56 protein-coding genes and 2 tRNA genes (1 of these 58 cut by a window edge) are annotated in these 57,211 nt (G+C 67.5%); 43 read left to right on the top strand and 15 right to left on the bottom strand.

Annotated features, from left to right (window positions below):
* The 6 genes from L687_RS40430 to ctaE form a co-directional block, all read right to left on the bottom strand.
* Positions 1-203, bottom strand: the 5' portion of a protein-coding gene (locus L687_RS40430) for a GNAT family N-acetyltransferase (protein WP_021201551.1). 319 nt of this gene lie to the left of the window's left edge; the window shows 203 of its 522 coding nt (coding positions 1-203); its start codon is at positions 201-203; its stop codon lies beyond the left edge, outside the window.
* Positions 200-604 carry a RidA family protein gene (locus L687_RS40425; protein WP_021201550.1) on the bottom strand — a complete coding sequence of 135 codons (405 nt, stop codon included), beginning with the start codon at positions 602-604 and terminating at the stop codon, positions 200-202. The genes L687_RS40430 and L687_RS40425 overlap by 4 nt, the downstream gene beginning before the upstream one ends.
* Positions 605-684: 80 nt before the next feature.
* Positions 685-2,496 (bottom strand): cytochrome bc1 complex cytochrome b subunit, encoded by a 1,812-nt coding sequence (gene qcrB, locus L687_RS40420; RefSeq protein ID WP_021201549.1) that lies wholly within the window; start codon positions 2,494-2,496, stop codon positions 685-687.
* On the bottom strand, positions 2,493-3,569 hold the full coding sequence (qcrA, locus tag L687_RS40415; RefSeq protein ID WP_021201548.1) for a cytochrome bc1 complex Rieske iron-sulfur subunit: 1,077 nt from the start codon (positions 3,567-3,569) through the stop codon (positions 2,493-2,495). The genes qcrB and qcrA overlap by 4 nt, the downstream gene beginning before the upstream one ends.
* 36 nt (positions 3,570-3,605) lie before the next feature.
* The gene (gene qcrC, locus L687_RS40410) at positions 3,606-4,409 is read right to left on the bottom strand and encodes a cytochrome bc1 complex diheme cytochrome c subunit (RefSeq protein WP_029258331.1); all 804 of its coding nucleotides are present in this window, start codon (positions 4,407-4,409) and stop codon (positions 3,606-3,608) included.
* A 20-nt stretch (positions 4,410-4,429) separates the two neighbouring features.
* A complete protein-coding gene (gene ctaE / locus L687_RS40405) occupies positions 4,430-5,083 on the bottom strand; it encodes an aa3-type cytochrome oxidase subunit III (RefSeq protein ID WP_029258330.1) in 654 nt (217 codons plus the stop codon).
* Positions 5,084-5,275: 192 nt separating this feature from the next.
* On the opposite strand from ctaE, the gene trpD reads away from it, so the two are divergent.
* Both trpD and L687_RS40395 read left to right on the top strand, forming a co-directional pair.
* A complete protein-coding gene (trpD, locus tag L687_RS40400; protein WP_021201545.1) occupies positions 5,276-6,346 on the top strand; it encodes an anthranilate phosphoribosyltransferase in 1,071 nt (356 codons plus the stop codon).
* Positions 6,347-6,348: 2 nt separating this feature from the next.
* Positions 6,349-7,335: a PHP domain-containing protein gene (locus L687_RS40395; RefSeq protein ID WP_029258328.1), complete on the top strand. Its 987-nt coding sequence runs from the start codon at positions 6,349-6,351 to the stop codon at positions 7,333-7,335.
* A 23-nt stretch (positions 7,336-7,358) separates the two neighbouring features.
* Here L687_RS40395 and L687_RS40390 read toward each other — a convergent pair whose 3' ends face one another.
* Positions 7,359-8,297, bottom strand: a complete 939-nt coding sequence (locus L687_RS40390) for a 5'-3' exonuclease (protein ID WP_029258327.1) — start codon at positions 8,295-8,297, stop codon at positions 7,359-7,361.
* 88 nt (positions 8,298-8,385) lie between these two features.
* On the opposite strand from L687_RS40390, the gene L687_RS40385 reads away from it, so the two are divergent.
* Positions 8,386-9,111: a hypothetical protein gene (locus tag L687_RS40385; protein WP_021201542.1), complete on the top strand. Its 726-nt coding sequence runs from the start codon at positions 8,386-8,388 to the stop codon at positions 9,109-9,111.
* 17 nt (positions 9,112-9,128) lie between these two features.
* Here the strand turns inward: L687_RS40385 and L687_RS40380 are convergent, their stop codons facing one another.
* Both L687_RS40380 and L687_RS40375 read right to left on the bottom strand, forming a co-directional pair.
* Positions 9,129-9,944, bottom strand: coding sequence for a hypothetical protein (locus L687_RS40380; RefSeq protein ID WP_235045256.1), 816 nt, complete (start codon positions 9,942-9,944; stop codon positions 9,129-9,131).
* Positions 9,941-10,492, bottom strand: coding sequence for a hypothetical protein (locus L687_RS40375; protein ID WP_152525987.1), 552 nt, complete (start codon positions 10,490-10,492; stop codon positions 9,941-9,943). The genes L687_RS40380 and L687_RS40375 overlap by 4 nt, the downstream gene beginning before the upstream one ends.
* 239 nt (positions 10,493-10,731) lie before the next feature.
* On the opposite strand from L687_RS40375, the gene rpsA reads away from it, so the two are divergent.
* The 11 genes from rpsA (at position 10,732) to L687_RS40320 (ending at position 23,387) form a co-directional block, all read left to right on the top strand.
* Positions 10,732-12,186 carry a 30S ribosomal protein S1 gene (gene rpsA / locus L687_RS40370; protein ID WP_021201539.1) on the top strand — a complete coding sequence of 485 codons (1,455 nt, stop codon included), beginning with the start codon at positions 10,732-10,734 and terminating at the stop codon, positions 12,184-12,186.
* A gap of 142 nt (positions 12,187-12,328) precedes the next feature.
* A complete protein-coding gene (locus L687_RS40365) occupies positions 12,329-13,177 on the top strand; it encodes an ABC transporter ATP-binding protein (protein ID WP_021201538.1) in 849 nt (282 codons plus the stop codon).
* Entirely contained in the window at positions 13,174-14,214 is a 1,041-nt protein-coding gene (locus L687_RS40360; protein ID WP_021201537.1) for an aliphatic sulfonate ABC transporter substrate-binding protein, read from the top strand. The genes L687_RS40365 and L687_RS40360 overlap by 4 nt, the downstream gene beginning before the upstream one ends.
* Complete coding sequence (locus L687_RS41700; protein WP_021201536.1) at positions 14,211-15,071, top strand: ABC transporter permease; 861 nt, start codon at positions 14,211-14,213, stop codon at positions 15,069-15,071. The genes L687_RS40360 and L687_RS41700 overlap by 4 nt, the downstream gene beginning before the upstream one ends.
* Before the next feature lie 11 nt (positions 15,072-15,082).
* Positions 15,083-17,089, top strand: a complete 2,007-nt coding sequence (gene acs, locus L687_RS40350) for an acetate--CoA ligase (protein ID WP_235045257.1) — start codon at positions 15,083-15,085, stop codon at positions 17,087-17,089.
* 29 nt (positions 17,090-17,118) lie between these two features.
* Positions 17,119-18,423 carry an O-acetylhomoserine aminocarboxypropyltransferase/cysteine synthase family protein gene (locus L687_RS40345; RefSeq protein ID WP_021201534.1) on the top strand — a complete coding sequence of 435 codons (1,305 nt, stop codon included), beginning with the start codon at positions 17,119-17,121 and terminating at the stop codon, positions 18,421-18,423.
* Positions 18,420-18,998 (top strand): CoA-binding protein, encoded by a 579-nt coding sequence (locus L687_RS40340; RefSeq protein WP_021201533.1) that lies wholly within the window; start codon positions 18,420-18,422, stop codon positions 18,996-18,998. The genes L687_RS40345 and L687_RS40340 overlap by 4 nt, the downstream gene beginning before the upstream one ends.
* Positions 18,999-19,030: 32 nt before the next feature.
* A complete protein-coding gene (coaE, locus tag L687_RS40335) occupies positions 19,031-19,630 on the top strand; it encodes a dephospho-CoA kinase (protein ID WP_021201532.1) in 600 nt (199 codons plus the stop codon).
* Positions 19,627-20,844 (top strand): MFS transporter, encoded by a 1,218-nt coding sequence (locus L687_RS40330; RefSeq protein ID WP_021201531.1) that lies wholly within the window; start codon positions 19,627-19,629, stop codon positions 20,842-20,844. The genes coaE and L687_RS40330 overlap by 4 nt, the downstream gene beginning before the upstream one ends.
* A 108-nt stretch (positions 20,845-20,952) precedes the next feature.
* Positions 20,953-23,025: an excinuclease ABC subunit UvrB gene (uvrB, locus tag L687_RS40325; protein WP_021201530.1), complete on the top strand. Its 2,073-nt coding sequence runs from the start codon at positions 20,953-20,955 to the stop codon at positions 23,023-23,025.
* A gap of 11 nt (positions 23,026-23,036) precedes the next feature.
* Positions 23,037-23,387 carry a TfoX/Sxy family protein gene (locus L687_RS40320; protein ID WP_021201529.1) on the top strand — a complete coding sequence of 117 codons (351 nt, stop codon included), beginning with the start codon at positions 23,037-23,039 and terminating at the stop codon, positions 23,385-23,387.
* A gap of 35 nt (positions 23,388-23,422) precedes the next feature.
* Here L687_RS40320 and L687_RS40315 read toward each other — a convergent pair whose 3' ends face one another.
* Positions 23,423-23,665, bottom strand: a complete 243-nt coding sequence (locus L687_RS40315) for a hypothetical protein (protein WP_172889137.1) — start codon at positions 23,663-23,665, stop codon at positions 23,423-23,425.
* 45 nt (positions 23,666-23,710) lie between these two features.
* Between L687_RS40315 and L687_RS40310 the strand changes: the two genes are divergently transcribed.
* The 16 genes from L687_RS40310 to L687_RS40235 all read left to right on the top strand — a co-directional run bounded on the left by L687_RS40310 (position 23,711) and on the right by L687_RS40235 (position 39,701).
* Positions 23,711-24,154 carry a MarR family winged helix-turn-helix transcriptional regulator gene (locus tag L687_RS40310; RefSeq protein WP_021201527.1) on the top strand — a complete coding sequence of 148 codons (444 nt, stop codon included), beginning with the start codon at positions 23,711-23,713 and terminating at the stop codon, positions 24,152-24,154.
* A gap of 71 nt (positions 24,155-24,225) precedes the next feature.
* Entirely contained in the window at positions 24,226-24,981 is a 756-nt protein-coding gene (locus tag L687_RS40305) for a DUF4129 domain-containing protein (protein WP_021201526.1), read from the top strand.
* Complete coding sequence (locus tag L687_RS40300; protein WP_021201525.1) at positions 24,978-25,451, top strand: hypothetical protein; 474 nt, start codon at positions 24,978-24,980, stop codon at positions 25,449-25,451. Before L687_RS40305 ends, L687_RS40300 begins: the two co-directional genes overlap by 4 nt.
* Positions 25,448-26,419, top strand: coding sequence for an AAA family ATPase (locus L687_RS40295; RefSeq protein ID WP_021201524.1), 972 nt, complete (start codon positions 25,448-25,450; stop codon positions 26,417-26,419). The genes L687_RS40300 and L687_RS40295 overlap by 4 nt, the downstream gene beginning before the upstream one ends.
* Complete coding sequence (locus L687_RS40290; RefSeq protein WP_021201523.1) at positions 26,416-27,729, top strand: DUF58 domain-containing protein; 1,314 nt, start codon at positions 26,416-26,418, stop codon at positions 27,727-27,729. Before L687_RS40295 ends, L687_RS40290 begins: the two co-directional genes overlap by 4 nt.
* Complete coding sequence (locus L687_RS40285; protein ID WP_021201522.1) at positions 27,726-28,319, top strand: hypothetical protein; 594 nt, start codon at positions 27,726-27,728, stop codon at positions 28,317-28,319. The genes L687_RS40290 and L687_RS40285 overlap by 4 nt, the downstream gene beginning before the upstream one ends.
* A gap of 9 nt (positions 28,320-28,328) precedes the next feature.
* On the top strand, positions 28,329-31,217 hold the full coding sequence (uvrA, locus tag L687_RS40280) for an excinuclease ABC subunit UvrA (protein WP_021201521.1): 2,889 nt from the start codon (positions 28,329-28,331) through the stop codon (positions 31,215-31,217).
* On the top strand, positions 31,217-33,121 hold the full coding sequence (gene uvrC / locus L687_RS40275; RefSeq protein WP_021201520.1) for an excinuclease ABC subunit UvrC: 1,905 nt from the start codon (positions 31,217-31,219) through the stop codon (positions 33,119-33,121). Before uvrA ends, uvrC begins: the two co-directional genes overlap by 1 nt.
* Positions 33,122-33,155: 34 nt before the next feature.
* Complete coding sequence (rapZ, locus tag L687_RS40270; RefSeq protein WP_021201519.1) at positions 33,156-34,028, top strand: RNase adapter RapZ; 873 nt, start codon at positions 33,156-33,158, stop codon at positions 34,026-34,028.
* Positions 34,029-34,095: 67 nt separating this feature from the next.
* Positions 34,096-35,073 (top strand): DNA-binding protein WhiA, encoded by a 978-nt coding sequence (whiA, locus tag L687_RS40265; RefSeq protein WP_017830285.1) that lies wholly within the window; start codon positions 34,096-34,098, stop codon positions 35,071-35,073.
* Positions 35,074-35,258: 185 nt separating this feature from the next.
* Complete coding sequence (locus L687_RS40260) at positions 35,259-35,885, top strand: superoxide dismutase (protein WP_021201518.1); 627 nt, start codon at positions 35,259-35,261, stop codon at positions 35,883-35,885.
* A 115-nt stretch (positions 35,886-36,000) separates the two neighbouring features.
* Positions 36,001-37,011, top strand: a complete 1,011-nt coding sequence (gene gap, locus L687_RS40255) for a type I glyceraldehyde-3-phosphate dehydrogenase (protein WP_021201517.1) — start codon at positions 36,001-36,003, stop codon at positions 37,009-37,011.
* Between the two features lie 10 nt (positions 37,012-37,021).
* On the top strand, positions 37,022-38,236 hold the full coding sequence (locus L687_RS40250; protein WP_021201516.1) for a phosphoglycerate kinase: 1,215 nt from the start codon (positions 37,022-37,024) through the stop codon (positions 38,234-38,236).
* The gene (tpiA, locus tag L687_RS40245) at positions 38,227-39,018 is read left to right on the top strand and encodes a triose-phosphate isomerase (protein ID WP_021201515.1); all 792 of its coding nucleotides are present in this window, start codon (positions 38,227-38,229) and stop codon (positions 39,016-39,018) included. The genes L687_RS40250 and tpiA overlap by 10 nt, the downstream gene beginning before the upstream one ends.
* 81 nt (positions 39,019-39,099) lie before the next feature.
* Positions 39,100-39,348 (top strand): preprotein translocase subunit SecG, encoded by a 249-nt coding sequence (gene secG, locus L687_RS40240; protein WP_017202783.1) that lies wholly within the window; start codon positions 39,100-39,102, stop codon positions 39,346-39,348.
* Positions 39,348-39,701 (top strand): RNA polymerase-binding protein RbpA, encoded by a 354-nt coding sequence (locus L687_RS40235; RefSeq protein WP_017830291.1) that lies wholly within the window; start codon positions 39,348-39,350, stop codon positions 39,699-39,701. The genes secG and L687_RS40235 overlap by 1 nt, the downstream gene beginning before the upstream one ends.
* 70 nt (positions 39,702-39,771) lie before the next feature.
* Here L687_RS40235 and L687_RS40230 read toward each other — a convergent pair whose 3' ends face one another.
* Both L687_RS40230 and L687_RS40225 read right to left on the bottom strand, forming a co-directional pair.
* Positions 39,772-41,001, bottom strand: a complete 1,230-nt coding sequence (locus L687_RS40230) for a hypothetical protein (RefSeq protein WP_021201514.1) — start codon at positions 40,999-41,001, stop codon at positions 39,772-39,774.
* 142 nt (positions 41,002-41,143) lie between these two features.
* Positions 41,144-41,214, bottom strand: a tRNA-Gly gene (locus L687_RS40225).
* A gap of 109 nt (positions 41,215-41,323) precedes the next feature.
* Between L687_RS40225 and L687_RS40220 the strand changes: the two genes are divergently transcribed.
* The 11 genes from L687_RS40220 to L687_RS40170 all read left to right on the top strand — a co-directional run bounded on the left by L687_RS40220 (position 41,324) and on the right by L687_RS40170 (position 51,258).
* Positions 41,324-41,397: transfer RNA gene (locus tag L687_RS40220), tRNA-Pro, on the top strand.
* Positions 41,398-41,460: 63 nt separating this feature from the next.
* The gene (gene tig, locus L687_RS40215) at positions 41,461-42,966 is read left to right on the top strand and encodes a trigger factor (protein WP_021201513.1); all 1,506 of its coding nucleotides are present in this window, start codon (positions 41,461-41,463) and stop codon (positions 42,964-42,966) included.
* A gap of 70 nt (positions 42,967-43,036) precedes the next feature.
* Entirely contained in the window at positions 43,037-43,531 is a 495-nt protein-coding gene (locus L687_RS40210) for a tetratricopeptide repeat protein (RefSeq protein ID WP_021201512.1), read from the top strand.
* An 81-nt stretch (positions 43,532-43,612) separates the two neighbouring features.
* Complete coding sequence (locus L687_RS40205) at positions 43,613-44,209, top strand: ATP-dependent Clp protease proteolytic subunit (RefSeq protein ID WP_017830295.1); 597 nt, start codon at positions 43,613-43,615, stop codon at positions 44,207-44,209.
* A 20-nt stretch (positions 44,210-44,229) separates the two neighbouring features.
* A complete protein-coding gene (locus L687_RS40200; protein ID WP_021201511.1) occupies positions 44,230-44,871 on the top strand; it encodes an ATP-dependent Clp protease proteolytic subunit in 642 nt (213 codons plus the stop codon).
* A gap of 152 nt (positions 44,872-45,023) precedes the next feature.
* On the top strand, positions 45,024-45,959 hold the full coding sequence (locus L687_RS40195; protein WP_021201510.1) for a sugar-binding transcriptional regulator: 936 nt from the start codon (positions 45,024-45,026) through the stop codon (positions 45,957-45,959).
* A complete protein-coding gene (gene deoC, locus L687_RS40190) occupies positions 45,956-46,957 on the top strand; it encodes a deoxyribose-phosphate aldolase (protein ID WP_021201509.1) in 1,002 nt (333 codons plus the stop codon). Before L687_RS40195 ends, deoC begins: the two co-directional genes overlap by 4 nt.
* A gap of 13 nt (positions 46,958-46,970) precedes the next feature.
* Positions 46,971-48,413 carry an aldehyde dehydrogenase family protein gene (locus L687_RS40185; protein ID WP_021201508.1) on the top strand — a complete coding sequence of 481 codons (1,443 nt, stop codon included), beginning with the start codon at positions 46,971-46,973 and terminating at the stop codon, positions 48,411-48,413.
* The gene (locus tag L687_RS40180) at positions 48,410-49,261 is read left to right on the top strand and encodes an aldehyde dehydrogenase family protein (RefSeq protein ID WP_021201507.1); all 852 of its coding nucleotides are present in this window, start codon (positions 48,410-48,412) and stop codon (positions 49,259-49,261) included. The genes L687_RS40185 and L687_RS40180 overlap by 4 nt, the downstream gene beginning before the upstream one ends.
* Before the next feature lie 177 nt (positions 49,262-49,438).
* Positions 49,439-50,707 (top strand): ATP-dependent Clp protease ATP-binding subunit ClpX, encoded by a 1,269-nt coding sequence (gene clpX, locus L687_RS40175; RefSeq protein WP_021201506.1) that lies wholly within the window; start codon positions 49,439-49,441, stop codon positions 50,705-50,707.
* Positions 50,704-51,258: an NUDIX hydrolase gene (locus L687_RS40170; protein ID WP_021201505.1), complete on the top strand. Its 555-nt coding sequence runs from the start codon at positions 50,704-50,706 to the stop codon at positions 51,256-51,258. Before clpX ends, L687_RS40170 begins: the two co-directional genes overlap by 4 nt.
* Positions 51,259-51,271: 13 nt before the next feature.
* On the opposite strand, the gene L687_RS0122185 is transcribed toward L687_RS40170, so the two are convergent.
* Genes L687_RS0122185 through L687_RS40160 form a run of 3 tightly spaced genes read right to left on the bottom strand, consistent with a single transcriptional unit; the run spans position 51,272 to position 54,790 of the window.
* Positions 51,272-51,769, bottom strand: a complete 498-nt coding sequence (locus tag L687_RS0122185) for a GyrI-like domain-containing protein (protein ID WP_021201504.1) — start codon at positions 51,767-51,769, stop codon at positions 51,272-51,274.
* Between the two features lie 4 nt (positions 51,770-51,773).
* Complete coding sequence (locus L687_RS40165; protein ID WP_021201503.1) at positions 51,774-53,840, bottom strand: M3 family metallopeptidase; 2,067 nt, start codon at positions 53,838-53,840, stop codon at positions 51,774-51,776.
* Between the two features lie 32 nt (positions 53,841-53,872).
* Positions 53,873-54,790, bottom strand: a complete 918-nt coding sequence (locus L687_RS40160; RefSeq protein ID WP_029258194.1) for a LysR family transcriptional regulator — start codon at positions 54,788-54,790, stop codon at positions 53,873-53,875.
* A gap of 82 nt (positions 54,791-54,872) precedes the next feature.
* Here L687_RS40160 and tdh point away from each other — a divergent pair, with 82 nt between their 5' ends.
* Positions 54,873-55,916 carry an L-threonine 3-dehydrogenase gene (gene tdh / locus L687_RS40155; protein WP_031208257.1) on the top strand — a complete coding sequence of 348 codons (1,044 nt, stop codon included), beginning with the start codon at positions 54,873-54,875 and terminating at the stop codon, positions 55,914-55,916.
* Positions 55,916-57,094 carry a glycine C-acetyltransferase gene (locus tag L687_RS40150; RefSeq protein WP_021201500.1) on the top strand — a complete coding sequence of 393 codons (1,179 nt, stop codon included), beginning with the start codon at positions 55,916-55,918 and terminating at the stop codon, positions 57,092-57,094. The genes tdh and L687_RS40150 overlap by 1 nt, the downstream gene beginning before the upstream one ends.
* Positions 57,095-57,211: the final 117 nt, after the last annotated feature.

The following is a 57,211-nucleotide window of genomic DNA, read 5'->3' as shown; positions in this document are numbered from 1 at the left end:
ACCGGCGTCGTGGTGGTCCCGTCGTGGTGTTCGGCGACGAGGACGAAGCCCGGCATCGACGCGCGTTCCTGCGGGGGCGTCGGGGGAGGCCAGTCGACGGCTCCGAACCGTTCGATGAGGAGGGCATCGGCGGCCACTTCGATCTGTTCCGTTGCCGCGTCATCGTCGGGCGCGGCCGGGCGGACGACGACGTTGATGCTCATTCGGAGACAGCCGCGATCGCTTCGATCTCGACCAGCTGGTCGTCGTAGCCGAGCACCGTCACGCCCAGGAGCGTGCTGGGCACGTCGTGCGCGCCGAAAGCCGCATGGATGACATCCCAGGCCGCGACGAGGTCGGCCTGCGATGAGGAGGCCACGAGTACCCGCGTGCTGATGACGTCGGTGATGGTCGCGCCGGCGATCTCGAGCGCCCCCTGGAGGGTCTCTACGCACTTGGCCGCCTGAGCGGCGTAGTCACCGGGTGCAGCAGTCGTGCCATCGTCGTTCAGCGGGCACGCGCCGGCGAGGAAGATCAGGCGTGAGCCGGCCGGTGCGGTCGCGGCGTAGGCGTAGGGGACTTCGGCGAGGGCGGTGCCGCGGATCAGCTGGACGACGGACGACATGGATCGATCCTCTCATTAGGGGATTAACGATGAAGGCCCCGTCCGCAGGGACGAGGCCTTCATCAGTGGGGGAGTGGCGACTACTCGCCATCCTCCGACTTCTTGCGAGGCTTCTTCACCGGCTCGGTCGCGATGACCGTGCTCGGCGTGTTCGGCGTCTCGTCGACGTGGGTCTCATCGACCGTGAGCGGGGCGTCAGGGAATCCTGCGCGCTCGTGGGCACCCTGGATCTCTGCAGCCTCGGTCTCGTCGTTGTGAGCCGTGACGTGGTGCTGGTGAGCATCCGCCGCCTCGACCTCGGCCTGCGTGAGCGGGGCGAGACGGTCCTCGAAGAACCAACGGGAGATCGAGGAACGGAGGTTCTCGGTCCACGGGATGCGGCCCTTGTCATTGGGGCGCACCACGAGGGGCTCGTAAGTGTCGACGTCGATCAGCTTCCAGCGGTCGTACTTGTCGACCGGCTGGTGCACCTCGATGAACTCGCCACCGGGGAGGCGGACGATGCGGCCGGACTCGAAACCGTGCAGCACGATCTCGCGGTCCTTCTTCTGCAGCGCGATGCAGATGCGCTTCGTGACGAAGTAACCCAGGATCGGCCCGAGGAAGAGCAGGGCCTGCAGCGTGTGGATCACGCCCTCCATCGTGAGCATGAAGTGCGTCGCGATGAGGTCGGACGATGCCGCGGCCCAGAGGACGGCGTAGAAGATGACGCCGGCCACACCGATCGCCGTGCGCGTCGCGGCGTTGCGCGGGCGCTGTGCGATGTGGTGCTCGCGCTTGTCTCCGGTGACCCACGCCTCGATGAAGGGGTAGATCGCCACCGCCACGATGAACAGGCCGAGGACCAGAACCGGGGCGATGATGCCGAACGACCAGGTGTGGTCGAGGAAGACGATGTCCCAGTTCGACGGTGCCAGACGCAGGGCGCCGTCGGCAAAGCCGATGTACCAGTCGGGCTGGGTGCCGGCAGAGACAGGGGACGGGTCATACGGACCGTAGTTCCAGATCGGGTTGATCTGGAAGAACGTCGCGATCAACACGATGGTGCCGAAGACGATGAACAGGTATCCGCCCATCTTGGACATGTACACCGGCATCATCGGGTAGCCCACGACGTTGTCGTTCGTGCGGCCCGGGCCGGCGAACTGCGTGTGCTTGTTGATGATCATGAGCATCAGGTGCACCACGATCAGCGCGATGACGAGCATCGGCAGCAGCAGGATGTGCAGCGTGTACAGGCGTCCGACGATGTCGGTACCCGGGAACTCGCCACCGAAGAGGAGGAACGAGGTCCAGGTGCCGATCAGGGGGAGACCCTTGATCATGCCGTCGATGATGCGGAGGCCGTTGCCCGAGAGCAGGTCGTCGGGAAGCGAGTATCCGGTGAAGCCCTCGGCCATCGCGAGGATGAAGAGGATGAAGCCGATCACCCAGTTGAGCTCACGCGGCTTGCGGAAGGCACCGGTGAAGAACACGCGGAGCATGTGCACGCCGATGCCGGCGATGAACACGAGGGCGGCCCAGTGGTGGATCTGCCGGACCAGGAGTCCACCGCGCAGATCGAAGGAGATGTGCAGCGACGACTCGAGCGCCGCGGACATCTCGATACCCCGCATCGGAGCGTAGGCGCCGGTGTAGTGGGTCTCGACCATGGACGCCTGGAAGAAGAACGTCAGGAAGGTTCCGGAGAGGAACACCACGACGAAGCTCCAGAGCGCGATCTCGCCGAGCATGAACGACCAGTGGTCGGGGAAGATCTTGCGTCCGAGCTCCTTGACGAAGCCGGAGAGGCTGGTGCGCTCATCGATGTAGTTCGACGCGGCACCGACGAAGCGACCGCCGAGGGGCGCTTTGGTGTCCTTGTCCTCTTTGGACAGCGTTGCGGTGCTCAATGGCGCTCCCAGAAGCTCGGGCCGACGGGTTCCTTGAAGTCGCTGCGTGCGACCAGGTAGCCCTCGTCATCGACGGTGATGGGCAGCTGCGGCAGCGGACGAGCCGCCGGGCCGAAGATGACCTTTGCATGGTCCGTGACGTCGAACTGCGACTGGTGGCACGGGCACAGCAGGTGGTGGGTCTGCTGCTCGTACAGAGCCACAGGGCATCCGACGTGCGTGCAGACCTTGGAGTACGCGACGATGCCGTCGTAGGACCAGTCCTTGCGGTCCTCGGCCTCGATCAGCTGCTCGGGGCGCAGGCGCATCATCAGCACGATGGCCTTGGCCTTCTCTTCGAGGTAGCCGTCGCTGTGGCTGAGGGTGGCGAGTTCCTCCGGGATCACGTGGAACGCCGAACCCAGGGTGACGTCAGCCGCGCGGATCGGGGTGCCGTCGGGATCGCGCACCAGGCGCGCACCCTCTTCCCACATGGTGTGCTTGAGCAGCACGACCGGGTCGCCCGCGGTGGGGTCTTCCGGAGTGGAGTGCGGCGCCAGGCCACGGAACAGCGTCACGCCGGGGATGATCGAGGCGACGATCGCGGCGAAAAGCGAGTTTCGGATCATTGAGCGACGGCCGAAGCCCGACTCTTCATTCGCGTCGGAGAAGGCCTTGATGGCCGCTTCGCGCGTGGAGTCCTTGCCACGGGTGGGGTGGCGGTGCTCGATGAACTCCTTGTCGGACATGAGGGCCTTGGACCAGTGGATGGCACCGATGCCGAGGGCCAGCAGCGCGAGCGCGATGCCGAGACCGATGAAGAGGTTGTTCTGCCGGATGTCGATGAGCGCGCCGCTCTCGATCGGGAACAGCATGTAGGCGGCGACCGCCCAGATGCTGCCGGCGAGCGAGAGATAGAACAGCGTGTAGACAGTGCGGACAGCGGCTTTCTCGGCGCGCGGGTCCTTATCGGTCATCCGCTCGCGGTGCGGCGGAAGCCCGGGGTTCTGCACGGGATCGCTGACTGCGACACCCAGCCCCGGAGAGGGCTGGTAGGCCCTGTCAAGAGCCTGCGAGTCGTCGTCGTGTGCCATGGTGCTCCTCGTACGTTCCTCTTCGATGATTAAGCGTCAGTTGGACTTCGCCGTGATCCACACGGTGACGGCGACGAGCGCGCCGATACCGAAGATCCACACGAACAGGCCTTCGGAGACCGGACCGAGCGAGCCCAGCGAGAAGCCACCGATCTGCACGGACTGCTGCTGGAAGAGCAGCGCCGAGATGATGTCTCGCTTGTCCTCGTCGGACAGGTTCATGTCGCCGAAGACCGGCATGTTCTGGGGGCCGGTGACCATGGCGGCATACATGTGCAGCGCGCTGGTCTCGCTGAGTCCGGGGGCGTACTTGCCCTCGGTGAGCGCTCCACCCGCGGCGGCCACGTTGTGGCACATCGCGCAGTTGACGCGGAACAGCTCGGCACCGTTTGAGACATCGCCCTTGCCGTCGAGGATGTGGTCCGACGGGAACGTCGGGCCGGGAGCCTCGGACTGGACGAAGGACGAGATCGCGAGGATCTGGTCCTCGGTGAACTGCGGGGCCTTCTGCGGCGCCTGGGGGCCCTGCATCTGCAGAGGCATGCGGCCGGTCGACAGCTGGAACTCGGTCGCCAGCTCACCCACGCCGTAGAGGCTGGGGCCATTGGCGGTTCCCTGCAGGTCGAGACCGTGGCAGGTGGCGCAGTTGGCCGTGAACAGCTTCTTGCCGTCCTCGACGGTCAACTGCGAGGTCGCCGCCGACTGGGTGTCGGTCGCGGCGAACGCAGCGGTCGCGCCGGCGTACACGGCGCCGGTGATCATGAGGCCTGCGCCGATGAGCGCGGCCGCCGCCAAAGGGCTGCGACGACCGCTGGAACGGCGCTTCTTCTCTCGTGCCATCTCGGGGATCAGCTCCGCTCTTATTTCAGGAAGTAGATAACGAGGAACAGCACGATCCAGACGACGTCGACGAAGTGCCAGTAGTAGGACACCACGATCGAGGAGGTCGCCTCCTTGTGCCGGAAGTTCTTGACGGCGTATGCGCGTCCGATGACGAGCAGGAACGCGACCAGTCCGCCGGTGACGTGCAGGGCGTGGAAGCCCGTCGTCAGGTAGAACGCGGAAGCGTACGAGTCAGCGCTGATGGGCATGCCCTCAGCAACGAGCTGGGCATACTCCCAGACCTGGCCGGAGACGAAGATCGCGCCCAGGGCGAAGGTGAGGAAGAACCACTCGACCATTCCCCATCCGAACAGGCGACGGCGTCCTGCGCCGTTCTTCTGTCCCTTGCCGATCTTGTAGGGCTGCAGGTCCTCTGCCGCGAACACGCCCATCTGGCACGTGAACGAGGAGAGTACGAGGATCGCAGTGTTTACTGCGGCGAACGGGACGTTCAGCAGCTCGGTCCGGGCCGCCCACAGCTCCGGGGAGGTGCTGCGGAGGGTGAAGTAGATCGCGAAGAGTCCCGCGAAGAACATCACCTCACTGCCGAGCCACACAATGGTGCCGACAGCTACCGGGTTGGGCCGCTTAATCGTTCTCGCCGCCGGGGCATACGTCGCTGAGGTCGTCACCCCTCCATTATGGCCGATCCGCGGGCGTGATTCTTGCACCGGCGACCTTCGAGTTGCCGGTCGACGACTTAGGAGACCCTAAGAAAACACTGCGAATACCCGGTGAATCCGCGGGAAACAAGGGGTGGGGGTGGGGTGCACGTGTGTTCGGAAGCATCTGCATGTTTTCTCTGCGCCGATAGGATCGCACACATGGCTGATTCCCTGACCTGGTCCGACGTGCTCACCTCTCTTCTGGAGCGTCGCGATCTCAGCGTGTGGGAGTCGACGTGGGCCATGCGGCAGATCATGCAGGGCAACGTCACGGAGGCCCAGCTGGCAGGATTCCTCGTCGCTCTTCGTGCCAAGGGGGAGACGATCGACGAGATCGTCGGCTTCCGCGACGCGATCCTCGAGGCTGCGGTCCCTCTTCCCGTCTCTCCTGATGTGCTCGACATCGTCGGGACGGGCGGCGACCGCGTCGGCACGGTGAACGTCTCGACCACGGCGGCGATCATCATCGGCGCCACCGGCGTGCCCGTCGTCAAGCACGGCAACCGTGCGGCGAGTTCGGCTTCCGGTTCCTCAGACGTGCTCGGTGCTCTCGGCCTCGAACTGTCACTCGACCCCGCCGCCGTCGCATCCATCCTCGACCGCACCGGGATCACCTTCGCGTGGGCGGGCGCGTTCCACCCCGGCTTCAAGCACGCAGGACCCGTCCGCGCGGAGCTCGGGGTTCCCACCGTCTTCAACATGCTCGGGCCGCTGTGCAACCCCGCGCGCGCCGAAGCCAACGCCGTGGGTGTCGCGCAGATCGAGCGCGTACCGCTGATCACCGGCGTCTTCCGGACCCGCGGCGCGACCGCGCTGGTGTTCCGAGGCGACGATGGACTCGACGAGCTCACCACGACCGGCCACAGCCGCATCTGGGAGGTCACCCGCGGGGACATCCACGAGCACGACCTCGACCCCCGTGACCTCGACATCCCGATCGCCGACCTGGCCGACCTGATCGGCGGATCGCCGCAGCACAACGCGGAGGTGCTGCGACGGACGCTGGCGGGGGAGACCGGGGCGGTGCGCGACATCGTGCTGCTCAATGCGGCGGCGGGCATCGTCGCGTTCGAACTCTCCCAGGACGCCATGCAGGTGCAGCGCCCGATCCTCGAACGACTGCGCGAGGGGTACGACAAGGCATCGGCGGCGGTCGACGACGGCCGTGCCCTGGCCAAGCTCGACCAGTGGATCTCCGTCAGTCGCGAGCTGGCGGCCCCGAAGGAGTGACCGTGGATCCCGTCGACGCCCTGCTGGAGATCGCCTCTCTTCTGGAGCGCGAGCGGGCCTCACGGTACCGAGCGAAGGCTTTTCGTCAGGCTGCCGCGACCCTGCAGGATCTCCCGGACGACGTCCGGGCCGATCCCACCCGCCTGAGAGCGGCGAAGGGCATCGGAGAATCCACCTTCGCGGTGATCCGTCAGGCGCAGGCCGGGCAGGTGCCGGACTACCTCGTCGAGCTGCGTGGCGACGTCGAACCTGAGCGTGTCTCGCTGCTGCGCACGAAGCTGCGCGGCGACCTGCACGCTCACACCGACTGGTCCGACGGCACTACTCCCATCTCTGTCATGGCAGCGGCAGCTCGCGCGTTGGGCCATGAGTATCAGGCGATAACGGATCACTCGCCGCGTCTTCGGGTGGCCAGAGGGCTCTCGGCCGAGCGGCTTCGGGAGCAGATGCCCCTGGTGCGTGCGGAGTCCGGTGACGGTTTCACCCTGCTCGCCGGCATCGAGGTCGACATCCTCGAGGACGGCGCTCTCGACCAGGAGGACTCCCTGCTCCGCGAACTGGACATCGTCGTGGCATCGGTGCATTCGAAGTTGCGGATGGACTCGCGTCCGATGACCGCACGCATGATCGCCGCGGTGTCGCACCCCAGGGTGAACGTGCTCGGGCACTGCACCGGGCGCCTGGTGCAGGGGGAACGAGGGACCCGCCCGGAGTCGGCGTTCGACGCGGCTGCGGTTTTCGCCGCCTGCGCGGACAACGGGGTGGCGGTCGAGATCAACTCGCGCCCCGAGCGTCAGGATCCGCCGGATGAACTGATCGCTATCGCGCTCGAAGCCGGATGCCTGTTCTCCATCGACTCGGATGCGCATGCTCCCGGTCAGCTCTCGTTGCTGGATCACGGCGCGGAGCGAGCCGAGCGCGCGGGGATTCCCGCCTCCCGGATCGTGACGACCTGGGGACTCTCCCGGCTTCTCGCCTGGGCGGAATAGGTGCAGCTGCGGTTGAACGGGGGTCAGCCGGACGCGAGGGCGGCCTTCGACACCGCTGCCACCGCGCGCGTCATCGAGCCGCCGAGGTTCCACTTCTCGGCGAGAGCCGTCGCCGCATCGACCTCCGCGGGATCGAGCACCCGCAACGGGATATCGGGCGTCGTGATGGGAAGCGACGTGGCGACCGCGACCACGGTGGGGGCCACATCGAGGTAGGCGGATGCGGCCAGCACCTTCGCCCGCACCCCGGCGCTCATGCCCTCTCCGGCCTCGGCGGCCGCGCGGATGCCCTCGAGATCGGCGTGGGTCTGCAGCAGCGTCGCGGCGGTCTTCTCACCGACCCCGGCCACACCGGGAAGACCGTCTGAGGCGTCGCCGCGCATGGTGGCGAAGTCGGCATACTGCGAGGGGAGCACCCCGTACTTCGCGACCACGGTCGCATCGGTCACGACCTCGAGATTGCTCATGCCGCGCGCGGTGTAGATGACCCGCACATCGCGGGAGTCGTCGACGAGCTGGAACAGATCGCGGTCTCCGGTGACGATGTCGACCGGCATCGTCGCTCCGGTCGCGAGCGTGCCGATGACGTCGTCGGCCTCGTGCTCCGCCACCCCGATGATCGGGATCCCGATCGCGGCGAGCGTCTCCCGGATGAGGGGGATCTGCGCTTCGAGGGGGTCGGGGACCTCTTCGATGTCAGGTCCGACCTCGACGACCTCGACGACACGGTGCGTCTTGTAGCTGGGGATCAGATCGACGCGCCATTGCGGGCGCCAGTCGTCATCCCAGCAGGCGATGACATGGGTGGGCTCGTAGAGCGTGACGAGCTTCGCGATGATGTCGAGCAGACCGCGCGCCGCGTTGATCGGAGCGCCGTCGGGCGCCGTCACCTTGTCGGGGACGCCGTAGAAGGCGCGGAAGTAGAGGCTGGCGGTGTCGAGCAGCATGAGGCGATCGGTCACCAGCACAGTCTGGCACGGGCGTGCGACACGGGCCGGTGGTCGCGGGCCGGAGAGTGAGACGATCCGCGCGGTTGCGACACTCACGGGTATGACAGCTTCTCTTCGCACGTTCTCGTCCCTCGTCCTGGGCGGGGTGGTGCTCGCCGCGGCACTGAGTGGATGCGCCATGTCGGCGGGGACCTCTCCTGTCCCGGAATCGACGTCCGCTCCGGACACCTCCGACACGTCACACGCACCGCAGGCGGCATGGCTGGATGCGACGTCGTTCGTCGTGAAGACATGGGGCGATGCGTGCGCTCCGCAGATCGGGGACATCGTCGCGGGGGACCAATCGCTCGAGCTCGTTCTCGTCGACGGCACGGATGAGGTGTGCGCGGCAGTGCAGACCGCTCACGGGATGTACGTCGGGCTGCCGGCGGCGTTCGACTCCTCGCGACCTGTCGAGCTGACAGTGACGGATCCCGGGGGAGAGACCACGGAACTGACGCTTCCCGGACTCGTGTCAGGAGAGATCATCCCGGCCGATCGGATGCCCGAGCAGACACCCGCGGCGGCATGGATCGACGCGCATGAACTCGCGGTCCTCACCTGGGGATCGTCGACCTGCATGCCTGCCTCCGGGGCCGTCGAGGCCGTCAGCGAGAACGAGGCGATCGTTCGGCTGGAGGAGAGCGCGAACGAGGTCTGCACGATGGATCTGGTTCCGCAGATCACGTTCGTGACGGCGGTGGGCATCGACCAGGACGCGAAACTGACGCTCGACGGATACGTCGATGCGGACGGCGCCCCGGTCGTCGTGACCATCGCGCGCTAGCTCTTCTTCGATGTCGCTCAGCAGCCTGGGGCCGATGGGCGCTGTTCGCAGGTGAAGGCCACGAGTGCGGTGTGGGCCTCGAAGATGCGTATTTCCCGTGCGGGGCCCGGGATCGTGAGTCGACCGGCGACCGGGAACCAGCCGCCGCCGAGGTCGACCTCCGCGGCGTAGCGGACGGTGACATGCGCCTGGTAGGTGCCGCGCTCGCGATAGACGTGGCTCGTCGCGGTCGGGGTGAACGGGGCCTGACCGAGCGCCGACCAGGTCTGTCCGCCGGTGCTCGATGTCGCAGAGGTGCCGTCGCCGTGCACGAACTCATAGTCGACAGGTGTGAACCGCACCGAGAGAGGGGTGCCGAGAAGGGTGCCCGAGCGCGTGTGCGCGGACGCCGCCGCGACGAAGTTCGTCGGCATCCCGGCCACACCGACGTTGTCGGGCTCGCCGACGTTCGCGACCGGATCGGGAGCGAATTGTGCGAGATCGTCGATCGTGATCGCCGGGGCGGCGGGCTCATCCGTCGCCGGTGGCGGGGGTGACGTCGGTTCCTCGTCGACCGCGGCACGAAAGCAGCTGCGGGAGCTGTTCCAGTCGTCGAGACACGAATCGAAGTCGAACTCGTGCACCGGGAAAGCCAGAGAGGTCGGGGTGGACGGGGACCCTCCGCCCGGGGCGTTGTTGTGCGGGCTGCCGGAAGAGGGCTGGGTCTGGGTGCCGGAGATGACGACGCTTGTGTTGTTGTCATTGCCTACGGCAACGTCGGCTCCCCCGACACCGCCGCCATCGCTACGGGTGGTTAGCGACAAAAGCACGACGGGCAGCAGGAGCGATCTCATCCAGCGCATGCGACATCAGCATCTCGATCCGCGCGATCGACGAGCATGCGTCCATCGGACACGATGAACGTGACGCGGAGCTGGTTTAGATCGGGGCGGTCGGTCGGTGTCACTGGGTTGCCGGATGGGTCAACAACGTCCGAGCCGCTCACATCAACGCACACCGCCGCTTCGACCTCTTCGAATGGTGCCTCGGCACTGATTCCGTCGAATCCGACGACCGCCATCTGGCCCGTGAACGCATAGTCTTTGGCGTGGAGTTGGGACAAAGTCTGACGGTCCGCTGCTTCAAAATCGCCGCTGGTTAGGTCGAACACTGGCTCGAAAGTGTCCGGGTTGCTGAGATCAACTGAGTTCAATGCGTCCGTGTAGGCCCGGTACGTCGCCTCCGCGGCGGCGAAGGCTTCTTCTTCCGAGGCGAAGGCTGCGGTCGGCGTGGGCGTCGGAGCCGGAGTCGGCGCGCAGCCCGCGAGCGTTATGGCGACCGCGACCATCGTGAGAGCGCCGAGGCGACGGGACATGGCGAGGGGAGGAGTCGGCGAGATCACCCCGTCACGGTAGCCCGGAGTGCGTCGGGCCCGGGGGAGTTATCCACAGGTCGGCGCCCATCGGAATCCGACTCCTGCCGTATCCGAACTTCTGATAGCCTTAACCGTCACTCGTGGCGTGCATGCGCGTGCCCTCGTGACGAGAAAACCAAAATCCAACTGCTGTGAAGCATGCAGTCGGCCGTGCGCGGTCGTTGCCTCCCAGCCCGAGTCTCCATTCAACAAGGACAACCCACTACATGACTACCGCAACGACCGCCCCGGCCACCAAGCAGGTCGCCATCAACGACATCGGATCTGCTGAGGACTTCCTGGCCGCGGTCGAGAAGACCCTGAAGTTCTTCAACGACGGCGACATCATCGAAGGCACGATCGTCAAGATCGACCGCGATGAGGTCCTCCTCGATGTCGGCTACAAGACCGAGGGTGTCATCCCCTCGCGCGAGCTCTCGATCAAGCACGACGTCGACCCCAACGAGGTCGTCGCTGTCGGCGATCTGGTCGAGGCCCTCGTTCTCCAGAAGGAGGACAAGGAAGGCCGTCTGATCCTCTCCAAGAAGCGCGCACAGTACGAGCGTGCCTGGGGAGACGTCGAGAAGATCAAGGAGAACGACGGCGTCGTCACCGGTACGGTCATCGAGGTCGTCAAGGGTGGACTCATCGTCGACATCGGCCTCCGTGGCTTCCTGCCGGCTTCGCTCATCGAGCTGCGCCGCGTCCGCGACCTCACGCCGTACCTCGGCCAGGAGATCGAAGCCAAGATCCTCGAGCTCGACAAGAACCGCAACAACGTCGTCCTGAGCCGCCGTGCGCTGCTCGAGCAGACGCAGTCGGAGTCGCGCACCACGTTCCTGAACAACCTGCACAAGGGTCAGGTCCGCAAGGGTGTCGTCTCGTCGATCGTCAACTTCGGTGCGTTCGTCGACCTGGGTGGCGTGGACGGCCTCGTGCACGTCTCCGAGCTGTCCTGGAAGCACATCGAGCACGCCTCCGAGGTCGTCGAGGTGGGCCAGGAGGTCACCGTCGAGATCCTCGAGGTCGACCTCGACCGCGAGCGCGTCTCCCTGTCGCTGAAGGCGACGCAGGAGGACCCGTGGCAGGTCTTCGCCCGTACCCACGCGATCGGACAGGTCACGCCGGGTAAGGTCACCAAGCTCGTCCCGTTCGGTGCGTTCGTCCGCGTCGCAGACGGCATCGAGGGCCTCGTCCACATCTCCGAGCTCTCCAGCAAGCACGTCGAGCTGGCTGAGCAGGTCGTGTCGGTCGGCGAAGAGGTCTTCGTCAAGGTCATCGACATCGACCTCGAGCGTCGTCGCATCTCGCTGTCGCTGAAGCAGGCCAACGAGTCGGTCGACCCCAACGGCACCGAGTTCGACCCGGCCCTGTACGGCATGCTCGCCGAGTACGACGAGAACGGCGAGTACAAGTACCCGGAGGGCTTCGACGCCGAGACCGGTGCGTGGAAGGAAGGCTTCGACGCCCAGCGCGAGGCATGGGAGCAGGAGTACGCTGCAGCCCAGGCTCGCTGGGAGGCGCACAAGGCTCAGGTCGTCAAGGCGGCCGAGGCCGAGGCTGCGGCCGGAGACGACTTCGGCGGTCAGACCTTCACCAGCGAGGCTGCCGGCGCCGGCACCCTCGCGGACGACGAGGCTCTCGCCGCTCTGCGCGAGAAGCTCTCGGGCGGCAACGCTTAAGCAGCATTCGGGAACGGGTCGTCACCTCGCCTTCGGGCGGGTGTGGCGGCCCGTTTCGCATATCCACACCGCGGAATCCCGCGCGTGACGCAACATTACGACGGCATTCGTGACAACCGATCCGCTCGGCCAGCATGGGCGTATGACCACCCTGCTGCCCGCACCGCGCACCGCCGCCGCTCCGACGGCGGTGGGTACGGCACAGGCCGTTCGGCTCGAAGGCATCGAACGATCGTTTCCTCTGCCGCACGGCCACCGCGACGTGCTGCGGGGCGTCGACGTCGACATAGCCGCCGGTGAGATCGTCGCCGTCGTCGGGCCCTCCGGCTGCGGCAAGTCGACCCTGCTGCGCCTCGTCGGAGGTCTGGACGCGCCGACACGAGGCGGCATCCGACTCGACGACACGCCCGTCGCCGACGTGGATGAGCGCACGGCCGTGGCGTTCCAGGAGCCGAGGCTGCTCCCGTGGCGCACGATCGCACAGAACGTCGAACTCGGCCTCCCGCGGGGCACCGCACGCCGCCTCGGCCGCGAACGCGTCCGTGAGCTGCTGCAGCTGGTCGGCCTCGATCATGCGACGGATCAGCATCCGCGCGAGGTGTCCGGCGGCATGGCCCAGCGCGCATCCCTGGCCAGGGCTCTCGCCCGGAACCCCGGCGTGCTCCTGCTCGACGAGCCTTTCGGAGCGCTCGACGCGCTGACGCGCCTGCGCATGCACGATCTGCTGCTGAAGATCCACTCCGCGGAGCCCACCACGATCCTCCTCGTCACGCACGATGTGGAAGAAGCCCTCTATCTCGCCGACCGTGTCCTCCTGCTGCGCACGCTGGGCGCGGCCGACGGCGACGAGTCCTCCATCGCCCGCACGATCACCGTTCCGGGCATCCGCCCCAGAGACCGCGCCGATCGCGGTCTCGCCGACCTGCGCGCCGACCTTCTCGAAGGCCTCGGCGTCGACACCCACCACCGCACCGCCGAGGAGACCCGATGAGCATCACCACCCGCCGAATCATCCCCGCGATCGCGATCGCCGGGACGATGATGCTCGTCGCGACCGGCTGCGTCGCGGGAGAGAACGCCGCGGCCACCGACACGAAGCCCACCTCCGGGACCACCGAGTGGTCGTCCGACACGTTGTCGATCGACTTCGCGACATACAACCCGCTGAGCCTCGTGATCCGTGACCAGGGCATCCTCGAAGATATCCTCGGCGATGACGTCGCCGTCGAGTGGGTGCAGTCCGCCGGCTCCAACAAGGCCAACGAACTGCTGCGCTCCGGCTCGGTCGACGTCGGCTCGACCGCGGGATCCGCGGCGCTCCTTGCCCGTGCCAACGGCTCGCCCATCCAGGTCATCGACATCTTCTCGCAGCCGGAGTGGGCGGCCATCGTCGTCGGACCGGACAGCGATATCACGTCGATCGAAGATCTGAAGGGCGCCTCCGTGGCTGCCACCAAGGGCACCGATCCCTACTTCTTCCTGCTGCAGGCGCTCGAAGAGGGCGGCCTGTCGCTCTCGGACGTCGAGGTGCAGAACCTGCAGCACGCCGACGGCCGGGCGGCTCTCGACGGCGGTTCGGTCGACGCGTGGTCGGGTCTCGACCCGATCATGGCCGCGGCCGAGGCAGAGTCGGGTGACAAGCTCATCTACCGCAACGTCGACTTCAACACGTACGGCTTCCTCAACGCCACCGAGGACTTCATCACGAACCACCCCGACCTCGCGCAGGCGGTCGTCGACGCCTACGAGCAGGCACGCGAGTGGGCGCTGGAGAACCCCGACAAGACTGCGGCGCTCCTGGCCGAGGTCGCCGGCATCGACCTCGGCGTCGCCACCACCGTGATCGAGGAGCGCTCGAACCTCGACGTGAGCGGCGTCCCCGGCGACGACCAGATCGCCGTGCTCGAGAAGATCGCCCCCGTGCTCGTGGAGTCCGGCGACGTGCAGGGCGGCAAGGACTCCGTCGACAAGGCGCTCTCCTCGATCGTGAACGCGACCTTCGCCGAAAAGGCGGTCGACGGCGAGTGAGTGAACTCGACCAGCGCGTGATCGTGCCCGCCGACTCGCGGGACGCGCTCGACTTCGCGAAAGGCGACTTCAGGCGGCCCGATGCCGCTGCCCGGCGCACCTGGGACCGTCCGGTCGTTCGCATCGTCGCCGGCCTCCTCCTCCCGGCGATCATCCTGATCGTCTGGCAGGTCGTCACGACGAACGGGCTCATCCCGCCCTACCGCCTGCCCACGCCCGCCTCGGTCTTCCAGGCCGGTGTCGAGCTCGCGGAGAGCGGCCAGCTCTGGACCCACATCGCCATCTCCGTGCAGCGCGTGCTGCTCGGATTCGCGATCGGCTCCCTGATCGGTCTCGCCGCGGCGGGAGTGGTGGGGCTGTCCCGGCTCGGCGACGTGCTGCTGAGCCCGACGCTCGCCGCCATCCGCGCCGTGCCGTCGCTGGCCTGGGTGCCGCTGCTGATCCTCTGGATGCAGATCGGGGAGGAGTCCAAGGTCACGCTCATCGCGATCGGGGCGTTCTTCCCCGTCTACACCACGGTCGCCTCCGCACTCCGGCATGTCGACCCGCAGCTCGTCGAGGCCGGACGCTCGTTCAGCCTGCGCGGATGGTCGTTGTTCCGCATCGTGCAGCTGCCCGCGGTCGTGCCGTCCGTCGTCTCCGGCCTCCGTCTCGCGCTGGCCCAGGCGTGGTTGTTCCTGGTCGCCGCTGAGCTCATCGCTTCGTCCATGGGGCTCGGCTTCCTGCTCACGGATTCTCAGAACAGCGGTCGAGTGGACCGCATCCTCCTCTCGATCGTGCTGTTGGCTCTGCTCGGCACCATCACCAACGGCGTTCTCGTGCTGGTGGAGAAGTACCTGCTCCGTCGGTGGGTGTGAGCGTGACCGAGGTGCGATTGCAGGAGGCTCGTGTCTACGAGCCGTCGGACCATTTCCCACACGCGAACGTGACGGCGGAGGCGTACGCGCGCGCCGCGGCGGACCCCATCGCCTTCTGGGAGGATGCGGCTCGACGCCTCGACTGGGCGGAGCCCTGGCACACACCCCATGAGTGGGAGCCGCCGAGCGGAGATGCGGTGCCTGCGGCGCGCTGGTTCACCGGAGGCACGCTCAACGTGGCCGTCAACTGCGTCGACCGGCACGTGGAGTCCGGCCGAGGCGACAAGATCGCCCTGCACTTCGAGGGGGAGCCGGGCGACCGTGTCGCGGTGACGTACTCCGACCTGCGGCAGCGCGTGTGCCGCGCCGCCAACGCCCTCGTGGCGCTCGGCGTCGAGGCGGGCGACCGTGTCGTGATCTACCTTCCCGTGCTCGTCGAGACGATCGTGATCACGCTGGCCTGCGCGCGGATCGGCGCCGTGCACTCGCTGGTCTTCGGGGGCTTCTCCGCCGAAGCCGTGCGCTTCCGCCTCGAAGACACCGGTGCGAAGCTGCTGGTCACGAGCGACGGGCAGTACCGACGCGGCGCTGCCACCGAGATCAAGTCCACGGCCGATGTCGCCGCCTCCGGTCTTCCCGCCCTCGAGCACGTGCTGGTGCTCCGGCGCACGGCCCAGGACGTGCCGTGGACGGACGGGCGCGATGTCTGGTGGCACGACGTCGTCGATACTGCGTCGCCCGTGCACGACGCGCAGCCGTTCGATGCCGAGCATCCGCTCTTCATCATCTACACCTCCGGCACCACCGGGAAGCCGAAGGGCCTCGTTCACACGTCGGGCGGCTATCTCACGCAGGCGAGCTGGGCGCACTGGGCGCACTTCGATGCGAAGCCCGACGACGTGCACTGGTGCACCGCAGACCTCGCCTGGGTCACCGCGCACACCTACGAGATCTACGGACCGCTCTCGAACGGTCTCACCCAGGTCATCTACGAGGGGACCCCGGATTCTCCGCACCGGGAGCGCCATCTCGAGATCATCGAGCGATACGGGGTGACTGTGTACTACACGGCCCCCACCCTCATCCGCACCTTCATGACCTGGTTCGGCACGCAGCTCCCCACCAGGCACGATCTCTCGACCCTTCGCCTGCTCGGCACGGTCGGCGAGGCGATCAACCCCGAAGCCTGGGTGTGGTTCCGCCGCAACTTCGGCCGTGACGAGCTTCCGGTGATCGATACGTGGTGGCAGTCCGAGACGGGCGCCGCGATGATCGCGCCGCTGCCCGGGGTCACACGACTCAAGCCGGGCTCGGCGTCGGTGCCCCTGCCGGGGATCGACGTCGCGGTGGTCGACGAGGACGGACGCGAGGTCGAACCCGGCCGCTCCGGAACGCTCGTGGTCCGCCGCCCGTGGCCCGGGATGGCTCGCACGGTGTGGGGTGACCCGAAGCGCTACCGCGACGCCTACTGGTCGGCGTATGCCGGTCACGGCGAGTTCGGTGGCTTCTACGTCGCCGGAGACGGTGCGACGCGAGACGCCGACGGGTACATCTGGATCCTCGGCCGACTCGACGACGTCGTCAACGTCTCCGGACACCGGCTCTCCACCATCGAGATCGAATCGGCTCTCGTCGCGCATGCCACCGTCGGTGAAGCCGGCTCCGCCGGCGTGTCCGACCCGATCACCGGGCAGGCCGTCGTCGCGTTCGTGACACCGTCGGGCCGCGCAGAAGTGACGCCGACCGACCTGCGTGCGCAGGTCGCGCAGTCGATCGGCCCTGTCGCCAAGCCAAAGCACATCGTGGTGGTACCGGACCTCCCCAAGACACGCTCGGGCAAGATCATGCGGCGACTCCTGGCGCAGCTGTGGGAGGCCGAGCAGGACCGCCGAGCAGGTCGCGATGCCCAGCCGCTCGGAGACACGACCTCGCTGCAGAACCCCTGGGCCGTCGACGACATCGCCAACGTGCTCGGTAGCGCTGAACTCTCGACACCGCTGAACTCTCGACACCGCTGAACTCTCGATACCGCTGAACTGAGGACATCATGACGGAAGAACATCGCTTCGGGTTCCGCACTCGGGCCCTGCACGCCGGCGGAACCCCTGACGCCTCGACCGGCGCGCGGGCCGTGCCGATCTATCAGACGACATCGTTCGTGTTCGACGACGCGGCGGATGCCGGCAACCTCTTCGCGCTGCAGAAGTACGGCAACATCTACTCCCGGATAGGCAACCCCACGGTCGCGGCCCTCGAGGAGCGTCTGGCGTCACTCGAAGGCGGGATCGGCGCCGTCGCCACCGCATCCGGGATGAGCGCGGAGTTCATCACGTTCGCAGCCCTCGTCGGCGTGGGTGACCACGTCGTCGCCGCTGCGCAGTTGTACGGCGGCACCGTGACTCAGCTGGACGTGACGCTGCGCCGCTTCGGTGTGGAGACCACATTCGTCGCCTCGACCGATCCTGCCGACTTCGCCGCCGCTATCCGTCCGGAGACGAAGGTCGTCTACGTCGAGATGATCGGCAACCCCTCGGGAGAGATCGCCGACGTCGAAGGACTGGCGGCCGTCGCCCATGCGGCCGGTGTGCCGCTCGTGGTCGATGCGACGCTGGCGACCCCGTACCTCGCGCGTCCCCTCGAGCACGGCGCCGACATCGTCATCCACTCCGTGACGAAGTTCCTCGGTGGACACGGCACCACGCTCGGCGGCGTCGTCATCGAGAAGGGCACGTTCGACTGGGGCAACGGCAAGTTCCCGCAGATGACCGAACCCGTCGACTCGTACGGCGGCATCAAGTGGTGGGACAACTTCGGGGAGTACGGCTTCCTCACCAAGCTCCGATCCGAACAGCTGCGCGACATCGGCCCCGCGCTCAGTCCGCAGTCGGCGTTCAATCTGCTCCAGGGCATCGAGACCCTTCCGCAGCGCATCGACGCGCATCTCGCGAACGCCCGGGTCGTCGCGGACTGGCTCGCCTCCGACCCGCGGGTCGCCTACGTGACCTGGGCAGGGCTCGAAGGACACCCGCATCATGAGCGTGCGGCCAAGTACCTGCCCCTCGGGCCCGGTTCGGTGTTCGCCTTCGGGGTCGCGGCCGAAGACGGGAGGGCGGCGGGGGAGACGCTGATCGAGAACCTGCAGCTGGCCTCCCACCTCGCGAACATCGGAGATGCCCGCACCCTGGTCATCCACCCGGCGTCGACGACACATCGCCAACTCACCGAGGAGCAGCTCGTCGCCGCAGGCGTGCGTGCAGATCTGATCCGCATATCGGTCGGACTGGAAGACGCCGACGACATCATCTGGGACCTCGACCAGGCTCTCACCACGGCGACAGGAACGAACCGATGAACGCGACGACATCGGGCGATGCGTGCGCGCTCCCCACCGTGACGGATGCTGCGGCCTGCGCGCTGCCCGGCGCGACGGCGACCATCCCCGGGCGCACCTGGATCGGGCCGAGCCAGCAAGAGCGCTTCGGTCTGCTGCGACGCGCGACATCCATCGCGATCGTCGGCGCCTCGAACAATCCTGCGCGTGCGTCGTACTTCGTGGCGACATACCTGCTCTCCAGCACGGCCTATGACGTCTACCTCGTGAACCCCCGAGAGACCCGGATCCTGGGGCAGCCCGTGTACGCGACGCTGAGCGACCTCCCCGTGGTACCCGACATCGTGGACGTGTTCCGTCGGCATGATGACCTTCCCGGCATCGCTCAGGAGGCGATCGAGGTGGGTGCCCAGACGCTGTGGCTGCAGCTGGGGTCCTGGAACGAGGACGCGGCGGCCATCGCGGAACGTGCAGGTCTCTCGGTGGTCATGGACCGGTGCATCAAGATCGAGCACGCGCGGTTCCACGGCGGCCTGCATCTGGCGGGCTTCGACACGGGCGTGATCAGCTCGCGCCGTCAGCTGCTCGCGAGGTGAGGAGCGGCCGCAGCGAACCTTAGACTGGCGGCATGCCCCTCATCGCGCTCACCGGCGGCATCGCCTCCGGGAAGTCGACCATCGCCCGGCGTCTGGCGGAGCACGGCGCCATCGTCGTCGATGCCGATCAGATCGTGCGTGACGTGCAGTCGCCCGGGTCGCCTGTGCTCGTGCGGATCGCCGAGACCTTCGGTGCCGATGTCATCGCGCCCGACGGCTCTCTCGACAGGGCGGCGCTCGGCGCGAAGGTCTTCGGCGACGCCGACCTCCTCGCGCAGCTGAACGCGATCGTGCATCCGGCGGTGCGCGAAGAGTCGCAGCGCCGCTTCGACGCGGCCTTCGCCGACGATGCCGACGCGGTCGTCGTCTACGACGTGCCCCTTCTTGTCGAAGCACGGGTGGACGACCCCTGGGACCTCATCGTGGTCGCGCACGCCCCGGCCGCTGTGCGTCGGCAGCGACTCGTCGAGCTGCGCGGGATGGACGAGCGCGCGGCGCAGGACCGGATAGACGCCCAGGTCTCCGACGAAAGACGTCTCGCGATCGCCGATGTGGTGATCGACACGTCCGACTCTCTCGAGCGCACACGCGCGCAGACGGATTCCCTCTGGGAGCGGATCAGCGCACGGTGACCTTCTCCGGTCACGCCCCGGGCTCCCGCGAGTATCGGCGTCTCATCGTCGGTCTGTTCTTCGCGGGGATCGCGACGTTCGCACAGCTCTACTCGGCCCAGGCCGTGCTGCCGCAGATCTCCTCCGATCTCGCGGTCGCCCCGGCGACGGCAGCCCTGAGCGTGTCTGCCGCGACGCTCGGCCTCGCGCTCGCGGTCATCCCCTGGTCGGTGGTCGCTGATCGCATCGGTCGTGTGCCCGCCATGGCCACGGGCGTGCTCACAGCCACGGTGTTCGGTCTCACCGCCCCGCTGAGCGGCGAGATCGGGATGCTTCTCGTTCTGCGTTTCGCGGAAGGGGTGGCGCTGGGAGCGGTGCCGGCTGTGGCGCTCGCCTATCTCAGCGAGGAGGTGGAGGCCCGCCACGCCGCCGCTGCGGCGGGAAGCTACATCGCCGGGACCACGGTCGGTGGTCTGCTCGGCCGCATCGCGTCGGGGATCGTCGGGGAGGTCGGCGGATGGCGCGCCGGCATCCTGTCGGTCGCCGTGATGTGCGCGGTCGCCGCCGCGCTGTTCCTCTGGCTCACTCCGCGCGCCAGGGGGTTCGTCCCCGGTCGTCTGCGCGCCGATCGCGGGCCCGGCATCCTGGAGAAGCTGCGTGCGCCGTTGCGCTCGCCCTTGCAGTGGGCGCTGTACGCGCAGGGATTCCTGCTGATGGGCGCTTTCGTGGCGGTCTACAACTACCTCGGCTTCCATCTGTCGGCCGAACCGTTCGTGCTGCCCGCCTGGGTGGTCACGCTGCTCTTCCTCGCCTACCTGGCCGGCACGGTCTCGTCTCCCTGGGCCGGGGCGCTCGCCTCGCGGGTCGGGCGCTTCCCCGTGCTGCTCGCCTCGATCGCTGTGATGGCCGCGGGCGCCGGCCTGCTGCTCGTGCCGGTGGCGACGATCGTGCTGGGCGGTCTCGTGCTCTTCACGGCCGGGTTCTTCGGAGCCCATGCCGTCGCCTCCGGATGGACGCCGGTCGCGGCAGGCCCCGCCAGTCGGGCCCAGGCGTCGTCGCTGTACTACTTCGCCTACTACGCCGGGTCGAGCCTGTTCGGGTGGATGCTCGGCCTCGTGTTCGGCGCCGCGAACTGGGGCTGGTTCGTCGCCGTCATCGTCGCGATGTGCGGCGTGGCTGCTCTCGCGGCCGTCTCGGCTCTGCGCGGCGCACCCACAGGGCAGTCGTCTTCCTGAAAGAAACTCCTCATGCTGTCGCGGCGGGCGACGCCGTGCGCATGGATGAGACCGGGGTGGATCCCTCTTGACGGCCTCGATGTCGGAGGGGCGGCATACGCTGGAGGTATGCAACCCACGCGCAGTGTCCGTCCTTTCGAGGTCATCAGCGAGTATGAGCCCGCGGGCGATCAGCCGAAGGCCATCGCCGACCTGGCGGCGCGCATCAACGCGGGAGAGACCGACGTCGTGCTGCTCGGCGCGACCGGTACCGGAAAGTCCGCGACGACGGCGTGGTTGGTCGAGCAGGTGCAGCGCCCGACGCTCGTTCTCGCACACAACAAGACGCTCGCCGCACAGCTCGCGAACGAGTTCCGCGAGCTCATGCCGAACAACGCCGTCGAGTACTTCGTGTCGTACTACGACTACTACCAGCCCGAGGCCTACGTGCCCCAGACCGACACCTTCATCGAGAAGGACTCCTCGATCAACTCCGAGGTCGAGCGACTGCGCCACTCCACGACGAACTCGCTGCTGAGCCGCCGCGACGTCATCGTCGTCTCGACCGTGTCCTGCATCTACGGACTCGGGGCTCCCGAAGAGTACCTGCGCGCCATGGTCGCCCTTCAGGTGGGGGAGCGCTACGACCGTGACGCCCTCATCCGCCAGTTCATCGCGATGCAGTACAACCGCAATGACGTCGACTTCTCGCGAGGCAACTTCCGGGTGCGCGGCGACACCATCGAGATCATCCCCGTCTACGAAGAGCATGCGATCCGCATCGAGCTGTTCGGCGACGAGATCGAGGCTCTGTATTCGCTCCACCCGCTCACAGGAGAGGTCATCGAGAAGCTCGACGCCGTGCCGATCTTCCCCGCCTCGCACTACGTGGCCGGCACCGATGTCATCCAGCGTTCGATCGGCACGATCGAGACCGAGCTGGAAGAGCGCCTGGCCGAGTTCGAGCGGCAGGGGAAGCTCCTCGAGGCGCAGCGTCTGCGCATGCGCACCACTTTCGACCTCGAGATGCTGCAGCAGTTGGGCTTCTGCTCCGGCATCGAGAACTACTCGCGCCATATGGATGGACGCGCGCCCGGCGAGCCGCCGCACACCCTGCTCGACTTCTTCCCCGACGACTTCCTGCTGGTGATCGACGAGTCGCACGTGACCGTCCCGCAGATCGGTGCGATGTACGAGGGTGATGCATCGCGCAAGCGCACACTCGTCGACCACGGGTTCCGGCTGCCGAGCGCCATGGACAACCGCCCGCTGCGCTGGGACGAGTTCAAGAACCGCATCGGTCAGACCGTCTACCTGTCCGCCACTCCCGGCAAGTACGAGATGGGCATCGCCGATGGCATCGTCGAGCAGATCATCCGCCCGACCGGTCTCGTCGACCCGGAGATCGTGGTGAAGCCGTCGAAGGGGCAGATCGACGACCTGCTCGAGGAGATCAGGGTACGGGTCGAGCGCGACGAGCGCGTCCTCGTCACGACTCTCACCAAGAAGATGGCGGAGGAGCTCACCGACTTCCTCGGTGAGCACGGGGTGCGGGTGCGCTATCTGCACTCCGACGTCGACACCCTGCGTCGCGTCGAGCTGCTCAGCGAGCTGCGCGCCGGCGTGTACGACGTCCTCGTGGGCATCAACCTCCTGCGTGAGGGACTCGACCTTCCCGAGGTCTCCCTCGTCGCGATCCTCGACGCCGACAAGGAGGGGTTCCTGCGTTCGGGGACCTCGCTGATCCAGACCATCGGTCGTGCGGCCCGAAACGTGTCCGGCGAGGTGCACATGTACGCCGACAAGATGACCGACTCGATGACGAAGGCGATCGAGGAGACCGACCGGCGTCGCGAGAAGCAGGTCGCGTACAACAAAGAGCACGGCATCGACCCGCAGCCGCTCCGCAAGCGCATCGCCGACATCACCGAGGTGCTGGCGCGTGAGGGCGCCGACACGGCAGAGATGTTGTCCGGTCGCGGTCGCGCCACCGGCAAGGGCAAGTCGCCCACGCCGAACCTGCGCCGCACGGGTATCGCGGCCGAGGGGGCGCAGCAGCTCGAAGCCACGATCCAGGATCTGTCCGATCAGATGCTCGCGGCAGCGGCCGAGTTGAAGTTCGAGCTCGCCGGGCGCCTGCGTGACGAAGTGCAGGACCTCAAGAAAGAGCTCCGTGCCATGGAGCGCGCCGGGCACGCGTAGGAGGCGGGCTGATGGACGCTGCGGGGAACGAACTCGCCGATCGGGTGCGTGCGTTGCTGGGCGTGGACACCGAGATCGAAGAGCGTCGGATGTTCGGTACCAGGGCGTTCCTCGACGACGGCCGCATCCTCGTCGGCGCGCGTCCGGGTGGCGTCCTTCTGGTGCGCGTCGATGACGAGAACGGTGCCGCGCTGCTCACGGAGCCCGGAGCAGCGCGGGCCGTCATGGGTGCGCGCACGATGAGCTCCGGCTGGCTCGACGTGGCGGCCGGGGCCATCGAGGACGACACCGCGCTCATGTTCTGGCTCGACGTCGCTCGGGAGTCGACGGGTTCGGCGAACGAGGCTCCAGAGGAGAACTGACGCGACGGGCGGGACCGTCGCCAAGGTCGAGGCCGCTACGGGCAGTGCACCAGGGTCTTCGGCCCGGTGCGGTCGATCTCGTGCTCCGTCATCGGTGCGCCGCATAGAGGGCAGGCGCGCTCGGCGCGCTCTGCGGCGCTCGGGGGCGGAGTCTTCTCGTAGGGGCCGACGGATGCGGGTCCCGCGAACCGGATGAGGTTCGTGTTCACCCAGGAATACAGCCCTCCGGCGTCGCGGATGCGAGTACGGAGGGGCGGGCGATCGGAATCCTGTGCCATGTTCATTAGTGTACTAACTATTAGTGCAGATGTATAGTCTCCCTTGTGACAGCATCCGATGACCTGCTCCGGCTCGAGAACCAGCTCTGCTTCGCCCTGGTGACCGCGGCGCGCAATGTCGTCGCCCTGTACCGTCCCATCCTCGAGCCGCTGGGGCTGACTCATCCCCAATACCTCGTCATGCTGGCACTGTGGGAGCGGTCGCCGCGGACTCTCAACGACCTGGCGATCGATCTCGCCATGGAGCCGGCGACGGCTTCGCCGCTCGTGAAGAGGCTGGAGACGGAGGGGCTGGTCGTGCGTCAGCGCAGCAGCGAGGACGAGCGGCGCCTGGAGATCACGCTCACGCCGGCGGGAACGGCGTTGCGTGACCGGGCGGTCGACGTTCCGCACCAGGTCATGGCGGCGGTCGGCATGGGCGTCGACGAGATCGCGGCGCTTCGGGACGGTCTCGGACCTTTCGCGGGGCGTCGTCCTGACCTCGGCTGACGCGTCGTGCGCTCACGGCTCGCGGGAATCGACGACCACGAGGTGGGGGAGCAGCCCCCTAGGGTGGAGGCATGTCGCGCCCCGAGCCCTCGATCCCGGGGCGGGAGCGTGCCGGGACAGACCGGCCGCGGGGGCTTCTGCTCCCGCTGATCGCGATAGCCGGCTTCTTCGCGACGATCATGTTCGCTGCCTCGGCACAGGGCCTTCCGCAGTTCGGAGGATGGTTCACCGCTACCGAGGAACGGGCAGGTGACGACGTCCTGCCGACGGCGCCGACGGAGACCGCGCCACCGCCGTTGGATCCCCCTGAGGATTCGCCGTTGCTCGCGATCATCGGCTACGTCCTCGCGGCGGTCGTCGTCGCCGTCGTGCTCGCGATGGTGTACCTCGGTCTTCGACTCCTGATCCGCTACCTCGTGGGTCTCTGGCGTGACCGTCCGCTCGCGCGTCGCGAGGCAGCGCGGGTCGATGCCCGGGTCGTCATCGCACCCGCGGCCCACGTCGAACCGGACGAGGCGACGATCCAGCGTGGAATCGCGGAGGCGCTGAGGACGATCGACGGTCGGACTCTGCCCGGCGACAGCATCGTGGCGGCGTGGGTGGGCCTGGAGGAATCGGCGGCGGATGCCGGCGCCGGCCGCGGCGTCAACGAGACGCCGTCGGAGTTCACCGTTCGCATCATCGGCCGACGTGCGGGGATCGCCGACGATGTCGTCGCCCTGCTGGGCCTCTACGAACAGGTGCGCTTCGGCGGGCACGACGCCGACGAGCGCGATCGGGCCCGAGCCGCCGACTGCCTCCGCGGTATCCAGAAGGGCTGGCGATGAAGAGACGGATCCTGGTCCTGGGCGTCGGTGCCGCCGTCGCTGTGATCGTCCTGCTCCTGCTCGGCCAGGTGGGCTTTCCGGTTCCGTTCGTCTTCGCCTGGATGATCCTCGCCATCGCGGGGGTGTGCGCCTGCCGACAGGAGTTCATCGAGGTCGGGCCTGTCTGGCCCCCCGAGAAGCCGAGCCGCAAGACGCGCGGCTCGGAGGTATCCCGCATGGCCTGGGCGATCAACACGCGCACGGGAGTCGCCGGGCACGTCGTCGTGCGCCGGGTGCAGAGCGTGTTGAGAAGACGACTCGCCCTGCGTGGACTCGACCTCGACGATCCCACGCATCACGCGCGCATCGACGCGCTGCTCGGCGGGGGAGTGCGCGACGCCCTGCACGGTCGTGAAGTGCGGAGCACTGACATCGAGATCGTGCTCGACGCGATCGAACGATTCCCGAATGACACGGAGGAGACCGGATGAGCAGCCAGGAGACCACGCAGATCGCCGCCACGGGGCGTCGAGTGCTCGACAGCGTACGCGGCGCCGTCGTCGGGATGGACGAGCCCCTCACGATCGCCCTCGCTGCGATCCTCGCGGGTGGCCACGTGCTCTTCGAAGACGTTCCGGGGTTGGGGAAGACTCTCGCGGCGAGGAGCCTGGCGTCCGCGCTCGGCCTCGGTTTCCGTCGCCTGCAGTGCACGCCGGACATGCTCCCGGGCGACGTCACCGGCTCCTACGTGTATGCACCGGCCTCCGGTGAGTTCGTGTTCCGACCCGGCCCCATCTTCACCGGCCTGCTCCTGGCCGATGAGGTGAACCGCACCACTCCCAAGACCCAGTCGGCGATGTTGGAGGCGATGGCCGAGCATCAGGTCACGGTCGAGGGCAACAGCTTCGCCCTACCGCGTCCGTTCCACGTGATCGCGACCTCGAATCCGATCGAGTACGAGGGCACGTACGCGCTTCCCGAGGCGCAGCTCGACCGGTTCATGGTGCGGCTCGCCGTCGGCTACCCCGGGCCGGACGATGAGACGCGCATCATCCTCGACCGCGTACGCCGACAGAGCCCCGATGCGTCCGTCGATCCGGTCATCGACGAACGGGGGCTCCTCGCGATCCAGGAAGCCGTCGAGAGGATCCACGTCGATGCCGATGTCGCCCGGTACTGCGTGGAGCTCACGAGGTCGACGCGGGATGCGACGCATGTCGCGGTCGGCGCCTCGCCGCGCGGATCGCAGGCTCTCGTCCTGCTCGGCCGCGCACTCGCGGCCCTGGACGGTCGCGATTACGTGCGGCCGGACGACATCAAGCGCATCGCGGAACCCGTGCTCGCGCACCGGCTGACCCTGACGCCGCAGGCCTGGGCGCAAGGAGTGGATCCCCGGTCCGTCGTGGCGACGGTGGTCGAGACTACACCGGTGCCGCCGACGGTGGCCGCGGTGCGATGACCGAGCAGGTCCGTGTCACGGCACGTGCCCCCGTGCACTGGAGTCGGACGCCCGTGATCGCGATCGGACTCGCCGGCTCGACGATCCTCGCTGCCGTGGGGCTCGTGTTCTCGCGACCCGACGTGATCGGCATCGGGCTTCCGCTCGCGCTCGCGACGGCATGGATGCTGCTGCGTCGGCCCGGTGACGATGTGCTGTCGATCGAGCTGCGTGCACGTCCGGAGCGCTCGGACGGCTCATCAGAGGTCATCGCCGCGGCAGATGCGGTCCTCGACGGCGACTGGCTCCAGATCGCGGTCGATCAGGAGGAGCAGCGGTCGGGGGTCGCCGACGTGAAGGTCGGGAGCTCCGTCCTCACGTCGCGCAACCGCCTGCAGCACTCCGGTCCTCTGGAGCTGCTCGGAGTGACCGTGCGCGGGGTCGCTCTCGACGGCGCGTGGGTCACCGAGGCTGCTCCTCGCGTCGCACTGCGGTGGAACACACCGCCGCGGCATGTCCGGATCGGGCGTCTCCCGGTCGCGCCGCGATTGAGGGGTCTGCACGGTGCCCATGAGGGATCGCGGCCCGGCCAGGGCGGAGACTTCCGTGACATCCATCCGTTCGCCCCCGGCGACGAACTGCGCCGCGTCGACTGGCGGGCGACCGCGCGCGCCGCTCGCCGACCGGGTGAACTGCTCGTGCGACGCACTGCCACCCTCAGCGATTCCTCGGTGGTGATCGCGGTCGACACCGCGGAGGATCTCGGGACCGTCGTCGCCGCCTGGGGAGCGGACGATGCCGACCGGGCAGGCGTCACCTCGCTGGACCTCGCGCGGGAGGCCGCGCTGTCCATCGCCACTTCGGCGGTCGGCGTCGGTGATCGGGTGGCGTACCACGCGCTGTCGCCCGGAGGTCTCAGCCTTCCCTCCGGTGGAGGTGCACGTCATCTCGCGCGGGTGCGGGACGTGATCGCGGCGACGGGTCAGAGTGACGAGGACTCCCGGTACCGCCGGTCGCCGGTCGTGCCTGCGGGATCCATCGTCTTCGTGCTCTCCACGTTCTTCGACGGTGTCGCCGCCCAGCTCGCCATCCGTTGGCGGGCGGCGGGGCACGCCGTGGTCGCCGTCGACGTGCTCCCGGCTCCGGACGAGAGCCGGCTCAGCCGTGAGCAGCGCATCGCGCTCCGGACCCTGCTCGCGGAACGCGCGGACATTCTCGTCGAGCTCCGGCATGCCGGCGTAGAGGTCGTCGCGTGGACGGATCAGGACGTCGACGTCGCGATGCGGCTCGCGGCGCTCCGTCAGCAGCGGATGCGGACGGTGCGGCGGTGAGACGCGGTCTCCGTTCGTTCCGGGTGCGGGCGGCTGCGCCCGGCGTCACGGTGCGGCTCCTGCTCGTCGCGATGGTGTGGGCAGGGGCGGTCGTGCTCGTTCCATTCCCGTTGTGGCAGGGCGTGGCGGTGATCGCCGCGGTCCTCGCTGTCGTGCTCCCGCGGTCCCTGGCGGCGTGGTTCGCGGCGGCGTGCCTGGTGTTCGGAGTCCTCCTGACCCCACCCGATCCGGGACGCACAGCCCTCGCCGTCCTGCTCGTCCACGCGATCCACGTGCTCGCATCGTTGAGCCTCGTGATCCCGATCTCCTCGCGTGTCGCCCTCGCCGTCCTGGGACCGAGCCTGTCGCGCTTCTGCGTCATCCAGCTGCTGGCGCAGCCCGTCGTCCTCGCGGCCTGGTTGCTGGCGCCGTCGAACGTCGAGCAGGGGATCACGGCGCTCGCCCCGCTCGCCGCAGTGATGCTCGTGCTCGGTGTCGGGCTGGCACTGAGAGCCGTCCGGAGCTCGGATGTGCCGCGGCCGGCACGATCGGCGGGAGAGGAATCGGTCGCCGAGCGTCCTCGCGGAGCCAATGTCCGTGGCCCCTCGTAGACTTGTTCGGTGCCCATCGTCCCCGTTGCCTCCTCCGGAAAACTCAGTGTCCGCGGTGCCCGCGTCCACAACCTCAAGAACGTCGACATCGACATTCCCCGCGACTCCCTCGTCGTGTTCACCGGCCTGTCCGGATCGGGGAAGTCCAGCCTCGCGTTCGACACGATCTTCGCCGAGGGGCAGCGTCGCTACGTCGAATCGCTGAGCGCGTACGCGCGCCAGTTCCTCGGCCAGGTCGACCGACCGGACGTCGATTTCATCGAGGGCCTCAGCCCTGCCGTCTCGATCGACCAGAAGTCGACCAACCGGAACCCGCGATCGACCGTCGGCACGATCACCGAGATCTACGACTACATGCGCCTGCTCTGGGCGCGTATCGGTATTCCGCACTGTCCTGAATGCGGCGAACGCATCCAGCGTCAGACGGTGCAGCAGATCGCCGATCAGTTGATGGAGCTCCCCGAGCGCACGCGCTATCAGGTCGTCGCGCCGATCGTCTCGCAGAAGAAGGGCGAGTTCGTCGACCTGTTCCGCGAGCTCGGTGCCAAGGGATACTCGAGGGCCATCGTCGACGGCGACCTCATCCAGCTCGCCGAGCCGCCCACGCTGAAGAAGAGCTACAAGCACGACATCGCGGTGGTGGTCGACCGTCTGGTCGCGTCCGACGACATCCTCGGGCGCGTCACCGACTCAGTCGAGACCGCGCTCGGGCTCGCGGGCGGCGTGGTGCAGATCAACTACGTCGACGGCGAGGGCGACGACGCGTGGCAGACGTTCTCCGAGAAGCTGGCCTGCCCGAACGGGCACGCCCTCACTCTCACCGAGATCGAACCGCGCACGTTCTCGTTCAATGCGCCGTTCGGCGCCTGCCCTGCATGCTCGGGGCTCGGCACGCGCATGTCCGTCGACGTCGATCTGATGCTCGGCGACGAAGACCTCTCGATCCGCGAGGGCGTCATCATCCCGTGGACGACTCAGGGAAAGGGCCTGTTCCAGTACTACGAGCGTCTGCTCGAAGGTCTTTCCAATGATCTCGACTTCTCCTTGGACACCCCCTGGCGCGAACTCCACTCCGACGTGCAGAACGCCGTGCTGCGCGGCGAGAACTACAAGGTCTCCGTCAAGTGGAAGAACCGCTACGGCCGCGAGATGCGATACACCTCCGGTTTCGAGGGTGTGGTTCCGTACATCGAGCGGCAGTACCTGCAAGCCGAGTCCGACAACCAGCGCAACCGCTGGGGTGAGTACCTCCGCGAGGTGCCCTGCCCGGTGTGCGATGGCAACCGGCTCAAGCCCGAGGTACTGGCCGTGCAGGTGCACGGTCATTCCATCGCCGAGGTCTCGCATCTGAGCCTCGCCGACGCGCGCGCTTTCATGGAGACCCTCACCCTCACCGACCGTGAAGCGAAGATCGCGGCCCAGGTGCTCCGCGAGATCCGCCTCCGCCTCGACTTCCTTCTGCAGGTCGGTCTCTCGTACCTGAACCTCAGTCGTTCGGCGGGCTCCCTCTCCGGTGGAGAGGCGCAGCGCATCCGGCTGGCGACGCAGATCGGCTCGGGGCTGACCGGCGTGCTCTACGTGCTCGATGAACCGTCGATCGGACTGCACCAGCGCGACAACCGCCGCCTGATCGAGACGCTGCTCACCCTGCGCGACCTCGGCAACACCCTGATTGTGGTGGAGCACGATGAAGAGACCATCGAGGCAGCGGACTGGGTCGTCGACATCGGTCCCGGTGCCGGAGTCAACGGTGGCGAGGTCGTGCATTCGGGCCCGTATTCGGCGCTGCTCAATGACAGCGCATCGATGACGGGGGAGTACCTCTCCGGTCGCCGCGAGATCCCGATGCCGACGAAGCGGCGGAAGATCGACAAGAAGCGGATGCTCAGTGTGGTCGGGGCCCGTGCGAACAACCTCCGCAACGTCACCGCCGACTTCCCGCTCGGCGTCCTGACCGCGGTCACGGGGGTCAGCGGCTCCGGCAAGTCGTCGCTCGTCAACGACATCCTCTACCAGGTGCTGGCGTCGCGCTTGAACGGTGCACGCACCGTTCCCGGCAAGCACACGCGGGTGACCGGGCTCGACAACCTCGACAAGGTCGTGCACGTCGATCAGGCACCGATCGGCCGCACCCCGCGATCGAACCCGGCCACCTACACGGGGGTGTTCGACCGCATCCGCACGCTTTTCAGTGAGACACCGGAAGCGAAGGTCCGTGGATACCAGCCCGGCCGATTCAGTTTCAACGTCAAGGGCGGCCGATGCGAGGCATGTTCCGGTGACGGCACGATCAAGATCGAGATGAACTTCCTGCCCGACGTGTACGTCGACTGCGAGGTCTGCCACGGCAAGCGTTACAACCGCGACACGCTCGCCGTGCACTACAAGGGCAAGAACATCGCCGAAGTGCTCGAGATGCCGATCGAGGAGGCAGCCGATTTCTTCGAGCCCATCCAGGCGATCCACCGCTACATGAAGACGCTCGTCGACGTCGGGCTCGGGTACGTGCGGCTGGGCCAGTCGGCGACGACGCTCTCCGGCGGCGAGGCGCAGCGCGTCAAGCTGGCGACCGAGCTCCAGCGTCGCAGCAACGGGCGCAGCATCTACGTGCTCGATGAGCCGACCACGGGTCTGCACTTCGAAGACGTCCGCAAGCTCCTCGAGGTGCTCAACGGCCTGGTCGACAAGGGCAACACGGTGATCGTCATCGAGCACAACCTCGACGTGATCAAGTCGGCGGACTGGGTGATCGACCTCGGACCTGAAGGCGGTTCCGGCGGTGGCCAGATCGTCGCCACGGGTACCCCGGAGCAGATCGCCCGCGTCGAGGCGAGCCACACCGGGCTGTTCCTCGGCGAGATCCTGGGTGAGGGGCGCTCCGCGCGGAAGGCCAGCTGATGGCCGATGTGCTGTCGTACAAGCCGAGGCCGGGGGAGATTCCCACCGACCCCGGCGTGTACCGCTTCCGCGACTCTGCCGGCCGGGTGCTCTACGTGGGCAAGGCGAAGAACCTGCGTCAGCGTCTGTCGAACTACTTCGCACCGCTGCGCACGCTGCATGAGCGCACCCGTCGTATGGTCACCACCGCGTCGTCCGTCGAGTGGACGGTCGTCCCCACCGATGTCGATTCGCTGCAGCTCGAATACATGTGGATCAAGGAGTTCGATCCGCCCTTCAACGTGCGCTACAAGGACGACAAGTCCTACCCGTTCATGGCCGTGACCCTCGCGGACGAAGCACCCCGAGTGATCGTCACCCGCAACCGCAAGATCCCCGGCGCACGGTACTTCGGTCCGTTCCCGAAGGTCTGGGCGGTGCACGAGACCATCGACCTGATGATCAAGGCCTTCCCGATCCGCACGTGCAGCGACTCCAGCTACCGGCGTGCCATGCAGACAGGCCGTCCGTGCTTCCCCGGGCAGATCGGCAAGTGCGGGGGCCCCTGCTCGATGACCGTGAGCATCGAGGAGCACCGTGCCATGGTCGACGACTTCGTCGCCTTCATGGCAGGTGGCGACGAGCGTTTCACCCGCGAGCTCACGAAACGGATGCTGGCGGCATCCGCGGCGATGGACTATGAAGCAGCGGCCAAGTACCGTGACAAGCTCTCGGCGATCGAAGCCGTGCTGGGCAAGAGCGCACTGGTCCTCCCCAGCGACGAGGACGCCGATCTGTTCGGGATCGCGGAAGACGAACTCGCCGCCGCAGTCCAGCACTTCGTGATCCGTGGCGGCAGGGTGCGTGGTGTGCGCGCCCTGACCATCGAGAAGGAGATCGACATCTCCAGCGGCGAGCTCGTCGAGCAGGTGCTGCAGCGGGCCTACGGAGAGGCGCAGGACGTTCCGCGTCGGATTCTGGTTCCGACACTGCCCGATGACGCTGCGGAGCTCGAGGTGTGGCTGCGTGAGCGCCGCGGCAAGAAGGTCGAGATCGCGGTCGCGCAGCGCGGCCAGCGTGCCGACCTCATGCGCACCGCCACGCTCAACGCGCAGCAGGCACTGATCCGGCACAAGACGCGACGCACGACCGACTATGTCGCTCGAACCCAGGCGCTGACCGACCTGCAGGAGGCGCTCGGCATGGACGAAGCGCCGCTGCGCATCGAGTGCTTCGACATCTCCCACCTCGGTGGCACGAATGTCGTCGCGTCGATGGTGGTGTTCGAAGACGGGCTTCCCCGTAAAGACCAGTACCGGTCGTTCAACATCGCCGAGACGACCGACGACACCGATTCCATGTACCAGGTGCTCCGTCGCCGTCTGGCCTACCTCGATCGTCCCGAAGAGCCCGAGGCCATCGACCCGACGACCGACGAGGTCGTGGCGGAAGACGTCGGGGAGGCGACGGTGCGACGCAAGCCCCGATTCGCCTATCCGCCGCAGCTGCTCCTCGTCGATGGGGGACAGCCGCAGGTGGAGGCCGCGGCCCGAGCGCTCCGCGACGCCGGACACACCGAGATCGCGGTCTGCGGCATCGCCAAGCGTCTCGAGGAGGTCTGGCTCCCCGGCGAGGACTTCCCCGTGATCCTGCCCCGCACGAGCGAAGCCCTGTACCTTCTGCAGCGCCTGCGCGACGAGGCGCACCGGTTCGCGATCACGCATCAGCGGAAAAGGCGGCGCAACGACATCGGCTCGGTGCTCGCCGAGGTACCGGGACTCGGGGCCTCCCGCATCAAGGTGCTGCTCAAGCACTTCGGTTCGGTGACCGCTCTCCGCGCCGCCGAGCCGGAACAGATCGAAGAAGTCCAGGGAATCGGTCCCGTGCTCGCTCAGAACATCCACACGCACCTGTCCACTCGCTAGGCTGGAGGCCGAGGGGGAGAGGGAGCACTGAGCAATGACTGACGGGGAGAAGGGCGAGTTCCTCATCGTCACGGGAATGTCCGGCGCAGGTCGGACGACGGTGGCGAACGCACTCGAGGATCTCGGCTGGTACGTCGTCGACAACCTGCCTCCGCAGATCCTGCGTCCGCTGCTCGATCTGACCGATATGGGCGGCACTGCTCTGCCGAAGGTCGCGGCGGTCGTCGATGTGCGCGGACGCAACCTCTTCGACGACTTTCCCGGCGTGGCGCGCGCACTGCGCTCCCGCGGTTCCGTTCGCGTGCTCTTCCTCGACGCGTCCGACGACGTCCTGGTGCGTCGGTTCGAGTCCGTGCGGAGACCGCACCCGCTGCAGGGCGAAGGTACCCTGCTCGACGGCATCCGCATCGAGCGAGCCCGGCTCGCGCCGATCCGGGAAGCAGCCGACCTGGTGATCGACACGTCGACGCTCAACATCCACCAGCTCGCCACCCAGGTCTCCGACATCTTCTCCGAGGAGGGGGAGGCGCGACACCGGGTCACGCTGCTCAGCTTCGGGTTCAAGTACGGGCTGCCGACGGATGTCGACATCGTCGCGGACATGCGATTCCTGCCGAACCCGTTCTGGAACGAGGAGCTGCGGGGTCTGACGGGGCAGGACGAGACTGTTCGCGAGTACGTGCTCTCCCGGGATGGCGCGATGGAATTCCTGGACGCCTACTCCGCGGCGCTGGTGCCGGTGCTCGAGGGATATCAGCGCGAGAACAAGAGTCACTCGACGATCGCGATCGGCTGCACGGGGGGAAAGCACCGCTCCGTCGCCATGTCGGAGGAGCTGTCGCGCCGCCTCGCCGCGATCCCGGGCGTCGCCGTGAACGTCCGTCACCGGGACCTGGGCCGAGAGTAGCGGGCCGTCCGGCCGAGTAAGCTGGACGTTTGCGTCGCGATCCGGCGCGTGAACGTGAAGGAGTGTCGTGGCACTAACCACCGACGTCAAGGCCGAGCTGGTCAGCATCCGCAATGCACCCCCGACGGTGCGAGTCGCGGAAGTGACCGCCATCCTCCGGTTCGCCGGTGGTCTGCATTCGATCGCCGGTCGCGTGGCCGTGGAGGCCGAGGTCGACGCGGAGACCCTTGCGCGCCGCGTCGCTCGTGACCTCGCCGAGATCTACGGTGTGCGACCCGAGATCGCCCAGGTCCAGTCGAGCACCGCGAACGACGGCGCACGCTGGGCGGTGCGCGTGATCGCGCAGGGGGAGACCCTCGCCCGTCAGACCGGGCTGCTCGACCAGCGTCGGCGCCCCGTGCGCGGATTGCCCAACAGGCTCACCACCGGCTCGCGGGCCGAGGTCGCCGGACTGTGGCGCGGTGCCTTCCTCGCCGCAGGATCCCTGAGCGAGCCCGGACGCTCGGCCATGCTCGAGGTCGTCTGCCCCTCGTCGGAGGCCGCGATGGCCCTCGTCGGTGCGGCGCACCGCCTTGGAGTCGCCGCCAAGGCGCGCGAGGTGCGCGGGATGCCCCGCGTGGTCGTGCGCGAGGGCGAGGCGATCCGCACCATCCTCAACGAGATGGGTGCACAGAAGACCGCCATCGCGTGGGAGGAGCTCCGCCAGCGCCGTGAGGTGCGTGCCGGCGTCAACCGTCTCGTGAACTTCGACGACGCGAACCTCCGCCGTTCCGCACAGGCCGCTGTCGCGGCGTGCGCACGTGTCGAGCGCGCACTGGAGATCCTGGCCGACGAAGTCCCCGATCATCTCAAGGTGGCCGGCGAACTCCGTCTGGCGCACCGCGACGCCAGCCTCGACGAGCTCGGCCACCACGCCGACCCGCCCCTGACGAAGGACGCCGTCGCCGGCCGCATCCGCCGTCTGCTCGCGATGGCCGACAAGCGCGCGCAGCAGGAGGGCATCCCCGGAACGGAAGCCGCGGTCCCCGTCGGACTCGACGTCTGATCCGCCTCTCGACCAAGACCCGCCGACCGGCACCCGGACGGCGGGTCTTTCGTCATACGACGGAAGGATCGGGGGCGCCGCCGCGTTGTCGTCAGTAGGATGAATCACGTCCGCTCTACGCCGCACATCGGCGGCGCGGAGGATCGGCAAGCGCCGCGGCGCGGCGCGGATTGGATGAAAGCGATATGGCGACCTACACGCTCCCCGACCTTCCCTACGACTTCGCAGCCCTGGAGCCGCACATCAGCGGCAAGATCATGGAGCTGCACCACGACAAGCACCACCAGGCCTACGTGACGGGTGCGAACACCGCACTCGACCAGCTCGCCGAGGCGCGCGAGAGCGGAAACCTCGCGAACGTCAACAAGCTCGAGAAGGACCTCGCCTTCAACCTCGGCGGTCACGTCAACCACTCGATCTTCTGGACGAACCTGTCGCCGAACGGCGGCGGTCAGCCCGAGGGTGAGCTGAAGGCGGCGATCGACGAGTACTTCGGCTCGTTCGAGAAGTTCCAGGCGCACTTCACGGCAGCGGCGACCGGCATCCAGGGATCCGGGTGGGCGGTCCTCAGCTGGGATTCGATCGGCTCGCGTCTGATCATCCAGCAGCTGTTCGACCAGCAGTCGAACACCGCGCAGGGCACGATCCCGCTGTTCCAGCTCGACATGTGGGAGCACGCCTTCTACCTCGACTACCTCAACGTGAAGGCCGACTACGTCAAGGCCGCGTGGAACATCGCGAACTGGGAGAACGTCGCCCAGCGCCTCGAGGTCGCCCGCAAGCAGACGAACGGCCTGCTGGTACTGTCGTAATCGGGTCGCGTCCCGACGGGCCACGGCTCGTCGGGACGCCCTCTCAGCCAAAAAACCCCGCGCTCCACGCGTGCTGGAAAGCAGCGTGCAGTGCACGAGAAACAGGGAGACCTGAGTGTCTGTCAAGATCGGTATCAACGGCTTCGGCCGCATCGGACGCAACTACTTCCGCGCGGCTCTCGCGCAGGGAGCGGACCTTGAGATCGTCGCCGTCAACGACCTCACCGACAACAAGACCCTGGCGCACCTGCTGAAGTACGACTCGGTGGGCGGCGTCCTCGACGCCGAGATCAGCTACGACGATGAGAGCATCACCGTCAACGGCAAGACGATCAAGGCGTTCGCCGAGCGCGACCCCGCCAACCTCCCCTGGGGTGAGCTGGGCGTCGACATCGTCATCGAGTCCACCGGCTTCTTCACCAAGGCTGAACTCGCCAAGAAGCACATCGAGGCCGGCGCGAAGAAGGTCCTCATCTCGGCCCCGGGCACCGGTGTCGACGGCACGTTCGTCATGGGCGTGAACGAGGACACGTACAACCCGGAGACCGATCACATCATCTCCAACGCCTCCTGCACGACGAACTGCCTCGCGCCGCTCGCCCAGGTCTTCAACGACGCGTTCGGCATCGACCGCGGCTTCATGATGACGGCTCACGCGTACACCGCCGACCAGAACCTGCAGGACGGCCCGCACAGCGACCTGCGTCGTGCACGTGCTGCCGCGATCAACATCACGCCGGCGTCGACCGGTGCTGCCAAGGCCATCGGCGAGGTGCTCCCGGAGCTCCAGGGCAAGCTCAGCGGCTCGTCGTACCGCGTTCCGGTTCCGACCGGCTCGATCGTCGACCTCACCCTCATCACCGACCGTGAGAACCTGACGGTCGACGAGGTCAACGAGGCGTACAAGAAGGCCGCTGCCGAGGGTCGCCTCGCCGGCTACCTCCAGTACAACGAGGACCCGATCGTCTCGAGCGACATCGTGCACAACCCGCACTCGTCGATCTTCGACTCGACGCTCACCAACGTGAGTGGCAACCTGATCAAGGTCTCCAGCTGGTACGACAACGAGTGGGGCTACTCCAACCGTCTCGTCGACCTGACCGAGTACGTGGCCGAGCGCCTCTAAGCTCAGACACATGACTCTGCGCACCCTGGACACTCTGGGGTCGCTCGAGGGCAAGCGCGTCATCGTCCGTTGTGATCTCAACGTCCCCCTGCGGGACGGGATCATCACGGACGATGGCCGTGTCCGCGCCTCGTTGCCGACCCTCAACGCACTCATCAATGCGGGCGCCCGCGTCGTCGTGTGCTCTCACCTCGGGCGGCCGGACGGCGCGCCCGACCCGAAGTACAGCCTGGAGCCGGTGGCCCAGCGCCTGTCCGAGCTGCTCGGTGCCCCGGTCGCGTTCGCACGCGACACGGTCGGCGAGTCGGCGAAGGACGCCGTGGAGTCCCTCGAGGACGGCGGAGTCGTCGTCATCGAGAACCTGCGGTTCAACCCGGGGGAGACCTCGAAGGATGACGCCACCCGTGCGGCTTTCGCAGCCGAACTCGCGGAGCTCGGCGATGTGCTGGTCTCCGATGGGTTCGGGGTCGTGCACCGCAAGCAGGCGAGCGTCTACGAGCTCGCCGAGCTGCTCCCGTCCGCGGCCGGTCTGCTGATCGCGACCGAACTCGACGTGCTCGACCGTCTGACCGAGAATCCCGAGCGTCCGTACGCGGTCGTGCTCGGCGGCTCCAAGGTCAGCGACAAGCTCGGCGTCATCTCGCACCTGCTGCCGCGCGTCGACAAGATCCTCGTCGGCGGCGGCATGCTGTTCACCTTCCTCAAGGCACAGGGTCACGCCGTGGCGTCGAGTCTCCTGGAAGAGGACCAGCTCGAGACCGTTCGCGGCTACATCGCGGAGGCGGCGGAGCGTGGCGTGGAGCTCGTGCTCCCCACCGACGTCGTCGTCGCCGCATCCTTCGGCGCCGATGCCGCGCACGAAGTCGCTGCAGCCGATGCGATCGAGTCCACGCCGTTCGGTGCCTCCGGCATCGGCCTCGACATCGGCCCGGAGACGGCGGCACGTTTCGCCGAGGTCATCCGCGAGTCGAAGACCGTGTTCTGGAACGGCCCGATGGGCGTGTTCGAGTTCCCGGCGTTCGCGGCGGGTACCAAGACCGTGGCGCAGGCGCTCACCGAGGTCGACGGCCTCAGCGTCGTCGGCGGTGGCGACTCCGCGGCGGCCGTGCGGCAGCTGGGCTTCTCCGACGACCAGTTCGGTCACATCTCGACCGGCGGCGGCGCGAGCCTCGAATTCCTCGAGGGCAAGAAACTACCTGGGCTGGAGGTCCTCGGATGGGCGTGAACTCCCGTACCCCGCTGATCGCGGGAAACTGGAAGATGAATCTCGACCACCTGCAGGCGGTCGCGTTCGTGCAGAAGCTGCACTGGACGTTGAAGGACGCGAAGCACGAAGACGGATCGGTCGAGGTGGCGGTCTTCCCGCCGTTCACGGACATCCGCAGCGTGCAGACGCTCATCGACGCGGACAAGATCCCGTTCGCGCTCGGAGCGCAGGACGTCTCGGCACACGACTCCGGTGCGTACACCGGTGAGGTGTCGGGGGCATTCTTGGCGAAGCTCGACGCGAAGTACGTCATCATCGGTCACTCCGAACGCCGTGAGTACCACTCCGAGGGCGACGACATCGTGGCTGCCAAGGTGAAGGCCTCGCTCAAGCACGGACTCGTCCCGGTGATCTGCGTCGGCGAGACAGCGGGAGACCTCGAGAAGTTCGGCGCCAGTGCGGTCCCGGTGTCCCAGCTCGAGGCCGCGCTCGAGGGCGTCTCGCCGAAGGCGGACATCGTCGTGGCATACGAGCCCGTGTGGGCGATCGGCTCCGGCCAGGCAGCGACCCCGCAGCAGGCGCAGGATGTCTGCGCCGCACTGCGAGCCGTCATCGCGAAGGTCCTGGGCGACGAAGCGGCTGCGCGCACGCGCATCCTCTACGGCGGCTCGGTGAAGTCGGGCAACATCGCCAGCTTCATGCGCGAACCCGATGTGGACGGCGCTCTGGTCGGCGGGGCGAGCCTCGTCGTGGACGAGTTCGCCGCGATCATCCGCTTCGAGAAGCACGTCGGCGTGTGAGTGCAGCGGGGCTTCGGCCCCGCTGCACCGTATACTTGACCGTTACGGGGGCGCTCCGGCCCCAGCGAAAGGCTCTTTCTCGTGGCAATTCTCGAGTTCGTCCTGCAGGTCGTGCTGGGCATCACCAGCGTTCTGCTGACCCTCCTCATCCTCTTGCACAAAGGCCGCGGCGGTGGCCTGTCCGACATGTTCGGTGGAGGCATGACCTCAGCGGTCGGCTCTTCCGGGCTCGCGGAGCGGAACCTGAACCGCTTCACCGTCGTCCTGGCTCTGACGTGGTTCGTCTCCATCGTCGCGCTGGGCCTCATCACGAAATTCGAGGTCATCTGATGGCTACCGGTGGAAACGCGATCCGCGGCACCCGTGTCGGCTCGGGCCCCATGGGCGAGCAGGACCACGGTTATCACGCCGACCGCATCGCAGTCTCGTACTGGGACGGTCTCGGCAACGAGACCGTGCGCTACTTCGCCGCCGGTCTCCCCGAAGAGGAGATCCCGGAAACGATCGATCACCCGCAATCGGGTCTTCCTGCCGGCCGCGACAAGGAGAATCCTCCTGCGCTCGCGAAGGCGGAGCCGTACAAGACGCACCTCGCCTACGTGAAGGAGCGTCGTACCGACGAGGAAGCCGTCCAGCTTCTGGACGACGCGCTCACGCAGCTGCGCGAGCGCCGGGGCCAGTGACCTCGGTCTGACCATCGAAGAAGCCGCCGCGAGTCATCGCGGCGGCTTCTTCCGTACCCTGACACCGTCTTCAGCGGCAGCCCGCTGCGGCGTCGATGTAGTTCTGCGGGGGATAGCCGTACGCCCACACCCCGTTGGCGTCGTCGGTGTAGCCCATGCTGATGGCCCACGCGGTCGCCCACTTCTCGATGCTGTCCTGGGTGGACGAGTCGTACATGCTCTGGCACTTCACGCTGATCGCGTGCCCCACCTCATGGGCGACGAGCGCCTTGCTCCGTGTCGAGGGCCACTGCTCCGCGACCGAGTTCGAGAGCTCGATCGTCGCGCGCCCGGATTCTCCCCACCACCAGGTGGTGTACCCGCCCATGCTGCCGTTGTAGCCGGCCCCGCTCACGACCGGCGACCAGTCGAAGTCGAGGAGCACGCCGGGAGCGAGGGACCGCGCGAAGGCCTCGATCTCGAGCCGCGCGTTCAACAGCGGGCCCGACTTCTCCGCCAGTTCCTCGCCCTCGGTGGCGACGACCCGCGCGGCCGCGTCCTGCAGGGAGACGTAGGCGGTCGCCGCATCCTCATCCACCATCGTCGCGGCGATTGCTTCGGCGGCCGCGTCGCGCAGGGCGATCACGGCCTCGTTGCGGGCGGAGAGGTGCGCGGCCTCGAACGCCGGAGCGGCCGCACCGGCGGCGTTGATCACGGCCAACCCACTCTCCACCACAGCCTCCTGCGTGTCTGCCGTCTCCGCGGAGGCGACAGCGAGCTCATCGGACAGCACGTCGAGATCGTGCCGTCGCTGTTCCAGCTCCGACGTGGCGCCGAACAGTTCCCAGAACCAGCCCGGTTTCGTGCCCACCCCGGCGATCTCGGTCGCGACCACGGCGTCGGCCTCGGAGGCGGCGGTGGTGCCGTCGGCGAGCGCTGAGGCGAGCCCCGCCTGGACCTCCTCGGGCACCGCGATCGGCTGGTTTCCTCGGGCGAGGATCTGTTCCGCCGCCCCGGTGACCGCACGGAGGCCCGCGATCTCCTCACGGACCTGCGTCTTCGTGGTCGACGTGGCCTCGGCGGTGCTCCCGTATCGCGACAGCGCGTTGTCGTACCCGAGGTTCGCCGTCACCTGAGCGAGTGCCAGCCCTGCGATCACGGCCGCTCCGCCGAGCAGTCCGAGGACCACGCCCGTGTGCTTCTTCCGTCGCGGCGATGAAGCAGCAGTGGGGGGACCGGCGGAGAGCAGGACGGGCAGCACGTGCCCGCCCGGGAGCGGCGCCGTGCCTGTCGCGGTCTGGAAAGGGGGCCGGTCGGTCACGTCGTGCCCATTCGATGATGCCTTCCGGTCGGAGACTGCGTGCAGCGATGCTGACAGCGTATTCGACGGGCGGACGCGAGCCGGAGAAGGTCACGGGGAATGCGAGAAGGCCCCCACCGATGGTGGGAGCCTTCTCGAGCGGAGGGGCTGACGGGAATCGAACCCGCATCATTAGTTTGGAAGACTAAGGCTTTACCACTAAGCTACAGCCCCGGATCCGGACCTTCGGAAAGGTTCGGTACCGACTCATCGACTATACCGGACTCTGGCGCATGCTCCGGTCCGTTAGACTCGGTGGGGCTGAATCCGCGTGCGGATTCCCCGGGGCGTAGCTCAGTTTGGTAGAGCGCCCGCTTTGGGAGCGGGAGGTCGCAGGTTCAACTCCTGTCGCCCCGACACAGCCCCCACGGACCTTACAGCCGCGAATCGAAGCGGAAATCACAAGGAGAACACACCAGCATGGCGAACAGCACCGTCGAGAAGCTGACCCCGACCCGGGTCAAGCTCACCATCACGGTCACCCCGGAAGACCTCAAGCCCAGCATCGCTCACGCGTACGAGCACATCGCTCAGGACGTGCAGATCCCCGGCTTCCGCAAGGGCAAGGTCCCGGCTCCGATCATCGACCAGCGCATCGGTCGTGGCGCCGTCATCGAGCACGCCGTCAACGAGGGCCTGGACAAGTTCTTCCGCGAGGCGACGGTCGAGCACAAGCTGCGCGTCGTCGGTCGCCCGGCTGCCGACATCACGCAGTGGCCGAACGAGAAGGATTTCTCGGGTGACCTGCTCGTCGACATCGAGGTGGATGTCCGCCCCGAGATCGAGCTGCCCTCCTACGACGGCATCACCGTGACGGTCGACGCCGTCGAGGCCGATGACGCCGCGCTCGACGCCGAGCTCGACAACATGCGCGCGCGCTTCGGCACGCTGGTCCCGGTCGACCGTCCGGCCGCCAAGGGCGACTTCGTCGAGCTCGACCTCGTCGCCACGATCGACGGTGCCGAGATCGACCGCGCCGAGGGCGTCTCCTACGAGATCGGCTCCGGCGAGCTGCTCGAGGGCATCGACGACGCGATCGAGTCGCTCACCGCCGGTGAGGACACCACCTTCCGCTCCGCTCTCGTCGGTGGCGACCACGCCGGCTCCGAGGCCGAGGTCTCCGTGACCGTCAAGGCCGTCAAGGAGCGCGAGCTCCCCGAGGCCGACGACGACTTCGCGCAGATCGCGAGCGAGTTCGACACGATCGCCGAGCTCCGCGAGAGCCTGGCCGAGCGCGTCGCTCAGCAGGGCGTCTTCACGCAGGGTTCCGCCGCGCGCGACAAGCTCGTCGAGGTGCTGCTCGAGCAGATCGAGATCCCCGTTCCGCCGCAGCTCATCGAGGACGAGGTGCACAACCACCTCGAAGGCGAAGGCCGTCTCGAGGACGAGGTGCACCGCGCCGAGGTCACCGAGGCGAGCGAGAAGCAGTTCCGCACGCAGGTGCTCCTCGACACGATCGCCGAGCAGGCCGATGTGCAGGTCTCGCAGGAAGAGCTCAGCCAGTACCTCATCCAGTCGGCTGCGCAGTACGGCATGGCTCCGCAGGAGTTCGTCGAGGCGCTGCAGTCCTCGAACCAGCTCCCGGCGCTCGTCGGAGAGGTCGCGCGCAACAAGGCCCTCGCGATCGCGCTCGGCAAGGTGAAGGTCGTCGACAGCAATGGCAAGGCCGTCGATCTGTCCGACTTCATCGTCACCGACGACGAGGCGGAGTCCACCGACGCCGAGTCCACCGACGCCGAGGAGAAGCCGGCCAAGAAGGCTCCGGCCAAGAAGCCCGCCGCCAAGAAGGCTCCGGTCAAGAAGGCCGATGACGCTGACGAGGCCGAGAAGCCGGCTGCCAAGAAGCCCGCCGCCAAGAAGGCTCCGGCTGAGAAGGCTCCGGCCAAGAAGGCTCCGGCCAAGAAGGCGGCCGACAAGGCCGAGTGATCGGACACGATCCAGTGAAGAGGGCGGGTGCTGCGGCATCCGCCCTCTTTTCCATCCAGGGAGGGCAATCATGAAGACGTGGGATGAGCGCATCGACGAGGTGTGGGACGACGCGACGGGTGAGGAGGTCGGTGACGACACCATCGCCCGCATCGACGCCCTCGCCGCCGAGCGCGGAGCAGGTGACGCCCGCGCCGAGTTCGAACGCGCGGGCGCGCGGGATTCCGCGGGAAGGCCCGCGGAAGCCATCGTTCTGTATCGGCGCGCGCTGGCATTGGGGTTGGATGCTGAGCATCGCCCGCAATGCGTGATCCAGATGGCGAGCTCGCTGCGGAATCTGGGCGAATACGACGAGGCCCTCGCCGTGATCCGCGCCGAGGAGCAGCTGTCGGCCGACGGTCCCTACCGTGACGCCATCGCGTGCGTGCACGCCCTCATCCTCGCAAGCGCGGGGCGACCGGCGCAGGGTCTCTCGGTGGCGCTGCTCGCCCTGGTCCCGCATCTGCCGCGCTACCACCGGTCGATGACGGCGTATGCCCGCGAGATCGCGGACGCCGACACCTGATATGCCGACGGCGAACACGGCCTGGGTGCCGCGTTGTCGCCGGTAGATTCGAATCACTGAAACACGGAATCAGGAGCTGACATGGCTGCAGAACCCCTCCTCGCAACGAGCGTCTTCGACAGGTTGCTGAAGGACCGCATCATCTGGCTGGGGTCGGAGGTGCGCGACGAGAACGCGAACGAGATCTGCGCGAAGATCCTTCTTCTCGCCGCAGAAGACTCCGAGCGAGACATCTACCTCTACGTGAACTCGCCCGGCGGTTCGATCACCGCGGGCATGGCGATCTACGACACGATGCAGTTCGTGCCGAACGACATCGTCACGGTCGGCATCGGAATGGCCGCATCGATGGGTCAGCTGCTGCTGACCGCCGGCACCAAGGGCAAGCGCTACATCACGCCCAACGCCCGGGTGCTGCTGCACCAGCCGCACGGCGGCTTCGGCGGCACGTCGAGCGACATCCAGACCCAGGCGCAGCTCATCATGTCGATGAAGAACCGCCTCGCGGAGATCACGGCGGCGCAGACCGGCAAGTCGGTCGAGCAGATCAACGCCGATGGTGACCGCGACCGCTGGTTCACCGCCGAGGAAGCGCTCGAGTACGGCTTCGTCGACCACATCCGCGAATCGGCCTCCGACGTCATCGGCGGCGGCGGAACCGACCAGGACACCGAGTAACGGAAAGCGAAAGGACGCTCATGTACACACCCACCTTCCGCTCAGCCGGTGACCTGCCTTCCAGCCGCTACGTGCTCCCGCAGTTCGAGGAGCGCACCGCCTACGGATTCAAGCGCCAGGACCCGTACAACAAGCTGTTCGAAGACCGCGTGATCTTCCTCGGCGTGCAGGTCGATGACGCGTCGGCCGACGATGTCATGGCGCAGCTCCTCGTCCTGGAGAGCCAGGATGCCGAGCGCGACATCACCATGTACATCAACTCGCCCGGTGGTTCGTTCACCGCGATGACGGCGATCTACGACACGATGCAGTACGTCGCACCGCAGATCCAGACCGTCGTGCTCGGCCAGGCGGCCTCCGCTGCGGCCGTGCTGCTCGCGGCCGGCGCGCCGGGCAAGCGCCTCGCGCTCCCGAACGCCCGCGTGCTGATCCACCAGCCCGCGATGGGCGAGGCGGGCCACGGCCAGGCCTCCGACATCGAGATCCAGGCCGCGGAGATCCTCCGCATGCGGACCTGGCTCGAGGAGACCCTCGCCGGCCACACGAAGCGCACGCCGGAGCAGGTGAACCGCGACATCGATCGCGACAACATCCTCTCCGCCGCACAGGCACTGGAGTACGGCATCGTCGACCAGGTCCTCACGACGCGCAAGCGCGTCTGACCCGATCGATCCCGAAGGGCGTCCGTCATCACGACGGGCGCCCTTCGTCGTGCCCGGCGGATGTGCAGAGCCCCCACGCTCGATTGCGCATATGAGCATCATGATGCGCGAACGCTGATGAGGGCCTACTCTGGGAGAGGAAGGAGGATGCCGTGGAAGAAGATCTGCTCATGGTTCGCGTCGCCGAGCTGTACTACGACGAGGACAAGACCCAGGACGAGATCGGCGGACTCCTCAAGATCTCCCGCTGGAAGGTCGGCCGCCTGCTGACGCAGGCTCGCGAACGCGGCATCGTGCGCATCGAGATCGTGCATCCCCGCGCCCGCAGGCTCGGCCTCGAGCGGCTTCTGGTCGACCGATTCGGACTGACGGACGCCGTCGTCGTGCCGGCCCCGGAAGGCGATGACGGCACGCTCGAGCGGGTGGCGCAGGCCGCCGCCGACTTCCTGACCGCACTGCGGCCGGTGCCCCGCACACTCGGGGTGAGCTGGGGGCGCACGCTCCGCGCCGTCGCCGAGGCGCTCCCGGATGGATGGGCGAACGGCGTGACGGTCGTGCAGCTCAACGGGGGAGTGAGCCTGAATCGGCGCTCCGGCGGGGCGGCAGGCCTCGCTGTCACGATCGCTCAGCGCGCGTCTGGCCAGGTCTCGCTGCTGCCGAGCCCGGCCATCCTCGAGCGTGTGGAGACGAAGCAGGCGATCGAGTCCGACCGCACCGTCGCTGCCGTGCTCGAAGAAGCAGCGGAGGCGCAGGCATTCCTGTTCACCGCAGGGCCGTGCGACGCTTCATCCGCGCACGTCGAGAACGGCTACCTCAGCGCTGAGGACGTGGAAGAGCTCGCGCGTCGCGGCGCCGTCGGAGACGTTCTCGGCCGCTACGTCGACGCCGAGGGGAACATCGTCGATTCGCAGCTCGATGCGCGAACGGTCGGCGTCTCGCTCGATCGTCTGCGCGGAGCCGCCCGCGCGATCTTCGTCACGGCGGGCCCCGCCAAGCACGACATCGCACGAACCGTGGTCACCAGCGGCCTGTGCGGCGTTCTGGTGACCGATGAGACCACAGCACGAGCATTGTTGGAGGAACAGTGACGACCAAAGAACTCAGCCGCAGGACGGCGGTGGACGTTCTGGGCGGAGAGCCCGACGACGCCACCCTCCGACGTTTCCTGCACGGACTCCCCGGTGTGGATGCCGTCGGTCTCGAGCAGCGCGCTGCCGGGCTCGGCACCCGCTCCATCAAGACCACCTCGAAGGCGTGGGCCCTCGACACGATCATCAAGCTGATCGACCTCACGACGCTCGAGGGTGCGGACACCCCTGGCAAGGTGCGCTCGCTCGTCGCCAAGGCGAAGACCCCCGACGCCGCAGACCCCTCGACTCCACGGGTCGCCGCGGTCTGCGTCTATGGCGACATGGTCGGCGACGCCGTCGTCGCGCTCGGCGGCCTGCACGGCGACCCCGACGACGGAATGATCTCCGTCGCCGCGGTGGCCACGGCGTTCCCGAGCGGGCGCTCGTCTCTCGCGATCAAGCTCGCCGACACCGCTGAGGCGGTCGCCGCCGGAGCCGACGAGATCGACATGGTCATCGACCGTGGGGCTTTCCTCTCCGGCCGCTACGGCCTCGTGTTCGACCAGATCGCCCAGGTCAAGGAAGCATGCCGTCGCGAGGACGGTTCATACGCCTCGCTCAAGGTGATCCTGGAGACCGGCGAGCTGAACACCTACGACAACATCAAGCGCGCCTCGTGGCTGGGCATCCTGGCGGGAGGGGACTTCATCAAGACCTCGACCGGAAAGGTGCAGCCCGCCGCGACGCTTCCGACGACTCTTCTCATGCTGGAGACCGTGCGTGACTGGCACCGCGGCACCGGCGAGAAGATCGGCGTGAAGCCGGCCGGTGGCATCCGCTCCTCGAAGGACGCGGTGAAGTACCTGGTGACCGTCGCCGAGACGGTGGGCGAGGAGTGGTTGCAGCCGCACCTCTTCCGGTTCGGCGCATCCAGCCTCCTCAACGATGTGCTCCTGCAGCGTCAGAAGCTCAGCTCCGGCCACTACTCGGGCCCCGACTACGTCACGATCGACTGACGGGAAGACGAACATGTCATTTCTGGAATACGCTCCCGCACCGGAGTCCACCGCGATCCTGAACCTCAAGGACAGCTACGGCCTGTTCATCGACGGCGAGTTCGTCGACGGTTCCGGCACCCCGTTCCACACGATCTCGCCGGCGACGGAGAAGCACATCGCCGAGATCGCCTCGGCCAGCGACGAGGATGTCGACCGCGCGGTCGCCGCCGCCCGTCGTGCCTACGAGAAGACCTGGTCGAAGATGAGCGGTCGCGACCGTGGGAAGTACCTCTTCCGCATCGCCCGCCTCGTGCAGGAGCGCGCTCGCGAGCTCGCCGTCGCCGAGAGCCTCGACAACGGCAAGCCGATCAAGGAGAGCCGTGACGTCGACGTGCCGCTCGTCGCCTCCTGGTTCTTCTACTACGCGGGCTGGGCGGACAAGCTCGACCATGCGGGTCTCGGCGCCGACCCCCGCGCGCTGGGCGTCGCCGGTCAGATCATCCCCTGGAACTTCCCTCTGCTGATGCTGGCGTGGAAGATCGCTCCCGCCCTCGCCGCGGGCAACACGGTCGTGCTCAAGCCCGCAGAGACCACGCCCCTCACGGCGCTGATCTTCGCGGAGATCCTGCAGCAGGCCGACCTGCCGGCGGGTGTCGTGAACATCGTGACGGGTGCCGGAGCCACCGGTTCCACCCTCGTGCGCCACCCCGACGTCGACAAGGTCGCCTTCACCGGTTCAACCGGTGTCGGCCGTGACATCGCACGGGCCGTGGCAGGCACCCACAAGAAGCTGACGCTGGAGCTCGGCGGGAAAGCTGCGAACATCGTCTTCGACGACGCCCCCATCGACCAGGCGGTCGAAGGCATCGTGAACGGGATCTTCTTCAACCAGGGTCACGTGTGCTGCGCCGGCAGTCGTCTGCTCGTGCAGGAGTCGATCCACGACGAGGTCGTCGACAGGCTCAAGACGCGTCTGTCGACCCTGCGTCTGGGCGACCCCCTCGACAAGAACACCGACATCGGTGCGATCAACTCCGCTGCGCAGCTGGCCCGTATCCGCGAGCTCAGCGACATCGGCGAGGCCGAGGGCGCCGAGCGCTGGACCGCGGACTGCGCCATTCCGGAGCAGGGTTTCTGGTTCGCACCCACCATCTTCACCGGTGTCGAGGCATCGCATCGCATCGCCCGCGACGAGGTCTTCGGCCCGGTGCTCTCGGTGCTCACCTTCCGCACGCCCGCCGAGGCGATCGCGAAGGCGAACAACACGCCCTACGGTCTCTCCGCCGGGATCTGGTCCGACAAGGGATCGCGCATCCTCGCTGTGGCTGACCGCCTGCGTGCCGGCGTGATCTGGGCCAACACCTTCAACCGCTTCGACCCGTCGAGCCCGTTCGGCGGGTACAAGGAGTCCGGATTCGGCCGCGAGGGCGGTCGCCAGGGTCTCACCGCCTACCTCAAGGGAGCCGCAGCATGAGCAAGCGACTGACTGTTCCGAAGACGTACAAGCTGGCGATCGGCGGGGCCTTCCCGCGGAGCGAGTCCGGCCGCACGTACGAGGTGCTCACGCCGAAGGGGGCCTTCCTCGCGAACGCCGCGAAGGGCTCCCGCAAGGACGCCCGCGACGCCGTGGTCGCCGCCCGATCCGCCGTCAAGGGCTGGTCCGGTGCGACCGCCTACAACCGCGGCCAGGTCCTGTACCGCGTCGCGGAGGTGCTGGAGGGGCGTCGCGCGCAGTTCATCGACGAGATCGCGGCTCAGGAGGGCGTGTCGTCCGCGGCCGCGGCCTCGCAGGTCGATGAAGCTATCGACCTCTGGGTCTGGTACGCCGGATGGTGCGACAAGTACGCACAGGTGGCGGGCAACGCGAACCCCGTGTCGGGGCCGTACTTCAACATCTCCGTGCCAGAGCCGACCGGTGTCGTGGCGATCGTCGCCCCGCAGGACTCGGCGCTGCTCGGTCTGGTGTCGGTCGTGGCTCCGGCTCTGGTCGCCGGGAACACGGTTGTGGTCGTCGCGAGCGAGCAGCACCCGCTCTCGGCCATCAGCCTCGCCGAGGTCCTCGCCACCAGCGACGTCCCGGGCGGAGTCGTGAACGTGCTGACGGGTTCGCCCGCGGAGATCGCTCCGTGGCTGGCTTCGCACCAGGACGTGAACGCTCTCGACCTGGCCGGAGCCGGCGCTCTCGACTGGGTCGACATGCAGATCGCCGCGGCGGAGACGCTCAAGCGGGTGCTCGCCCCGGGAGACGTCGTCGCCTCGCCGGAGCGGATCGGTGCCTTCACCGAGGTGAAGACCGTCTGGCACACCAAGAGCATGGTCTGACCGTTCTGACGACCTCATGAAGGGGGTCGGGAGCCTTCGCCCACGACCGGGCAGCTGAAGGCTCCCGGCCCCTTCATCGTTTCGCGATCCGATGTCGAATGCCCTCAATGCGGCCCGGTGTCGTATGCAGAGGTTAGGCTCGAAGAACGATCTCTGATCCCCCCTAGGAGGACGCGCATGGCCCGCATCGGTGAAAGCGCTGACCTGTTCAAATGCTCTTTCTGCGGAAAGAGTCAGAAGCAGGTCCAGCAGCTCATCGCCGGCCCCGGCGTGTACATCTGCGACGAGTGCGTCGAGCTGTGCAACGAGATCATCGAAGAGCGGATGGCCGAGTCGTCCGCAGACGGGGTCGCCGAGTTCGAGCTCCCGAAGCCGCGTGAGATCTTCGCCTTCCTCGAGGAGTACGTGGTCGGGCAGGAGCCCGCCAAGCGCGCTCTCGCCGTCGCCGTCTACAACCACTACAAGCGGGTGCGGGCACACGGCACCCTGCAGACGGCCGAGCAGAAGGCCGAAGAGGTCGAGATCGCCAAGAGCAACATCCTGCTCATCGGGCCGACCGGCTGCGGCAAGACCTACCTCGCGCAGACGCTCGCGAAGCGTCTCAACGTCCCCTTCGCGGTCGCCGACGCCACGGCGCTGACCGAGGCCGGCTACGTCGGAGAAGACGTCGAGAACATCCTCCTCAAGCTCATCCAGGCCGCGGACTACGACGTCAAGCGCGCCGAGCAGGGCATCATCTACATCGACGAGGTCGACAAGATCGCCCGCAAGGCCGAGAACCCGTCGATCACCCGCGACGTCTCGGGCGAGGGCGTGCAGCAGGCCCTCCTGAAGATCATCGAGGGCACGGTCGCCTCGGTCCCTCCGCAGGGCGGTCGCAAGCACCCGCATCAGGAGTTCCTGCAGATCGATACGTCCAACGTGCTGTTCATCGTCGCCGGGGCCTTCGCCGGTCTCGAAGACATCGTGTCGGCGCGCGTCGGCAAGCACGGCATCGGCTTCGGTGCCCCGCTGCACGACAAGGGCAAGGACCTCGACCTGTTCAGCGAGGTGCTCCCGGAAGACCTGCACAAGTTCGGGCTGATCCCCGAGTTCATCGGGCGTCTGCCGGTCGTCACCAATGTGTCGCCGCTCGACCAGGATGCATTGATCGACATCCTCACCGGGCCGCGCAATGCGCTGGTGAAGCAGTACCAGCGCATGTTCGAGATCGACGGCGTGCAGCTCGAGTTCGAAGAAGATGCGCTGCGATCCATCGCCGACCTGGCCGTCGAACGCAAGACCGGTGCCCGTGGACTCCGGGCGATCCTGGAGGACGTGCTCGGACCCATCATGTTCGAGATCCCCTCGGCGGAGGACGTCGCCAAGGTCATCGTCACCCGTGCAGCCGTCGATGAAGGCGCACCGCCGACGATCGTGATGGAGCGCAAGCGCAAGAGCGCATGAGCGCGGAGCCGGTTCCCTGGAAGACGGTGGCGAGGAAGACTCTCGTCGCCGACCGATGGATCCGACTGCATGAGGACAGCTGCGAAGACGTGAGCGGGCGCTCGATAGCCCCGTACTACGTGCTGGAGTACGGCGATTGGATCTCGGTCCTCGCCCTCGACCGGAACGACGATGCCATCCTGGTGGAGGAATATCGGCACGGTGCCCGCGTCGTGGCGCTCGGCACGATCGGCGGGGGAGTAGAGCCTGGCGAGGCTCCGGAGGATGCGGCCGCCCGCGAACTCCTGGAGGAGACGGGCTTCGTGGCAGATGAGCTCATCGACCTCGGTGCGACGTGGGCGAACTTCGGCAACCACACCAACCGCGTGCATCACTTCCTCGCTCGCGGATGCACGCGCATCGCGGAGCAGTCGCTCGACGACAGCGAGTCGATCGCCGTGCACGTGCTGTCACTGGACGGACTCGGCGACCGCCTCTCGCAGAGCTACCACCAGCTCACCTGGTACAAAGCGATGGAGCAGCTCGGACGATGCGTCCCGCCGATCCCGTAGACGTCTGATGACCTCAGGCGGTCGGCATGACGAGATCGGTGCGCAGCTCTGACGGGGTGGTGCTCGGGTCGGACACGTAGATCTCGATCCAGACGCCGCCGGGACGGAGCCCCTGGGCGCCTGCACGCTCGACGAGACCACCCCAGGCGCCGCCGAGCTCCTCGTAGGAGCCGAACAGGGTCGTCGCGACCGCAGGGCCCGCGGGCAGCCTTGAGGCGACGATGACGCGCCCGCTGGCCGTGGGGATCGGGTTCTCCGGGGGAGTCTGCACGGGGAAGCCGAGTTCGAGGTCGAAGACGTCCATCGGATCTCCGTGATAGATCGCGAGCGCGGGGCCGGTCGGGACCAGCACGTCTCCGGCGAAGGTGAGCGCGATCGCCGAGTAGCCGGCGTCGAATGCCTCCTGGATGTCGGCCAGACGGATGCCGTTGTGGCGGATCACCGCGAGGGGGACGGCGTCGAGGTCGAGGCGGTCCGCGGGACCGAATGGGGACTCAGGGAATGCGTTCATGCGCTCAGAGTCTCACGACTCCGTCGCCCAGTCCACGGCGCTTCAGGAGCGGTTCGATCTCGGCATCGCGGCCACGGAAGTCGCGGTAGGCGTCGAGCGGATCCTTCGAGCCGCCCACCCCGAGCAGACGCCGACGGAACCGGTCGCCGTTGCCCCGGGTGAGGCCGCCGTTCGTGCGGAACCACTCGACCGTGTCGGCGTCGAGCACCTCGCTCCAGATGTACGAGTAGTAGCCCGCGCTGTACCCGCCGGAGAAGACGTGGGCGAAGTACGTCGACGAGTACCGTGTCGGGACGGCCGAGTCGTCCAGGCCGATGTCCGCCAATGCGGCAGCCTCGAACGCGGCGACGTCGGTGACCTGCACGTCGGTGCCGAGGCGATGCCAGGCCTGATCCAACCAGGCCGCCGCCAGATACTCGCTGGTGGCATGCCCCTGGTCGAACGTCTCGGTCGCTCGCAGGCGCTCCACGATCGCGGGGTCGAGCGGCGCACCGGTCTCGTGGTGGCGTGCGTAGTTGTCGAGCACCTCAGGCCACAGGATCCACATCTCGTTGACCTGGCTCGGGAACTCCACGAAGTCGCGGAACACATTCGTCCCGGCGAAGTGTGGGTAGGTCACGGTCGCGAAGAGTCCGTGCAGCGCATGCCCGAACTCGTGGAACAGCGTGGTCACCTCATCGAGAGTCAGCAACGTCGGCTCGCCATCTCCCGGAAGCGGCACGTTCAGGTTGTTGACGACGACGGGAGCCGTGCCGCGCAGGCGCGATTGGCTCACGATCGCGTTCATCCACGCGCCGCCACGCTTCGAGTCCCGGGTGTACAGATCGAGCACGTACAGGCCGACCGCGGTGCCGTCCTCATCGCGCACCTCGAACACGCGTGCGCCGGGATGGTACGCGGCGAGGTCGTCTCGCTCGGAGAAGGTGACGCCGTAGAGTCGGGTCGCCGCGAAGAAGACACCTTCCTGCAGGACGCGCTCTGCCTCGAACCAGGGGCGCAGCGCACTGGAGTCGATGTCGTACCTGGCTGTACGCACTCGTTCGGTGTAGAAAGCCCAGTCATGCGCCTCGACCGGGAAGGGTGCTGCCTCGGTCTCGTCGACGATCGCCTGGAGGGCCGCGTGCTCGGCACGGGCGTTGCGCGCGGACGGGGCTGCGAGGCGACGGAGCATCTCTTCGACGGCATCCGGAGTTCCAGCGGTCTCGTCGGCGGTGATGTAGGCGGCGTGCGAGTCGTAGCCGAGCAGTGTGGCGCGTTCCGCCCGCAACCGCACGATCTCGAGGAGCACCCCTCGGTTGTCGTTGGCATTGTCCCGGGATCCGCGCGCGAGCGAGGCGGCCATGATGCGCCGCCTCGACTCCCGTACGCGCAGCTGTGCCAGTGCAGGATGCCCGGTGAAGAGCGGCAGGGTGATCAGGTACCTGCCGTCGAGGCCCCTGTCCGCTGCCGCGCGCGCGGCGGCTGACAGCTCTCCCGCGCTCAGCCCGTCGAGCTCGTCGGCGGTGTCGAAGACCACGGCGAGGTCGTTGGTGTCGTTCAGGAGGTTGCGTTCGAACGTGTTCGTCAGCGTCGAGAGCTTCTGGTTCAGTGCGGTCAGCTGCGCCTTGGCCTCGTCGTCGAGACCCGCACCCGCGTGGGTCATCTCGCGGTGGTGGCGCTCCACCAGGTAGCGCTGCTCAGGGTCGAGATCCAGGGAGTCACGCTGGTCGTACACGTGCTGCACCCGCCAGTAGAGCTGGCCGTCGAGCGTGATCGCGTCCTGATGCGCGGCCATGAGCGGTGCCAGCTGCTCATCGATCGCCTGGATCTCGGGCGTCGCATCGGCCGAACTCACGGTATAGAAGGTGTGCGCCACGCGGTCGAGGAGCTCGCCGGATCGTTCCAGCGCCTCAAGCGTGTTCTCGAACGTCGGCATCGAGCGCACCATGGTGATGCGCGCGATCTCGCGACGCTGCTCCTCGAAACCCGCCTGGAACGCGGGGAGGTAGTGCTCGGGCCGGATCGCGCCGTAGTCCGGGAGGCCGTAGGGGAGCGTCGACGGCTGCAGCAGCGGATTCGTGGCGTCGGTCATCCTCCGAGCCTATCCACCCCGGCTGTCCAGGCTCAGGAACCGTCCTCGCTCAGGCGCGTCATCACTCCGCGCAGCGCTTCCACCACCACGCGGACCGATCGACGACGCAGGGTCTCCGGGCGGGCGAGCAGATCGATCATCCGGTGCGTGCTCACCCCCTCGAGCGGGATCCGCACGATCTCGCGATCATCGACGCTCCGTGAGGTGAAGCGCGGCAGCATTCCGATCACCCCACCTGCCGCCACGACCGCCGACACCGCGCCGTAGTCGTTGATGCGGTGCTGGATGTCGACAGGGTGGTGGGCGACGGCCGACACCGCACGAAGGACATCGTCGGGGGAGTAGCCGATGCGACTGGTGACCCATCTCTGTCCTGCGACGTCGGCCGGAGTGAGGCTGGCGCGGCCGGCGAGAGGGTGGGAGATCGAGACGGCGACATCGAGGGGCTCACGTATGAGGGTGAGACTGCGCACGCCTTGCGTGGGCCAGGGGTCGGAGTGCTCCATGCGGTGCGCGAGCACGAGGTCGTAGCGGGCGGTGAGCGCGGGGAACTCGCTCTGCGCGACATCCTCGTCGGTGAGCTGGACCGTCGGCGCATCCTCTGCGGACGCCAGTACCCGCACCAGCGCGCCGAACAGGGCCTGCCCGACGCTGTGGAATCCGCTGATGCTCACGACTCCCGTCGCGGCTCCCTCGAACTCGTCGAGGGCATGCCGTGCTGCGGCCATCGCGTCGATCGCCTCGGCGCCGGCCGTCGCCAGCACTTCACCGGCGGGCGTAAGGGCGAGGGTCCGGCCGATCCGGCGTGTCAGCGGTGTCGGAACACCCCTCTGCAGGGCTGCGAGTTGCTGGGACACCGCAGACGGAGTGACTCTGAGCGCGTCGGCCACGGCGGTCACGCTGCCGAGGGCGCCGAGCTCCCTCAGGATCTGCAGTTGATGGAGTTCCACGACCACAGTGTAGATCTCGCTACATCGACGGTGCAGACGATGCCGATTGTTCTACAACGTCAGGTGCGGTGTGATCGAGATCATGAAGGCACTGTTCAAAGCCGCAGCCGGTGCGGGACTCGAGCTCGTCGAGCGCCCCGACCCGACCGCCGGAACTGACGACGTCGTCATCCGCGTGCTGCGCACGGGGATCTGCGGCACCGATCTGCACATCCTCCGCTGGGACGAATGGGCGGCGTCCGCGATCGCCGCACCGCTGATCCCCGGCCACGAGTTCTACGGGGAGGTCGTGGAGGTCGGCCCTGGCGTGCGCGACATCGCCGTCGGCGATCGGGTCTCCGGCGAAGGACACATCGTCTGCGGCACCTGTCGCAACTGTCGAGCGGGTCGCCGCCAGATGTGCATCCGCACGATCGGTCTCGGTCTGCAGCGCGACGGCGCCTTCGCGGAGTACCTCGTGCTGCCCGCGGCGAACGTCTGGGTCCATCACTCGGAAGTGACCCCCGAGCTGGGGGCCATCTTCGATCCCCTGGGCAATGCCGTGCACACAGCGCTCACCTACCCACTCGTCGGAGAGGACGTGCTCGTCACCGGCTGCGGACCCATCGGGCTGATGGCGATCGCCGTCGCCCGGCATGCGGGAGCACGGTTCATCACGGCGACGGACGTCAGCGCGCCGCGTCTGGAGATGGCCCGCCGGATGGGCGCCGACGAGGTCGTCGACGTCTCGGTCCGCGACATCCGCGAAGCGCAACAGGCGCTCGGCATGCGGGAGGGCTTCGACATCGGATTCGAGATGAGCGGTGCGCCGTCGGCCCTCCCCGCCATGATCGACAACATGAACCACGGCGGTCGCATCGCGATGCTGGGTCTGCCGAGCGCGGGATTCGGCATCGACTGGGGCAAGCTCGTCACCCACATGCTCACGATCAAGGGCATCTACGGGCGCGAGATGTTCGAGACGTGGAACGCGATGGGAGCGATGCTGCAGACCAGCGCCTCCCTGCGGGACGCCATCGGCCGCGTGATCGCGGAGGTGGTCCCCGCTCGCGACTGGGAACACGGATTCGCCGCGGCCGAGTCGGCGGGAACAGGCAAGATCATCCTCGACTGGACGGAGCTGTGATGTACGGGACTTTTCAGAAGCATGTGTCGGATGAGCTGGCGGGCATCGAGGAGGCCGGGCTCACCAAGCATGAGCGCGGCATCCGCGGCCCCCAGAACGCGGAGATCACCGCCGACGGCGCAGAGGTGCTGAACTTCTGCGCCAACAACTACCTCGGGCTCGCCGACGACCCGCGCATCCTCGACGCGGCGACGACGGCCTTGCAGGAATGGGGCTATGGGCTTGCGAGCGTGCGCTTCATCTGCGGCACCCAGGAGCAGCACCTCGAGCTGGAGCGTCGGCTCGCCGACTTCCTCGGCACGGACGAAGCCATCCTGTACTCGTCATGCTTCGACGCGAATGGCGGCGTGTTCGAGACGCTCTTCTCCGCCGAGGACGCCATCATCTCGGACGAGCTGAACCATGCGTCGATCATCGACGGGATCCGGCTCTCGAAGGCGCAGAGGCTTCGCTATCGAAACCGCGACATGAGCGATCTCGAAGAGCAGCTGAAGGCGGCGGAAAAGGCCCGGTTCCGGGTGATCGTGACGGACGGCGTGTTCTCGATGGATGGGTACATCGCGCCGCTCGCCGAGATCTGCGACTTGGCCGAGCGCTATGACGCACTGGTCTTCGTCGACGACTCGCATGCCGTCGGCTTCGTGGGGGAGAACGGTCGGGGGACGCCGGAGCTGTGCGGGGTCGCCGATCGCGTCGACATCTACACCGGGACGTTCGGCAAGGCGCTGGGCGGTGCATCGGGCGGGTACGTCGCCTCGCACGCCGAGATCGTGGCCCTGCTGCGTCAGCGCTCTCGTCCCTATCTGTTCTCGAACACACTCGCTCCCGCGATCGTGGCCGGAACCCTGACCGCCCTCGATCTCGTCGAGGGGTCCGCCGACCTTCGTGCGCGTCTGCGCCGCAATGCCTCCCTGTTCCGCGAGCGCATGACCGCCGAGGGATTCGACCTGCTCCCCGGGGAGCACCCCATCGTGCCCGTCATGTTCGGCGATGCGGCGAAGACGGCGAGGATCGCCAGGGAGATGCAGGAGCGCGGCGTGTACGTGACCGCATTCAGCTTCCCCGTCGTGCCGCGCGGGCTGGCGCGGATCCGCGTGCAGCTGTCGGCGGCTCACACACCCGAGCAGGTCGAGCGCTGCGTGGAGGCCTTCGTCGCCGCACGCGCTGTCGTCGACTGACCCTGCAACTGACCCTGCAACTGACCCTGCGACGGGCCCTGCACCTGACCCTGCGACAGAACCGGGGCTAGTTGCAAAGATACCCTTGCAAAGAAATCTTTGCAAGGGTATCTTTGC

Origin of the sequence: Microbacterium maritypicum MF109, assembly GCF_000455825.1 — a bacterium.
GTDB lineage: Bacteria > Actinomycetota > Actinomycetes > Actinomycetales > Microbacteriaceae > Microbacterium > Microbacterium maritypicum_A.
The sequence above is the reverse complement of the archived record's forward strand: the minus strand, read 5'-3'. Positions and strand labels throughout refer to the sequence as shown.

Excerpts from the sequence above, each read along its gene's own strand:
- L687_RS40295 (WP_021201524.1), top strand. The coding sequence starts at position 25,448 with ATGAGCAGCCAGGAGACCACGCAGATCGCCGCCACGGGGCGTCGAGTG.
- L687_RS40315 (WP_172889137.1), bottom strand. The coding sequence starts at position 23,665 with ATGGCACAGGATTCCGATCGCCCGCCCCTCCGTACTCGCATCCGCGAC.
- L687_RS40365 (WP_021201538.1), top strand. The coding sequence starts at position 12,329 with ATGACCACCCTGCTGCCCGCACCGCGCACCGCCGCCGCTCCGACGGCG.
- L687_RS40345 (WP_021201534.1), top strand. The coding sequence starts at position 17,119 with ATGACGGAAGAACATCGCTTCGGGTTCCGCACTCGGGCCCTGCACGCC.
- rpsA (WP_021201539.1), top strand. The coding sequence starts at position 10,732 with ATGACTACCGCAACGACCGCCCCGGCCACCAAGCAGGTCGCCATCAAC.
- L687_RS40180 (WP_021201507.1), top strand. The coding sequence starts at position 48,410 with ATGAGCAAGCGACTGACTGTTCCGAAGACGTACAAGCTGGCGATCGGC.
- L687_RS40320 (WP_021201529.1), top strand. The coding sequence starts at position 23,037 with ATGGACGCTGCGGGGAACGAACTCGCCGATCGGGTGCGTGCGTTGCTG.
- L687_RS40210 (WP_021201512.1), top strand. The coding sequence starts at position 43,037 with ATGAAGACGTGGGATGAGCGCATCGACGAGGTGTGGGACGACGCGACG.
- L687_RS40200 (WP_021201511.1), top strand. The coding sequence starts at position 44,230 with ATGTACACACCCACCTTCCGCTCAGCCGGTGACCTGCCTTCCAGCCGC.
- L687_RS40360 (WP_021201537.1), top strand. The coding sequence starts at position 13,174 with ATGAGCATCACCACCCGCCGAATCATCCCCGCGATCGCGATCGCCGGG.
- trpD (WP_021201545.1), top strand. The coding sequence starts at position 5,276 with ATGGCTGATTCCCTGACCTGGTCCGACGTGCTCACCTCTCTTCTGGAG.
- L687_RS40165 (WP_021201503.1), bottom strand. The coding sequence starts at position 53,840 with ATGACCGACGCCACGAATCCGCTGCTGCAGCCGTCGACGCTCCCCTAC.
- L687_RS40150 (WP_021201500.1), top strand. The coding sequence starts at position 55,916 with ATGTACGGGACTTTTCAGAAGCATGTGTCGGATGAGCTGGCGGGCATC.
- L687_RS40425 (WP_021201550.1), bottom strand. The coding sequence starts at position 604 with ATGTCGTCCGTCGTCCAGCTGATCCGCGGCACCGCCCTCGCCGAAGTC.
- L687_RS40305 (WP_021201526.1), top strand. The coding sequence starts at position 24,226 with ATGTCGCGCCCCGAGCCCTCGATCCCGGGGCGGGAGCGTGCCGGGACA.
- tpiA (WP_021201515.1), top strand. The coding sequence starts at position 38,227 with ATGGGCGTGAACTCCCGTACCCCGCTGATCGCGGGAAACTGGAAGATG.
- L687_RS40260 (WP_021201518.1), top strand. The coding sequence starts at position 35,259 with ATGGCGACCTACACGCTCCCCGACCTTCCCTACGACTTCGCAGCCCTG.
- L687_RS40380 (WP_235045256.1), bottom strand. The coding sequence starts at position 9,944 with ATGAGATCGCTCCTGCTGCCCGTCGTGCTTTTGTCGCTAACCACCCGT.
- L687_RS40385 (WP_021201542.1), top strand. The coding sequence starts at position 8,386 with ATGACAGCTTCTCTTCGCACGTTCTCGTCCCTCGTCCTGGGCGGGGTG.
- clpX (WP_021201506.1), top strand. The coding sequence starts at position 49,439 with ATGGCCCGCATCGGTGAAAGCGCTGACCTGTTCAAATGCTCTTTCTGC.
- L687_RS40290 (WP_021201523.1), top strand. The coding sequence starts at position 26,416 with ATGACCGAGCAGGTCCGTGTCACGGCACGTGCCCCCGTGCACTGGAGT.
- qcrC (WP_029258331.1), bottom strand. The coding sequence starts at position 4,409 with ATGGCACGAGAGAAGAAGCGCCGTTCCAGCGGTCGTCGCAGCCCTTTG.
- L687_RS40205 (WP_017830295.1), top strand. The coding sequence starts at position 43,613 with ATGGCTGCAGAACCCCTCCTCGCAACGAGCGTCTTCGACAGGTTGCTG.
- L687_RS40235 (WP_017830291.1), top strand. The coding sequence starts at position 39,348 with ATGGCTACCGGTGGAAACGCGATCCGCGGCACCCGTGTCGGCTCGGGC.
- L687_RS40340 (WP_021201533.1), top strand. The coding sequence starts at position 18,420 with ATGAACGCGACGACATCGGGCGATGCGTGCGCGCTCCCCACCGTGACG.
- uvrC (WP_021201520.1), top strand. The coding sequence starts at position 31,217 with ATGGCCGATGTGCTGTCGTACAAGCCGAGGCCGGGGGAGATTCCCACC.
- L687_RS40170 (WP_021201505.1), top strand. The coding sequence starts at position 50,704 with ATGAGCGCGGAGCCGGTTCCCTGGAAGACGGTGGCGAGGAAGACTCTC.
- rapZ (WP_021201519.1), top strand. The coding sequence starts at position 33,156 with ATGACTGACGGGGAGAAGGGCGAGTTCCTCATCGTCACGGGAATGTCC.
- tdh (WP_031208257.1), top strand. The coding sequence starts at position 54,873 with ATGAAGGCACTGTTCAAAGCCGCAGCCGGTGCGGGACTCGAGCTCGTC.
- uvrB (WP_021201530.1), top strand. The coding sequence starts at position 20,953 with ATGCAACCCACGCGCAGTGTCCGTCCTTTCGAGGTCATCAGCGAGTAT.
- L687_RS40185 (WP_021201508.1), top strand. The coding sequence starts at position 46,971 with ATGTCATTTCTGGAATACGCTCCCGCACCGGAGTCCACCGCGATCCTG.
- L687_RS0122185 (WP_021201504.1), bottom strand. The coding sequence starts at position 51,769 with ATGAACGCATTCCCTGAGTCCCCATTCGGTCCCGCGGACCGCCTCGAC.
- qcrA (WP_021201548.1), bottom strand. The coding sequence starts at position 3,569 with ATGGCACACGACGACGACTCGCAGGCTCTTGACAGGGCCTACCAGCCC.
- L687_RS40250 (WP_021201516.1), top strand. The coding sequence starts at position 37,022 with ATGACTCTGCGCACCCTGGACACTCTGGGGTCGCTCGAGGGCAAGCGC.
- tig (WP_021201513.1), top strand. The coding sequence starts at position 41,461 with ATGGCGAACAGCACCGTCGAGAAGCTGACCCCGACCCGGGTCAAGCTC.
- coaE (WP_021201532.1), top strand. The coding sequence starts at position 19,031 with ATGCCCCTCATCGCGCTCACCGGCGGCATCGCCTCCGGGAAGTCGACC.
- L687_RS40300 (WP_021201525.1), top strand. The coding sequence starts at position 24,978 with ATGAAGAGACGGATCCTGGTCCTGGGCGTCGGTGCCGCCGTCGCTGTG.